We start from the raw sequence: 47720 nt of genomic DNA on the forward strand, positions 1-47720 counted from the left end.
GGGAATGACAATCTGCCACTCGCGCAGTAGCCCGTCGAAGAAGGTCTGGCGCAGCAGCGCATCCGACGACTGGTCCTTGAACACGCCTGTCCCGGAGATGCTGGCGCGCCTCAGTCCTCCGCCGTCCAGCAATTCGCGCCAGCGGCCGCTCGACTCGGCGTCGGTCACATCGACCGTGTCGGCATTCAGCGCGAGGCGTCGCGTGCGCAAGCCTGCGACCGTGACGAAGCTCGCGCCGTCATGAATTTTCAAGAGCAGATCCTTGCCTTTCTGGGCGGCCATCATTGAGCTCCGTTAAAGATATTCGGTCGTGGCGCGAAAGCGCAGATTGACCCGCGCGAAGCGGCCGTTCTGATCGCGACGCGTCTCCAAGGAGAGGAAGCGCAAGTCGACCAGCCGATGGCCCTCAAGACTGAGCGCCGCCTCATCGAGAAGATCGGCGATGCGCTGCGCCAGTTCCAGCGCCTCGCTTAGCCCCCGCATCGTCGACGTGACGCCGATGGTGAAAAATTGCTCGGTGCCTGGTGAAAGATCTGCCGACCAGTCGCGCAGCTGCGCTTCGCCAAAAAGCGCATAGGGCGGTTCGGCTCCTCGTGGCGCTTCGTCGTAAAGCTTTTGGCCGAGCGTGGCGGCGAAGCCGGCATCCGCGAGCAGATAGGCGCGGATCGCCTTGCGCAGCGCAATGACGGGTGAAACGCTCATGGCGAGTCCTTTATGTGATCTCTTCGCACGTGCAGATCAAAAATCGCCGGCGCTCATCGGGATCGAGAACCGATTGGATACGAAGCTTGCGACCGCGATAGACAAAGCGCATGTCCTTTGAGACATCGTCACGCCATCGGATCGTCGCGACGAGAGTCGTCGCCTGCTCGGCGCGTTGCTCGACGAAGGCCTCGCGAACGCCAGAAGGCGCGATGCGCGCCCAAAGAGTCGTGACGGGCGTAAAGCTGCGCGAAAAGCCGCCGGCGCCGTCGGGCGCGTCGATGGGCGCCTCGAGCGTCACGCGATGGCGCAGCGCGCCGATGGGGAGGCCGCTCACAGCAGCCGCTCCCGCCGAAACGGCGCCGCGAGCTGCGCGACCGTTTTCGGCAAAGCGTCGTCGCCGCTATCGCCGCGATGTTCGCGCCAATGCGCGACGAGCGTCAAAATCGCTTGGCGCAGCGGCTGCGGCGCGTCGCTCGCGAGCGAGCCATAGCCGACGTCAAAGTCGATCTCGATTCCGTCGATCGCGCGTCCGGGCGCAGGCGGCGTGGTCGTGAAGCTGATGCGGCCACCCTCTTTCGAGGATGGCGCGCGATAGGTCGCGGCATTGAGCGTCTGCGGCGCGTCGCTTGCGTCGAACACACGGATCGCCGTCACCGACTGAAATGGCGCGAAGGGAATGCGGAGCGTCGCGTTCGAGGCAACCGAAGTCGGCCAGCAGTCGAACACGAGACGCCAGCTTTGCGTGACGAAGAAGCGCCGCGTATAGGCCTCGAGCGTCATGCGCGCGGCGACGATCAGCGCTTGGATCAATTCATCCTCTTCGACGCCGTCTTCACGCAGCCATGATTTTGCGTCGGCGAGCGAGACGGGCTCGATCGCCGGCGCGCCGATGAGCATCGGTCGCATCGCGCGTCCTAGGTTGTGGTGAGCGGAAGGCCGCGACGTTTGTCGTCGCGGCCTCAACGGGGCGGGCTGATTAGGATGCGGCGAATTTCAACAGCTTGATCGCTTCGAAATTCTGCACGCCGCCGCCGACCCGCTTCGTCGTGTAGAAGAGGACATAGGGCTTGGCGGAGTAGGGATCACGCAGCACGCGAATGCCGACGCGGTCCACCACCACATAGCCGCGCTCGAAATCACCGAAGGCGATGGAGAGAGAATTCGCGGCCGGGTCCGGCATGTCTTCCCCTTCAACGACGGGGAAGTTCATCAGCGAGGCGCCAGCGTCGGCGGTAGCGGGCGGCGCCCAGATGTAATCGCCCGTCGTCGTCTTGAACTGGCGCACGAGCGACTGTGCGCGCCGTCCCATGACGAATTTGCCGTTCTGGCGGAAGCCGGCGCGCAGCGCGTAAACGAGATTGACCAAGGCGTCGGAAGGATCGCTCGCCGCGAAAGCGCCGGCGGCGCCTGTCGCCACATAGCCGACATTGCCCCAGGTCCAGCTCGCGTCCGCAACCGTCGCATAGGAGAGAAAGCCCTTCGGCTTATTGACGCCGTCGCCGCTGACGAAGGCCGCGCCTTCCTGTTCGGCGAAGGCGGCTTGCACCTCCTCGGCGATCCATTGCTCGATGTCGACGACGGCGTCGTCGAGCAGCGCCTGCGTCGCCGCCGGCATGGCGTAAAGCTCCATCGCCGGGAAGGTCATGTCGGCGAGCTGCTGATTGTTGGTCTGCGGGCGTGGATCGGCTTCGGCGACCCAGCCGGCGGCAGGACCTGTCGTCGAAAAGGCGCGGCGCAGCGACGCGCCGGAGATTTCGCGCACGCTGGAGATGGCGCGGATCGGCGAAAACTTCGCGAGTCTTCGCAGAACTTCCCGCTCGGTTGGAAGCGGCACGAGATAGCCGCCGTCAGGGCCCGAACCGCGCGACAGCGCCTTGGCTTCGAGCGCCTTGAGGCCGCTCGCTTCGCCGGAGCGCATATAGTGATTGAAGGCGCTCTTGTGCTCGCGCCCGCTGTGGTCGTCGACGAGCTTGCCGCCGATGCGCGGCCGCGACATTTCCAGCGCTAGGCGATCGAGGCGGCTCTTTGTGTCGTCGAGCGCGTGGTCGATGCGCGCGAGCTTCTCTTCGGTCACGACGTCGGCGCCGAGGCGGCCCTCGAGCTGCGTCAAACGCTCGTCGTTCGTCTCCTTGAAGGCGCTGAAGGCGCGATTGAGATCGGCGAGAATATCGTCGCCGGCGGATTTCGTTTCAACTGCTGACATATATAGAGCCTCATGTTTGGCGCCGGCGCGCGGAAAAACGCCCCGGCGGCGGGAGCCGCCGGGATGAAGTCCGCGTGCTTGGGAAAGCCGTCTCAAAGAGTTCATTTGCGCCCGACGGCAAGGCGGGAATCGATGCGATTATTTTCTTCTGCGTCGGTCAGCAGCGTGCGGCGGCGCGCCGCAGCGCCTGCGCGAAGTCAAGTGCGGCCCGCTGCGCTCTCAGGCGCGCGAGCTTCGCGCCGAGCGCCTCCATGCGTGACGCGCCACTGCGACTTTGCTTCACCTTTCCGATGCGCGCCTGCGGCAGCATCGGAAAGGTGACGATGGAGATCTCCCACAGATCGATTTCGTGCAGGCGGCGCACGCCGCTGGATTTGTCCGTCGTGGCGCGTCGCGCGCGAAAGCCGATTGAGAGACCGTCGATCGCGCCCTTGCGCATCAGCGACAACGCCTCGCGCGCCCGCGCCACCGACAAATCGAGGCGGCCTTCGACTTTGAGGCCGCGCGAATCTTCGACGATCGAGGACCACATCCCGATCGGCTCGGCCGCGTGATGCTGCCACAGCATTTTGACGCCCCCCGCGCCGCGCTTGATCAGCGAGCGCGCAAAGGCGCCGGTCATCACCATGTCGCCGCCTGAATCAACCACGCCGAAGAGGCTGGCGTAGCCCGAGAAGGCGCCAGCTTCATTGGCCTGCAGCAACGGCGACTCGGCGCGCTTGATTTCCGGCGCGCCGGCGCTCAACGCCGTCTTTTGCAACGCGACCATCAGCTCTTCTCCGCCTGGGCGTTGATTGGCGCATGGCTCGCCGCGCGGGCGTCGGCGCGCAATTGCGCGAGCAACTCGACAAAGGTCTTGAACACGGCGGAAGGATCGTCCCGCATGCGCGCATGGCGCGCGCGCGGACGTCTTACAAAATGCGGCAGCCAATTCTTCTGATTCATTGATCGCTCCTGCAACGTCGGTTGAAACGCGCGAGTTCGCGCACGAATGCGTCAAGGCGGCGCGTCGCCTCGCCGAGTTCGCGCAACGCGAGATAGGCTTGTGCGGTGGCGGCGCAGGCCCACAGAAACAGCGCGAGATGCGCGAGATCGCCGCGCTCCAAGACGGCGTTCAGAATGTCGGACATGGGCGGTTTCGTATTTCCGGCCGGCGGCGCGTTTGTCAGTCATTCCCGACGCGAAGCCCGGCCGCAGCCAGGCCTGAAAACTCTTCTGCACGCGCGCGACAAGTGGCAGAACGGTCTGGCGCCAGAAGGCGCGATTGGCCTCGGCGTAATTGCTGAAGGTGTTGTCGCCGGGGAGACCCAACAGCAGCGGCGGCACGCCGAAGGCGAGCGCGATCTCGCGCGCCGCGCCCGCTAATCAATTGTTTTGGGAGGCGGGACCACGTCGTAGTTGTTGTCGCGGATAAGGATATTGTCCTTTCCGAACGCCTCATAAAAGATCGCGGGGATGAGTTCGAGCAGTTCCGAGCGTTCTTTGTTCCATTCGATCAGGAAGGTACATTTTGGATCGAAACCGTATTCGGCGTCGTCTTCAATATTAGGAGGCCTCGCTTCTCCGACTTCCGAAAGCCAGAAGTAGCGGAGAATATCTCGATATTTTTCACGAGCTTGGGAGAGCAACTCCTTGGTCTGGTCGAGCGGCAAGGCGCTATCGAAAAAAAAGCAGGTGGACATTACCGGCCTCCAAAGAGGTAGTGGAGTTTACCCTTTTGGTCGATGATCCAAAGAGGTCACGGACTCCGCCTATGACGTCGCCGCGAGCTCCTCGCGCATCAGCGCGATCACCTCCTCGAATGCAGGGGTGAAAATCTCTTTGCGCTCGCGCATCCAGGTCAGCCCAGGATCGAGTTGGTCGCGCTGAAAATCAGCGTAATAGGCCTCCATCGCACGAAACAATTCTATCCGCTCCTCGCGCGGGTATTCGCTGAACTCGAAGAAATCGAGAGCTTTCCCATCGGGCAACTCATATTTGCTCGGCCAGCCGTCGTAGAGGAAGCCAAGGACTTGCGGCGCCAAGTCTTCGGCGATTCGCGGCGCCTTGTTGCGATCGAGATAAAGCTCATAAGCTCCTCCCAATATGGCTTCGAACTGCCCTCGGGAAATTGGCAGCCATTCCTTGTCGATAGCGTCGAATGTGACGAGAGAGGACATATGTCACCTCAGAACTTTGATACGCGCCTGTGTTTCAACGGGCAGGGTCCAAATGTAGGTCAATACTCTTGCAGCATTCTCGCTGCCCAAGCCTGAAAGATCAACGACGTATCGGTCAACGGCACGATTGCGAAGCTTCCCTTGCAGGCGACGCGTGAACCTTTCGTAATTGAAAAACTGATCCGACACATCACTCCCTATCGCATCCCATGTTTGGCCAAATTCGTCCTGGAAATCGGCGCCAGAGGCGCTTGACCTCTTAAAGGGCCTGCCAGTTTCTTTCTCCATCCGCAACACGGTTGCGACCTCCGGCCAACGGGGCTGACCGAGTGAAGCGGGGTCTCGCGCCAGATTATCGATCCGATCCTGTTCCGGGCCTGTAATGCCCCGAGGGTAAAATTCTTCGATCACCGATTCTCGCATCCGTAGCCGACGAAATGGATCGCGCGGCGGCATGTTGTCGCCGAACTTTGCGCGCAGAAGCTCGGCGTAGCGCGCGTCCGCCTCTCGGATGTCGCTCTCATTGCGTTCGATGCGATGCTCGATGTTTTCCGGATCGATGAGAGTTTGCGGCGGTCGCCAGTCGGGATCGAGTTCTTGCACGCGCGTCATCGCTCGTGCGGCGCGCTCCGCGGAGATTGTCTCTCTTGCGAGTTGCGCCGGCGTGGCAGCGAGTCCGCTTCTGCCGCGACCGCCGCCGCGCGCCTGGGCCAGCGTGATGGACCCTTCGACGTCGCTCGCCACTCTCGGATCTGTGTTCAGCGCCGTCTGGACTCGGCCCTCCACATCCCGCCGCCGCGCGCGATCATCTCGCGCGCCGCGAGACCCGCCTGCCGAACCTCCGCCGCCCCCCCGCTCGTCCATTGCCCAGCGCCGGAATTCCCGCCGGGACGCGCGGCTGATTCGGGCTATAGCGGCGCTCCAGACCGACATCGCGCTTGGCGAAGAGCGCTTCTTTCGGCGCCGGGCCGTAGCCTACAGCCTCGCGCTTTTCGTCGAGCGTGAGGAAGGCGGCCTTGCCGACGCGCTCCCATTCGGCGGCGCGTTCGCTAGCCCTCTTTCGCCGAGCAAGTCATTCGTGTTGCGAAGCCATCTCGTTTTCTATGATTTGCCGCGCTCTTTTGAAGATGAAGACGTAGCCGGTGTCTTCTTGCTGCGTTTTTGGTGACCCAAAAAACACTTTAGTTGGCTTTAGGCTTAACCAAAGCGTCTCGAACTCCACGCTTGGGTTCTTGCTCTCAATTACGTTTGACAAAAATTCCCTCAATCGCTCGAGGCCAGCCAGATCGAAACACGATAGAGATTCCGATATGGCGTCATCCAGTCGCTTCAGGGACGCCTCCTGCGTCGTGGCTTTAACGTGATCGCGCGAAAGCGCAATATCAAGCCCAAGGCAAAATCCTTCAAATTCGTCGGACATTTGTATCGGCATCGCCGTCTCCGGTTATTCGAAAGTTGGGAAAGCGGTTATAATCGAATAGCCCTTCTTCGAAGGTTTATCATGAATAATCACCACGGCGGCGCCATAGGTATCTCTGAAAAATATCGTGGCGTTTCGCTTCGAGGGGTCCAGCGAATAAGCCTCTCGGCCTGTAGCAGTCTCAAAAGACGCATCGATCCTTATGCGGCGCGTTATCCGCCCAGATATGACATCTTCGACAGTGCGAAAGTTTCTTGCGATGACTGAATTAACGAGCTTGTTTGCGGCTTCGATGGATGGAAAGGACCCCGCTCTTGTATCCCGCTCGACCCAGAGCCAGCCGTGCTCCTCATAAGAGTCACGAATTCTATCACGGAGCTGGTTATCAGTCTTTCCAACATGGTCGCGTATCGAATGACCCTCGTGTACGCCACCCTCCTCATCTCGCAAATCGACGAGTTGATTGTCAGCTATTTGTTGGACGGTGGGATTGGAACCAGGCTCGTCCGAGAAGCTCAACGAATCATCGAGAAGCCCAACGCTTCCTGAAAGCCCACCGCCGCCCCCGCCGTCCGTCCATTGCCCGCCGGCGGAACTTCCCGCCGGCGCGCGGGGCTGATCGGGCCGATAGCGGCGCTCCAGCGCGAGATCGCGTTTGGCGAAGAGCGCTTCTTTCGGCGCCGGGCCATAGCCCAGCGCCTCGCGCTGTTCGTCGAGCGTGAGGAAAGCCGCCTTGCCGACGCGTTCCCATTCGGCGGCGCGCTCGCTCGCCAATGCTTCCAGACGATCGGCGTTATAATCGAGGCGAAAGGAACCGAAGCCCGGCCGCAGCCAGGCCTGAAAGCTCTTCTGCACGCGCACGACGAGCGGCAGCACGGTCTGGCGCCAGAAGGCGCGATTGGCCTCGGCGTAATTGCTAAACGTATTGTCGCCGGGAAGACCCAACAGCAGCGGCGGCACGCCGAAGGCGAGCGCGATCTCGCGCGCCGCGCCCGCTTTCGACTCGGCAAAATCCATGTCTTTGGGCGAAAGCGACAGCGCCTTCCAGTCGAGCCCGCCTTCGAGCAGCAGCGGCCTTCCGGCGTTGGTCGCGCCGGAGAAATTCTCCTCCAGCTCTTCCTTCAGCCGAGAGAATTGCTCGTCGGTGAGATGCGCGCCTTCCGGCCCCGCATAGACGAGGGCGCCGGAGGGGCGCGCGGAATTGTCGAGCAGCGCCTTGTTCCAGAAACTCGCGGCGCGTGTCGAGCGCGACTTGTGCGGCGGCGAGCGGCGGAAAGCCGTAATAATCGTCGAGCGGGTTGAAGAATTTGATATGCAGGATCGGCTCTATCCCTTCGCCGCGCATCTCGTAGCGCGCTTCCTGTCCGAGCGCGCGATAGATGAAGGCCGCGGGCCAGCCGTTGCGCCCGGCTTCGATGCTCATGCGGTCGGGCCGCAGCGCATAAAGTTCGCGCAGCTCCTCGTCGATCAGAACGGATTCAATATAGGCGTTGCCGTAAAGCAGCAGATTGGCGCAGATCGTTTCGATGAAGGAGGCGCTGGTGTCGAGCGGATTGGGCCGCTCGATGAGAGAGATCAGCGGATGGTCGACCGCCTCCTCGCGGCCCTCATAGACGAGCCATGGCACCGAGGCGGCGGCTTCCGCCACCATGCGCACGCAGCGATGGCAGACGGCGTTGCGCTCATAGCCTTCGCGCGTCAGCACCGTCGAATTGCGCGCGCTCCAATGCGGCTGTCCGAGCGCATGCATGGCGAGGAGCTTCGCCGCGCGCGAATATTTGGTTTCGCGCGCCGGCGCGACAGCGCCGATGAGGCGCGAGAAGAGAGAGGGCATGAAAGGTCCTTTGAAAGGAATGCGACTGGCGCGGCGCAAACCCTCTCCCGCTTGCGGGAGAAGGAGAGCGTGCAATGCTTCGCTACACTCGCCGCATGCGCGGCTCGGGCGCCTTCGGCGTCAAAGCCAGCGCGGTGATCGCCCAGACCAGCGCGTCGAGCCGGTCGGGACTTCGCCCCGACGAAAGTCCGTCGGCGCCGAAATCGCACATCTCGTCTTCGAGCGCCGGAAAGGCGCCGACATGTTTGACACGGCCCTGTTCGTAAAGCTGCGCGACCGGCGCGGCGCGCAAATATTTGCCGCGCGTCGCCCGCGCCATCGTCACCGGCGCCGAAGGATCGGCTTCGTTCAGCACGGCGCGCACCATTTCGCCGCCCTGATTGACTTCGGCGACAAGCGCGTCGGCGGAAAGCTTGTGATACAGCGCGATCGCCGCGCGCGCCCATTGCGCCGGCCGCGCCGCCGACAAAGTCGCGTCGGCGAGAACATAGAGCATTCCGGCCTGTTCAATCCCCGCGGCGACGAGGCCGCAATTGTCGGCGCGCTTGCCGGAACTCGCCGGCGGATCGACCGCGACGACGATGCGCTTGAGCGGCGGCGCCTCATGGACCCGCGCGCGCTCCAGCATGTCGCGCGTCCACAGCGCATCCTTGCGCTCGTCAAGAATTTCGCCGTCGAGCTCCTGACGCCCCAGGCGCGTGCCGGCATATTGCGCGACGACGCTTTCCAGAAAGGACGGCGCAAGATTGGCGGCGTTCTCCCGCGTCAGCGCGCGCGTCACGACGCTCGCCGGATTGGCGATCAGCTCTTTCAAAAGCGGCAGCGGACGCGGGGTCGTCGTCACCAGCTGACGCGGCCAGTCGCCGAGACGCAGGCCAAATTGCAGCATGTCCCATGTCTCCCTGGCGTAGCGCCATTTGGCGAGCTCGTCGCACCAGGCGGCGTGAAACTGCGGCCCGCGCAGGCTTTCCGGATCTTCCGCCGAAAACGCCTGCGCCACGGCGCCCGAGTCCCAGACGACACGCTTTCGCGTCGTCTCCCAGCGCGGCCGCTCGCGCGGCGAATGCACGGCGAGCAGGCCGGAGACGCCCTCGACCATCACCTCGCGCACGTCGGCCGCCGTCTCGCCGACAAGCGCGATGCGCCCGAGCGGGCGCGGTGAAAATTGCGCGCGTCCGAGCGCCAGCGCTTTCACCCATTCGGCGCCGGCGCGGGTCTTGCCCGCGCCGCGTCCGCCGAGGATCAGCCATGTGCGCCAAGGCGCGCCGCTCGCGGCCAAGTGCGGGGGCCATTGATCGCGCCGTGCGACGAATTCCCACTCGTCGAGAAGCCGCGCCAGTTCTCTCGCGCTCAAACCTTCGAGCGCCTCATTCAGTCGGCCCTGCGCCGCGCAGGCGCTCAAGTCGTCGAGCAAGCTCCGCGCGGAGTTCGGCCAATTCACGGGGCGGCGCGTCGCCGCCTCGAGCGCTCGCGGAGGGGTCGCTGTCATCGTCTGCGTCGTTCTCGCTATCCTCGTGCTCGCGTCGCATGCGCTTCAATTCGGCGAGCGTTTTGACGAGGCTTGCGAGCGTGCGGGCGCTCGCCTCGATGGTCTTGGGCGCATGTTTGGCGAGCGCAGCTTCTGCGCGGGCGAATTCCTGTTCGACGGCGTCTTCGAGCCGCGCGATCAGCCGGCCGGCATCGCGCGGCTTCTTTGCGGCAAGCGCAGCCTCTTGCGGCTTTTTCGGCGCGCAGGCGGAGGCGCGCATTGGCCAGCCGTGAATTTCGCGAAAGCGGCGGAATTGCCCGACGCTCATGCCGAGCAGTTCGAGAATTTCGCCGATGGGCGTGACGCCCGAGTCATAGAGAAGCTTCGCCTGCGCGATCTTTTCATCGCACGGCGGCGCGGATTTGGCCGCCATCAGCCAGTCTCCGTAGGGTTGGCGACTTATGGGGTTGCACCGCTAAAGCAGTGGGGCTTTGTCATTCCCGACAGGCCGCAGGCCTGACCGGGAATCCAGAGTCGCAACAAGCGTGTTTGATTTTGCCCTGGATTCCCGATCGCGCTCCGCGCGTCGGGAATGACAGCCGGGGAACGAATTGAGCGAGATGTTCACTTTTTGAAAAGCTCTATATTGCTCTTCAATGGTAGCCGCCGCGCAGTGTCATTCCCGACAGGCCGAAGGCCTGATCGGGAATCCAGAGTCACACCAATCATGCTTGATCTTGCCCCTGGATTCCCGATCGCGCTTCGCGCGTCGGGAATGACAGCAGTGGAAGCATCGAAGATGGAGAAGACCTATTTTGTCTATATCCTCGCGAGTGCGCGAAACGGCACGCTCTATGTCGGCGTGACCAATGATTTGGCGCGGCGCATTCACGAGCATAAGGCCAAACAGACCCGAGGTTTCACATCGCGATATAATGTTCACATGCTCGTTTGGTATGAAACCTATGGCGACGTGAACGAAGCCATCGCGCGCGAAAAGCAGTTGAAGAAATGGGAGAGGCGTTGGAAGCTCGAATTAATCGAGACGCTTAATCCGGCTTGGAAAGACCTCTATTTCAACCTCAACAACTGATCATCGGGCATGTCATTCCCGACAGGCCGCAGGTCTGATCGGGAATCCAGAGTCGCAACAAGCGTGTTTGATTTTGCCCCTGGATTCCCGATCGCGCTTCGCGCGTCGGGAATGACAAGCCGGGAGCCTGACGAGTCAGTTTTCAACAACGCTCCAAAAAAATCCCCTCGGCCCAAGACGCAAGCGTCTCGAAGCGCGAGGGGATCGAGTTGGCGCGGGGAACGGGAGGAGAGGACGCCGCGCCGGTAAACTCGTTCGCGCCGCTCAAGCGCAATTTTGGAGCATGGCGCTTTTCTATAGGACCATCGTGGTGATTGTGTAGTTGACAAACCAAGCGGCGTGATATAGCTTCAGAGTCAAGGAGCTAGGACCAATGTCTGTTTTGTCGAAACCCTACTTTCACGACGAAGCCGCCGCTTTCGCCCATCTTGAGGGCGTCTTGTGGACGAATGGCCCGGTTTGCCCGCATTGCGGCTCCGTCTCTGGAAAGCATTACGATCTACGCAAGACGCGCATTGGCCTTCGTAAGTGCTCCGACTGCCGCAAGCAGTTCACGGTGAAGGTCGGCACGGTTTTCGAGTCCGCGCATCTGCCGCTCTCGAAAATGTTGCAGGCGGTCTATCTCATGACGGCGAGCAAGAAGGGCATTAGCGCCCATCAGCTTCACCGCGTCCTAGAGGTTCAATACAAGACGGCGTGGTTTCTGGCGCATCGCATTCGCGAGGCCATGCGGTCTGGCGAGCTTGCGCCGATGGGCGGCGCCGGCGGCGTTGTGGAGGCCGATGAAACCTATTTCGGCAAGACTGAGGTTCAGCCGACCGTCACCAAGGAAGGCAAGCCTTATAAGTCTCGCCGTCGCAAGTTCGGTCCGGCCGGCAAGCGCGCCGTCATCGCTCTTGTCGAGCGCGGCGGTTCGGTTCGCACGTTCCATGTGGAGAAGGCGAACAAGGTCACGGTCGCCTCTATCGTCTCCGAGAACATTGACCGCGAAACGTCGCTCTACACGGACGAAAGCGCCCTATACCCGGAAGTCGGCAAAAAGTTCGCCGATCACGCCACGGTGCGCCACAGCGCCGACGAATACGTTCGCGGCGACGTTCATACGAACACGGTTGAGGGCTATTTCTCGATCTTCAAACGCGGCATGAAAGGCGTCTACCAGCACTGCGGCGAGAAGCATCTGCATCGCTATCTCGCGGAATTCGATTTCCGCTACAATAATCGCTCGGCGCTTGGTTGTGAGGATGGAGAACGCAGCGCGCGCGCCCTGAAAGGGATTAAGGGGAAGCGCCTCACATACCGGATATCTGACACAACGCCTTGACAACAATAGGTGATCGGTACAGCGAACTTGATTCTTGAAATTTATGACCGAATCGCCTAAGTATGAGGAGTCCGAAATGTTAGTTCTAGACTAGCTGAGTAGGGCATTGTCCGCCCGATGAAGCGCACCGGCCTGAGTGGAGCGCTGAGGGCGGACAAATAGTTTAAAGTATAAATCTCATAAACCCGAAATCTCCGTTTGCCTTCATCTGGGATATCTCTCGGGTTGGGAATAATTTCAGCCCTGCTGGTTTCCCGTAACTTCTAAAAATCATTGGGAGCAAATTACGCTGGAACCTGTCGTCGGTGATGCCGTGCTGTTTAGGCTCAATCGCCATGTGCAAAGACGATGCGATGATATCAGCTAAGTGGATACCGGTCTCATTTTGATGTCTCTGCGAAGTGAACTCTTCATGCACGAAATCCCAGTTAACAGAGCAATTATAGCGAGCTTGACCCTTCTGTAGCTTAGTTAGATATGACGCTAGCTCATCGTACGGATACATGTCCTGGTTGGAGAAAACCAGTTTAACTTTGTTTGTATCGCTGCTGCCGCCGCGAGCCGCTGCCTTTGCTATCCAAGAAACACGTTCAAGGACGAATTTCACGAGGTATTGATATTCTTCTTTATGATTTGCTCTTAAGAATGTTCCAGCCATAGAAGGCTTGTGCAGTGCAACCTGTGTTATCAGTGCTTTCTTTGTCGAAAGAACCTTTGTTAAGACGAAATTGTCTTTCTCTTTCGTCTCTGAAAATTTTTTGAATTTCCTCTCGTGACCGCGCTCGCTGCGCGCTTCATCGAAAACGGCCAACACGTCGCGCTCCCCTTGGATTGGGAATACGATAGCGCCGATGGCTAGAAAGTGGCTTGAGCCACCACCATACTTATCGCCGGAGCACCCAGCTTCGTCGATATAAGCAACGAACTTCGGATCGGGCATGACCAAAAAACGAACGGTTGCGAAGGCCGACCAGTATGCCGAATTTATAGACGCCGCCAAGTCGCTCGGCTGCGACGAAGATCCAGCGCATTTCGACGCGGCGCTAAAGAAGGTCGCGCGACATAAGGCATCGCCTGACGCGCCCGCAAAAAATCCTGCCAAGGATAAGCGAAAATGATCGGCCTCTTCCGCAGAGAGAACTTAGTCGCATTTCTGCTTGGTGGCATCTTTATGGGATTGCCTAGCTTTCTCGCGCTGCTTTTCTATCTGTTTCAGGCGCCGGGCCTGTTCCCTCTTGAGCGGCTTCGCAACGCAGCCCTGATGTGGTTCGCCGAGTGCGGGCGCGTTGTTGATGGTGATGTTGTTGTTGATGACGGACGGGGGAGCTGGGTTAGCTGGAGAATTGCCTCCATGAATGTTGGCGAAGTTCGTAGTGATGGTGCTGATCCCAGTCAGAACCCACACGATCAAGAGCAGGGCGGCCAAAGGGTTGTGCGCGCCAAGCTTCTTTACGGCTGTAGCGGCTTCAGACGGGAGAAGCTGTAAAGCCTCGTTCAGAGCTTCTTGCGGATCGATTCCACCTCGCTGCGCTTTATCTGCAAGAGCAAGTATTTTGCTGATTACGAATTCAGTAACGATTCCGGCGCGTTCTATATGTAAGACACCGTCCACGGCGCTCATCATGCCATCTAACACAATGCCCATGTGCCCGTTTGGGCACGACGAACGGTTTCCTTCCATGTAAATGGAAGACGAGCGATCAAGCCCAAAACCAGACGGAAAAATGATTTTGCACGTCGGGCAATAAGCAGGAACTGAAATCATAGCGCAGCCTCATGAAGACGCGCGTAAGCTACCCGATTCTCATGGTTCGTCAAATGCACAATCGCCACCATCGTCCGGCTGTCAAGGAATAAATACGCATTTATATACTTGACAAAAGTTCGTGATGGGATAGGATCGCAGTCATAGGGAGTCGCCCATATGACCGCCGTTTTCCAAAACCCCATCTTTCAGGACGAAGACAAAGCCCGTGAGGCGCTTGAAGGCGTCCGCTGGCCCAATGGCGCAATCTGCCCTCATTGCGGTAACGCCGATCCTGACCGTATCGCGCTCATTGCTGGCAAGAAGCAGTCGCATCGGCCCGGCCTTCGCTATTGCCTAGGGTGCAAGAAGCAGTTCACCGTCACAGTCGGAACCGTGTTCGAACGCAGCAAAGTCCCCCTCACAAAGTGGTGGATGGCTGCTCATATGTTCAATTCTGGAAAGAACGGCGTTTCGGCTCACGAAATACATCGCTCGCTTGGCGTCACCTACAAAACCGCTTGGTTCATGATGCATCGCTTGCGCGAGGCTATGAAGGACTTTGCGCCTTCGCCTATGGGTGGGGAAGGCCAAAGCGTGCAAGCCGACGAAACCTACTACGGCAACTCATCTAAGCGCGCCAAGGGCTACAAGAAAGGCCATAGCCAAAAGGCTGGCGTCGTCGCTCTTGTCGAACCCAAGGGCCGCGCCCGCGTGTTTCACGTCAAGAGCGCCACAGCCGAAACTGTGCGCGAGATACTTGTCACCAACGCCCATCGCAAGTCCGAACTGCATACGGACGAAAGCCGCCTTTACATCAAGGTCGGCAGAGAGTTTGCCGCGCATAAAACCGTTGAGCACGGCATGAACCAGAGCGGCTATTACGTCGGAGACGACGGCCAGACGACGAACGCGGTCGAGAACTTTTTCGGCAACTTCAAGCGCTCAATGAAGGGCACGTACCGCTTTTGCAGCGAACAGCACCTACAGCGCTATTTGAATGAATTTCAGTTCCGCCATAACAACCGCACTGCGCTCGGCGTAAACGACGGGGAACGGACGGCCCTTGCCATGAAGGGCATCGAAGGCAAGCGCCTGACGTATCGTCCGGCTCACTAAAGTCACTTCAAAGAAGCAATTCGCTAAGCGCTTTTTGGCTTGGCGGCGCGTCCGTGCGGCTTTTTCCCCTGGCCAGGACTCTTAGGCTCCTTTGCGCTAGCTTTGCCGAGCTTCATTTCATCGTGAAGCTTGGGGGGCTGGCGCACCAGCGCGCCCATAAGACTTTTTGTTTTGTCGATGTTGGAAGGCGAATCCATGCCAACGCTCCAGCTTCTTGGGCGGGTTGTCCCGAGCACCATACAGGCAGATATAACCGATCTCCCATCACTCAATTGGAAGTCGGACAGGTCTGACCTTAGCGGAACGTTTTCATATAATTGCAAGAGTAGCAATATTCACTTGATTGCAAACCTTGACCGCCATCCGACATACGAGGAACAGGCGTTCGTAATATCTGTATTGTTGGACGGCATTCAAACATTGATCGACATGATTGCGTTTAGAGAGAATATATACGCCACAGTCATTATTGAAAAAATGATTGACATAGACGGTACAGAATCAACGTTAATATTCAGACTTAATGAATTTATGAGTTTAAAATCAATGCGACCAGAACGGTTCGGTGATATGGTTAATATACTATTTAACGATCTTCCCGCAGCAATCGCTTTGCATGACGTTATAACATCACTATATCGCAGACACCTTTCAGTAACACTCTGCGCAAGAGCAGTTGAGGCGATAAGAAATAATATAGCATCAGGCATAAAAAGAGAAAAACAATGGCCAATAATGCGCGCTGCGCTGAAATTGGATGAGACTTATGTTAATTACATCACTGATGCGTCAAAAGCCCCGAGGCATGGTGATCATGCCTTTATACCTGGGGATATCGCAAGAGAAGTTCAAAGCAGGACATTTATAATCATGGATCGGTTCTTGGAATACAAGCTCAGAGGTTCTACTCCTCTCCCTGAAGACGAGTTTCAGACTCTGAGATAGACACCCAAACTTTCACCATAGCCTCCCATACTCCGGCTGCGTCTTCATCTAAAGCGGCATATCTCGCCGCATCTAGCATCTCCTGTGTGGGATTAAGAGGGACGAGGACCATTCCGGGTTTAGTTTTTTCACACATAACGCATCTCTTTTTTTGAGACGCGCTTACACACTTGATTCGGGGAGCCAGCGCCTTGATTTTACAAGGCGAAATTGCTGCTATAGGACTTAGCTCCTACGTTTGTCAAGTATATAAATGCGAATAAATACCTACATACAGAAAAATCTCAGTCGCCCGTCACCACCGCGCCTTCTTCGGCCAGCGCTTCGGCCATAGCCTGATGAAGTCCGGCAGATCGTCGGTCTCGACGTCGTCCTCGCCGGCCTCGATTCGGCCGCGCGCCGACACGCCGGCGCGAGAGACGCTCTCCGGATCGCCAGAGATCAGCGGATGCCAGGGCGGCAGCGGCTTGCCCCGAAAGCGCAGCACATAGGCGCAGGTCGGCGGCAGCCAGGGAATATCCGCAAGCTTCTCCAGCGTGAGCCGCACGCAGTCCGGCACGTAGCGCCGTCGCCGCGGATAGTCGCCGCAGCGGCAGCTCTGCTGGTCGAGCAATTTGCAGGCGACGCTCGTGTGATAGATCGCGCCCGTGTCCTCGTCTTCGAGCTTCACCAGACAGCAGCGGCCGCAGCCGTCGCACAGCTGTTCCCACTCGGCGCGGGTGAGGTCCGAAAGCGGCTTTTCCCAGAATGGCGTCTCGGTCTGCTGGGGGACCGAGGGGGAGCGCTGCGAATAACTGGGACGAGGCTCTTCGGCGCGCTCGAAGCTTGTGGACCCGGTCCCATTCTCCGGATCCGGGCGGTTCCGGCCGCCTGCAGCGTGATCTGGGGCATTTTCGCCTTTTTTTAACGCCATCCTTCTCTTTCGGCTTGCGCTTTGCGCGACAGAAACCATAACGCAGTGTGGGTCGCGCGGACTGTCGTCAAGATGGTTTAAAAAGTGTTAAAGTCCAAGCAGCGCCGGTAAGTTTTGCCGGCCGCGGGAGGCATTTGAGCTGTGTTGGAGCGTTTCCAGGCTTCTGCTTTCGCCAAGCGCTTGCGGCGCATCCTGCTCGCGATCGATGCGCGCATCGATTCCGCCATGTACCAGAGTGGGCGGCGCGCCCGCGAGCTCTATGAAGATTTTTCGACCTTCATGGAGCGGTTCCATGTCTCCGGCCTTGCCCGGGTTGGCGTGGAGCTCTCCTGCGAGGCGCTAACTCTTGGTCTGGGCGCCGGCATCGTCGCCATGGCGCTCGCCTCCTCGGCGTTCCAGATGACCAGCGACGAGAATTGGCTCAAGCAGACCGATCTCGCCGTCACCTTCCTCGATCGCTACGGCGCGGAAGTCGGCCAGCGCGGCATCAAGCATGACGACGCCGTGCCGCTCGATCAATATCCGGATTATCTTATCAAGGCGGTGTTGGCGACGGAAGACCGCCGCTTCTACGAACATTTCGGCATCGACGTGATCGGGACGCTGCGGGCGCTCACCGTCAATGCCCGGTCATCGGGCGTGGTGCAGGGCGGCTCCTCCATCAGCCAGCAGCTCGCCAAGAATCTTTTCCTGTCGAATGAGCGCACCATCACCCGCAAGATCAATGAGGCGTTTCTGGCGCTGTGGCTCGAGCACCATCTGACCAAGCGCGAAATCCTCAAGCTCTATCTCGATCGCGTCTACATGGGCGGCGGCGCCTTCGGCATCCAGGCGGCGGCCGAGTTCTATTTCGGCAAGTCGGTCAAAGACGTCACGCTTTCCGAGGCGGCGATGCTCGCGGGCCTCTTCAAGGCGCCGACGAAATATGCGCCGCACGTCAATCTGCCGGCGGCGCGCGCGCGCGCCAATGACGTTTTGAACAATCTCGTCGATGCGGGCTTCATGACCGATAGCCAGATCATCGCCGCGCAGCGCAGTCCGGCGACGCCGATCGATCGCGCCCGCGAGACGAGCCCCGACTGGTATCTCGATTACGCCTATGGCGAAATCCGCAAGCTCGCGCAGGACGGCAAGCTTGGCGACAATCGCGTGCTCAGCGTGCGCACCACGCTGGATTCCAACGTCCAGAAGCGCGCCGAAGACGTCATCGAGACCAATTTGCGCGAGCAGGGCCGCAGCTATCACGCCAAGCAGGCCGCCGCGGTCGTCATGGAGCCGGACGGCGCCGTTCGCGCCATCGTCGGCGGCCGGGATTATGGCGCAAGCCAGTTCAACCGCGCGACCGACGCCGCGCGCCAGCCCGGCTCCTCCTTCAAGCCCTATGTCTATCTCACCGCGCTGATGACCGGCCGTTTCAAGCCGACGACTATCGTCACCGACCGGCCGACCTGCATCGGCAATTACTGCGTCCACAATTACAGCGGCGGCTATGCCGGCTCCATGCCGCTCGCCATGGCTCTGGCGAAATCCTTGAACACGGTCGCCATTCAACTGTCGCAGGCGATCGGCAAGGGCGATTCGCGCATCGGCCGCGCCAAGATCATTGAAACCTGCCGGCGACTCGGCATCACCACGCCGCTCGAGGACACGCCCTCGCTTCCGGTCGGACAGAGCGACGTGATCCTGCTCGAACATTCCGCCGCCTATGGCGCCTTCGTCAACGGCGGCAAAAAGGTCACGCCTTACGCCGCCGTCGAAATCCGCAACCGCCAGGGCGATCTTCTCTATCGCCACGACCGCGACGCGCCGCCGCAAGCGCAGGCGGCGCCGTTCGACAAGGTCGTCGAACTCGCCGGCATGATGAAGAAGGTCGTCGAGGAAGGCACCGGCAAACGCGCGCAGCTCGGCGAGGGCATCGACGTGATCGGCAAGACCGGCACCACAAATGGCTATAAGGACGCCTGGTTCTGCGGCTATTCCGGAACGATGGGCGGCTGCGTCTGGTATGGCAATGACGACAACGCGCCGATGAACAACATGACCGGCGGCACGCTGCCGGCAGGCACCTGGCACGACATCATGGCCTATGCGCATCAGGGCGCGATCCTGAAGCCGATCGTCGGCTTGAGGCCGGATCCCAAGGGCGCGACAGCCGCCGCCAACGCCAATGTCGTCAAGCCCCTCGAACTTGGCGCGCCGCAGCGTCCCGCCACCCTGTCCAAGGGCGCGATGCAGGCGCTGGAATCGCTTCAAACGAAGATCAAAGCGGTCGGCGGCGACAAGCAGAGCGGGCTCGAATCGCCTGACCCCGCCGCATCCGCCGTCGATCGGCGCGAGGCGCAGCGCGCCAGCGGCGCCGACGGCGTCATCCGTTAAGCGGCGGGAGCGCACCCTTGGACCTCAAGCCCTACGCAAATTATCTGCGCGCCGCCTCGGCGATGATCGCCGGCGTCGGCATCGGCCTGTTTGCGACCGTCCTGTCGCTCAACGCCGGCTATGGCTTCAATTCTTTGCGCGCCGGGCCGTGGACCGCCTGGCCGCATATCGGCGGCGCCGACATCGACCCTTATGCGCGGGCGGTCATCTCGCGTTCTGGAGAAGCGCCGCTCGGCCGCGATCAGGGACTGGCCTTCATCGCGCGCGCCGACTCCAATGGCGCGCCGCTCAGCGCCGAATGCGAATATCGGATTATCGATCCCTTGCCCGCCGCGCGCTTCTGGACGATCGCGCTGGCGAGCCCCGACGGCCAGCTGCTCGCCAATCCCACCGAGCGCTACGGCTATTCATCGGTCGACATTCTGCGCAACGAGGGCGGCGCCTTTGAGATCGACGTCGCGCGCGAGGCGCGGCCCGGCAATTGGTTGTCGCCGGGCGAGGCGAAGGGCTTTGTAGTCATGCTGCGGCTCTATGATACGCCGCTCGACATTGAGTCGGCTCCAGATCCAAATTCCTTTCCAAAAATCGTGAAACTCGGATGCGCCTGAACATTCCCGATCGCTATCTCGACCTCTTGCCGTGGCTGTTCGCGACACTACTCGTCGCGGGGATCGTGCATATCGTTTCGGTGCTGCTGATGCCGACCGTGGCGCCGAACGACGCGCTCGCGCGACTCGCGTCCTATGTGAAGAGCGCCGCGCCGGCGGAGGGCCTGGTGATGCTGCCGCAGATGGCGCCCGGCGCCGAGACGCTGCCCTTCGAGGATCCGGCCTTCGCCGAGGCGGTCTGCGTCTATGATCTCGCCAAGGGTCCGCTGCGGGTCAAGACGAGCGTCGACGGCGAGGATTTTCTCGGGCTTTCATTTCACGCCAACGCCGGCCGCATCTATCATTCGATGACCGATCGTTCGGCGATCAAGGGCAAGATCGACATCGTCGTCGGCGACGCGCGCCAGATCGACGCGCTGACGAGCGCCGATGAGGGAGACGCCCCGCCGCCGCAGGAAGTGCGGCTCACGGCGCCGGCGAAGCGCGGCTTCATTCTGATCCGCTCCTTGGCCAAGCGCGCCTCCGATCAGGAGCGCGCGCGTGGCCGCCTGAGCGCGATCAGCTGCCAGCGCTTCGACCTGCCGCAGGGGTAGCGCGGTTTCCCGCCAAAGCGGTTATTGGCGACCGGCTTTCGGTCGCCAACCCTAAAAACGCGCCGTCAGGCGGGCATCCGCTTGTCGTATTCCTTCTGCAGCTGGCTCCAGCCTTCCCAGAATGGCGCAGGCTTCCTGCCTGTCGCTCGGGCGACCAGGATGTCGAGGTGCATGTGCCAGCCGGCGCCGACCTTCAACAGGGTTGCGCGGTCGGGCAGCCGTCGATGGATCACGGTCAGCAGCACATGATCTCCCCTTGGCTCGAGCTCGAAAGAAACGTCGCCGCTGCCTTGCCATGCGAAGGCAAGCTTGCGGGGCGGATCGACCTCGGTGATGCGGCTCTGCATCCGGTGCTCGGCGCCAAAGTCGGTCGGCCGCTGGCCAGGCGGATCAGTCAGTTCGTCGTTGCGCCAGACGAACTCGAAGGGCGCGCCGACCTTCATCTCCATCGGCCCCGCCGCCAGCCATTTGCGGCGCAGTTCGCTCTCCGTGAGATAGGCCCATACGCGCTCTATGGGGCCGGGGAGAAGGCGCTCGATCGTCAAGGTGGCGGGTTCGGTAAGCACGCCATAAGCATTTGGCGTTGCAAGATCGGTCATGAGTCGTCTCCTTTGCAGGCGTCGGAACGGCGTGAGTCCTCTGTAAGGAGGAGCCCTTCGAGCGCATCCAGACGGTCTGTCCAAAAGCGCGTGTAGAAATTCAGCCACTCGTGGGCGCTGGCGAGCGGACCAGGAGCGAGGCGGCAGATATGGGCGCGGCCGCGCACTTCGCGCCGGATCAGCCCTGCATTCTCAAGCGCCTTGACGTGCTTCGAGGCGGCTGCGAGCGACATCGCAAAAGGTTCCGCAAGCTGGCCGACGGTTCGTTCGCTCTTGGCGAGATCGCGAAGCATCCGCCGGCGCGTGGCGTCGCCGAGCGCGTGAAAGACGGCATCAAGTTGAGGCGCTTCTAATTCAACCATGTGGTTGAATATATCGACTCATCCGGGAATGTCAACCAATTGGTTGAATGAATGGTTATGGGCGCTTTTTCAATTGCTTTGGTCGATTTTCGATGATGGCGGGCGCCATAAGTAGCGTTTATTCGAACAGGCGCGCCGCCGGCTCACTCCCCTGCCAGGGGTTTTGGAGACCAGGCGACCCAGCTCAGCAGATTGATGCTCGATCTCGCCGGCTATCGTGTCGAGGCGGGGCCTGTCATCAAGGATGGCGTTTGAGTCGTCATTCCGAGGAGCGCGGCGACGAAGCAATCCAGAGCAACGGCGCAACGATGGATTGCTTCCCCTGCGTGTTGCAATGACGACTCAGATTGCCGCGTCATTCCCGACAGGCCGAAGGCCTGATCGGGAATCCAGGGGCAACGCCATGCACGATTGGTTTTTTCTGGATTCCCGATCGCGCTTCGCGCGTCGGGAATGACAGCGCGCAGAGGCCCTGCGCGTCGGGAATGACATCGGGCGAGGCTTGCATTTGGGGGCGCGACAGGCGCGCGCTAGTTGCTGTCGCTGGGCAGACCCGGGATCGGCAGAATCTCGATTCCCTCTTCGAGCAGCGCCTTTGCTTCTTCGAATGTGGCGCGGCCACGGATGGCGCGTCGCTCGGTCTCGCCGTCTTCCATGGCGCGCGCCTCCTCGGGGAAGCGGTCGCCGACATCTTCGGTATGCGCGACCACCGTGTCGTGGAGTTCGCGCAGCTTCACGCGCAGATCATGCGCCGCGTCGTCGCGCGGCTTGGCGATATGGGGCGCCATGACGTCGCGCGTAATCTTCGTCGAGTCGCAGAAGGGGCAGGCGATCTGTCCTTCGGCCGCCTGCTTCTCAAATCCTGCGCTGTCGCGAAACCAGCTGTCGAAGCTGTGGCCGGCGTCGCAGATGAGGGAGTAGCGGATCATGGCGTCGTTCCGCTGGCGAGGAGCGCGTCGAGCTTTCCCTCGCCTTCGAGCGCATGAAGCTCGTCGCAGCCGCCGATGTGCTTGTCGTCGATGAAGATCTGCGGAACGGTCGAGCGGCCATTGGCGCGCTGGCTCATGCGGCGGCGTCCGAGCGGGTCCCACGCCACCGAGATTTCTTCGAATTCGGCGCCCTTTTGCGTCAGCAGCCGCTTCGCGGCGAGGCAATAGGGGCAGGTCGGCGTGGTGTAAATTTCAATGCGGGGGGCCATGGCGCGCTTATACGCCTGCGCCTAGGCGCTTGTCACGGCCCGCGCGAAGACGAGGAGATCGACGCGCGCCGCGCCCGCCTTGAGCAAAGCGCGAGTCGCGGCGTTGGCGGTCGCCCCGGTGGTCAGCACATCGTCCACCAGCACCACATTGCGCCCGTGGATGGCGTCCGCCCGCTCCGGTTCGACGCGAAAGGCGCCGGAGAGATTGGCGGCGCGCTGCGCCCGCGTCAGCCCGACCTGCGGCGCCGTCGGCTTGACGCGCTGCAGCGCCATGGTCTCCACCGGCACGGCGCTCTCTCGCGCGATCGCCTGCGCGAGGGCCGCCGACTGGTTGAACCGCCGGGCCAGAATCCGCAGCCGGTGCAAGGGGATGGGCACGATCACGTCGGCGTCGGAGAGGAGTTCGGTGCCGGCCCGCGCCATCCAGCGGCCCATCGGCTCGGCGAGCTCCAGTCGGTCGTAATATTTCAGCCGGTGCGCCAAAGCGCGGGCCTTGTCGCTGTCGTAGCGCGCCACGGCCCTGGCGCGGCCGAAGGCGGGCGGGTTGGCGGCCGCTTCCAGTGAGATCAGTCCCGGCTGCGCCAGATCGCGTTCGAACGGCGTGCCGAGCCGCTCGCAATAGGGGCGCTCGATGAAGGCGATGTCGCGCCAGCACTCGGCGCAGATCGCGCCATGGGCGGCGACCGCCCTTCGGCAGACGAGGCAGGATGGCGGATAGATGAGGTCGAGAAGCGCATTTCCCGCCCGCGCAAGGGCTCGAAGCAGGCCAGTCGCTAGGCTGCGCGTCATCCGAAACTTTACTCAATAAGCCTTGCAAGAAGCTTGGCAGGCCGCTCTTTGCGACCTGATGCGCGCAATGCGTGGCGCCAGGAACCCAGGAACCCTTGGTCACAAATCAGGACTTGAGCACAGGCGGGACCCTAACGCATCGTAGGGGTCAGCAAAAGAATCATTGTCCGGCCGCGCGGCAAGGGTGCCGTCTGCGCCAAGCGGAGCCCTTAGGAGATTGACGCCCCCATGAGCGAATTCCACACGATCTTCGTCATCTCCTGCATCGCCGTGCTCGCGCCGCTGCTCAACAGAGTTCCGGCGTTTGCGCGCGCGCCGATCGTCGCCATCGAACTATTGCTGGGCATGCTCGTCGGCCCAAGCGGGGCGGGGCTGGTGGCGGGGGATGGCGCCGTCAATTTTTTAATGGAGTTTGGCCTAGTCTATTTGTTTTTTCAGGCGGGCTTCGAGTTCAATCAGAAGGAAATAACCGGAAAGCCGCTTCGCCTGGGACTTTTCGCATGGCTCATTTCATTGAGCCTCTCGGTCATTATCTCCGGACTGCTTTATCTGGTTGGCCTCGTGGAGGCGCCGCTTCTCGTCGCGCTGATCTTGCCGACCACGGCGTTCGGCATATTGATCCCCGTTTTGCGGCAGGCGGGGGATCTCGATAATGAATTCGGACGCTACGTCCTTGGCGTCGCGGCTGTCAGCGAACTTGGACCGCTCATTCTCGCCTCGATCGTTCTGGCGCAGCACAATCATCATCTGCACCAGACGCTGTTAAGCGCGCTTTTCATCGTGCTCGGGCTTGCCGCGATCTTTTTCCTCAAGACCGTGCGTTCGGACCGACTCGCCGAAAGCATTGTGTATTGGCTTGGCGACAGCGAGCTTCTGCCTATTCGAATCGCGCTCGTCGTCTTGCTTGGCTTCGTCTCATTCGCCGACAGGCTGGGCATGGAGCTTGTGGTCGGCTCCTATATGGCGGGCATGGCCGTCGCGGTCCTGGTGCGGGGCACCAAGGCCGAAATCCTCAAGGATCGTTTGACCGCCATCGGCTCCGGTTTTTTGATTCCGCTCTTTTTTATCGAGAGCGGCGCGTCATTTGACGTTGTGGCGCTCGTCAGGAGCCCCGCGACCGTCGCGCTCTTCGCGTTCTTTTGCGTCGCCTTCCTGCTCATTCGTCTCGCGCCGCTGAATCTCTTTCGCGGGACGCTGCCCGAGCGGGACATTCCGGCGTTGGGGCTGTTGTCGTCGACCACCCTGCCGCTTGTCGTCGCGCTCACCTATCTCGGCGTCGGGAGGGGACAGATGGCGCCAGAGACGGCTTCCGCGCTTGTGGGCGCCGCGATGGTGACCGTCACGGCGTTCCCGACGCTGGCCTTCTGGCTGCGTGGAACGCGTCCGCCATCGCGCCTTGAGAGCAGCATATTGTCGGTTGCTCACGCCGTCGCCGATTGGTTCTCTTCGCAAGCGGCCGGCGCGTTCGCCAAACTGCCGCCTCGATGGATCGAGACGCTCCAGGACGCCGAGCGTCGCGTCTCCGATCTGTTCAACCGCCCTTAGAGCGCTTCCCGATCACTTTTTCGGAACCTGCTCTAGCCGAACAGGCCGCCTGGCCTCGGCGCAAGCGGATTGTCGGTGAGCGCCTGCGCGTCCGGACGGTCGGGCGCAGGGTGATTGACGAGCGCGCCGTAGAGTCCGTGGACGAAGCCTTCATCGAGATCCTTGACGATGAAGACAATGCGCGTGCGCCGGTCCGCGTCAGGCCAAGCATCGAGGCGGTGCGGCGGGTGAAAGACATGCTGCACGCCATGGATCGCCACGGGGCGCGATGGATCGTCGGAGAGCGCCACGATTCCCTTCACGCGCAACATGCGCGGCCCATGCGTGTGACGCAGAAGGTCGATGAAAATGTCGAAGGAGGCTGGCGTCAGCGGCGTGTCGGCGGAAAAGCAGAAGGCGCGGATATGCGCGTCATGCCGGTTCACGTCCTGACGATGGTCGTGGGCTTCGTGGTGATGCTCATGGTCATGCTCATGGTCATGGTCATGGTCATGGCTGTGGCCGTGACCCGAATGGTCGTGCGCCTGCGCTGTTTCCACCGCTTCGGCGTTGAGCCATTCCTTCACGCGCGGCGTCTTCGTCGCGGGATCGTAGAGGCCGCAGTTGAGGAGCGCCTCGGGCGTCGCTTTGCCTTTGGCGGCGTCAAGCTGTAGGGCGCCCGGATTCAGCCGCGCCAGCCGCGCCTTCAGCGCGTCGACACGCTCGGCGGCTTGCGGCAGATCCGTCTTGGCGATGACAAGCCGATCGGCGACGGCGGCCTGTTTGACGGCTTCCTCATGCGCGTCGAGCGTCGCTTCGCCATTCACCGCATCGATGAGCGTAACGACGCCGTCGAGCCGATAGCGCATCATCAGATAGGCGTGGGACATGATCGTGTGCAGGATTGGCGCGGGATCGGCGAGGCCAGTCGTTTCCAGCACGACGCGCTTGAACGGCTTGATCCGGCCGTTGTCGAGCCGCTTCAGCAGATCTTCGAGCGTGTTCACCAGATCGCCGCGGATCGAGCAGCACACGCAGCCCGAACTCATCATCACCATGTCGCCGTCGATCTTCTCGATGAAGAGATGATCGAGGCCGATCTCGCCGAACTCATTGATCAGGACGAGCGTATCGGCGAGCGCCGGCGAGGCGAGCAGTCGGTTGAGCAGCGTGGTCTTGCCGGCGCCCAGGAAGCCGGTGATGACGGTCAGCGGAATTGGCGGCGGCGACGAGCGCGTCGCGCGACTCGCGGCGGCCTTGGTCAGATCGTTCATTCAGCGGAACTCGCGCCGGAGCAGGAGAAATTTCCTACTCTCGGAAGGCTCGCATCTTCGCCGAAAACGCCGCGCGTTTCCAGAACGAACGATCTTTGGGTTCTCAGCTCTTGCCCGGTTCGGCGGCGGAGTGCGCCTTCGAGGCGGCCGGCTTTTGCGCTGCAGCCGCTTTCGGCTTGGTCGCGCTTCTCGCCGCCTTGGGCTTGGGGGCAGGTTCGTCGGCGATGACGGCGTCGACCTTTGCAGCGTCCGCCTTTGCCGCCTTGGCGGCGCGCGCCGCTTTCACGGCCTTGGCGTGTTTGGCGCGTCGCAGCGATACCGCGTCGGGCGCGGGCTTACTGATCGGCGAGGCGCTCGCGTCGCCCGCTTCAGGCTGCGCAGCATAGGCGGCAAGATCAGGCTGCTCGCCAACCGGCGCTCCCGGCGCGCGCGCCCGCGCCACTGGACCGGCATAGCCCGGCGCGCGTCCCACATAGACGGACACGGGCTCGAAACGCGGGCGCGGCAGGTGCGCGATCTCCTTGGCGTTCATCTGCTGCTGCGGAGCGCCGCCGAATGTGTCGAGCAGCGGAACGCCTGAGCTGACCGGGACCGAGGCGTCCTCGATCTCGGCCATGAATTCCGCCGCCGCCGGGCCGCGGTGGTGGCACACGGACTCGCGCAAGTCAGGCGCCGCAGTTGGGCCGGAGCTGGGCAGGGACGCCAAAGAGGCGACAGCCGCCCCGCTCTGAAAGCCGCGATCGAGCAGGGCCGCCGTCTTCGCCGTGCGCAGAATCGGATTGGGCGCGCCGAGAACGACGGCGATCAAACGGCGGCCGCCGCGCGTGGCGGAGGCCACAAGATTAAATCCGGCCGAACATGTGAAACCGGTCTTCATGCCGTCGGCGCCCGCATAACGGCCGAGAAGATGGTTATGCGTTGGGATGATCTGCTTGCCGAGCTGCATCGCGCCGATGTTGAACAGATTGGCGTGCTCGGGAAACTGCAGGTAGAGCGCCCGGCCGAGAATGGCGAGGTCGCGGGCCGAAGTGACCTGCCGCGCATCGGGCAAGCCGTTGGGATTGACCCATATCGACTGGGTCATGCCGAGGGCGGCGGAGTGGCGGTTCATTTCGTCGGCGAAGGCCTCGACCGAGCCGGACACGCCTTCGGCGATGGCGACGGCGATGTCATTGGCGGACTTCACCATCAGCATGACGAGCGCATTTTGCAGGGTGACTTCCGAGCCGGGTCTGAAGCCCATCTTGGAAGGCGCCATGCTGCATGCGCGCGGCGACATCATCACCGGCGTCTCCAGCGAGATGCGCCCCTGGCGCACCGCGTCGAGCGCGACATACGCCGTCATCAGCTTCGTCACAGAGGCGGGATACCAGGAGGCGGTCGCCTGATCATGCGAGAGCACGGCCCCCGACGCTACGTCGACGACGATCGACGGGGTCGCGCGGCTGGGCGCTGCGGCGCCAAACAGGATCAGCAATACGCTGGCCGCAGCAATCAATGTGGACTTCGAGAAGTTCATCGCCTAGCCCCGTTACCCGGCGCTGAAACGCGCGGGATCGCATGAAAACGCCATCTATATAATAGCGCCTGAGGCGCATAGCCGGAATAGGCTTGGAATTGGGCGATTCGGGGGCGGTTGTTGATAAGCTGTTAACCATGACCTCAGGGTAAGCGCGCGCCGCCGTCACGGCTGAAGTGGGTGATTTCGACGCGCGAGTTCCGGCTCGACAAGATGATATCTCATCAGGAACTTCAGCGCGCGGGTCCATGACTGGTCGGTTTCCCCCCGTAGATCCGTCTGCGAGATATGCGCCAGTTCTCCCGTGCGCGCGTCGCGAATGCGCATTTCGAGATATTGCTCCATCACGCTGACTTTTCGAAAGAAGCAGACGAAGGACAAGTCTGCGCCAAGCCTGCGCGCAATGTCGGCGTCGCAGCCGTTACACTTGCGCAGCCAATGGTCCTTGACCCTCTGATCCGTCGCCGCGCTTCCGTCGACGATTTCGAACAGCCCGGATTGAGTCAGGAGTTCCCGCGCCAGCGCGGTCATCCGCTGGAGGCGCGCGGTTTCTTCGGGGCTTTCCCCGGCGATCGGTCCCCCGGCGGTGAAGTCGTCGAGTTCGATGTCGAAGACCGCGAGTTTGAACGGCGGCGAGGATTGCGCGCGCGCGACGGCTCCGGTCGCGATTGTGATCAGCGCCGATAACAAGATGTGTGTGAGCTTCTTCTTAACCATCGCCAGGCTCCGCTGTTCCTGTTGAAGGCGTAGCTGCGCGAAGCGTTGGAAGCTTCGGCCTTTCGCCTGCTGCGGTCTGGGCAAATTTCCTTTGGGCGGCCGATCAGGTCGCCGACGCGTCGCCGACAAGTCCTGCGCCGATGGCGAGCCAGACGAGATGGGCGTCGGTGCGCGCGCCGATCTTGGATTTGATCTGATAATGGTAGTTCTGAATGGTTTTCGGACTGAGATTTAAGATGCCGGCGATGTCCTCGGTCGTTTTGCCCGATGCGACGAGCCGCAAGATCTCCGTCTCTCTGGGGCCAAGCTCATCGACGAGCGCGCGGCCCTCGCCCAATCGCTCCGCGGCGATCTCGCGCGCGACGTCGTCGCTGAGCGCTCGGCCGCCCCTGGCGACGATCGCGACGGCGCGGAGCAGCTCGGCGGCGTCGCTGCTTTTGGTGACATAGCCGGATGCGCCGGCCTCAAACGCTTTCAGTGCGAAGGCCGCGCCGCTGTGCATGGTGAAGATCAGAATGCGCGCGCTTTTATCCCACTGCCTGATGTGGCGGACCGCTTCGACGCCGCTCGCGCCCGGGAGAGAAAGATCCATGATGACGATGTCGGGCGAGACCTTCCGATAGGCTTGATAGGCCTCGGCGGCGTTGGCGGCTTCGGCGACGATTCTGTAATCCGGCTGGCGCTCTAAGAGCCGCCGATATCCCTCCCGAACGATCGGGTGGTCGTCGACGAGAAGAATTGTGGTCATGCGAGCGCGAGACCTTTCATCGGCGCGGGCGCGACGGCGATGAGCGGAATGCGCGCGACGACGCGCACGCCTTTCGTGGCGTCGCTGATCGACAGGCTTCCGCCAAAAGCCGCGATGCGCTCGCGAATCCCGAGAATGCCGTGGCCGGTGGCGGCGGCGAGGCGGGAGGCGTCGCCGCCGCCGTCATCCTCGACCGTCAGCGCCACGAGACCGTCGGCCGCCGCCGCGCGCTCGACGCGCAGATAGACATTTTTCGAGTCGCCGTGCCGCATGGCGTTGGTCAGACATTCCTGCGCGATGCGATAGAGACTCGTCGAAATCGTCTGAGGAAGGTCGGCGAGGTCGCCCATGAGCCTCAGGTGGATGACCGCCTTTCGTCCCGCTTTGGCGTTCCAGCTCGCCGCGAGCTGGACGAGACAGGCTTCGAGCCCAAGCTCATCGAGGTCTTGCGAGCGCAGCCGGGCAAGCGCGTCGCGCAGGGTCGTCATCATGCGCTTGGCGACGCGCCCGATTGAGCGGGCGTCCTCGGCGACGCCCGGATCGATCTTGGCCGCCGCCGACTCGATCGAGCCGGCGAAGGCGAGGGTCGCCGTCAGGCACTGACCGAATTCATCGTGAAGGTCGCGGGCGAGCGCGCGGCGCTCCTCCTCCTGGACTTCGAACAGCCGCTTCGTGAGCGCGGCCCGTTCCGCCGTCGTCTGCGCCAGCCGTTCGGCAAGGTCGTTGACCGCGCGCGCGATCAGGCCGAACTCCCCTTTGGTGACGGCGCATAGCCGGCTGGCGTAATTCCCTTGCTCCAACTGGCGCAGCCCGCGGACGATGGCCTGGGTCGGCGCCAGAGCATGGACGATGGCGACCGCGGCCAAGAGGCAAATGCAGACCGCCATCGAGGCCGCAACGCCGACGATGATCGAGATCTGCCGCCAGGCTTGTCGGATCGCCGCGCCGGCGTCCGCCCTCACGAGGATTGCGCCGGTTTCCGGTTGCCGCACGGTCAAGGGCCGAACGATCGGCGCATGTGCGCCGAATATCCGCTCATAGGCCGCCGCAAACCATGCCGGCGCGGCGGAGCCGACGCCCTCGAGCTGGCTGCAAAGGGTTTGCGGCTCGTCGTCCCCCGGCGCATAGCTGACGCAGACGCCCGGCGAAACGAGCTTCAAGGTCGAAAGCGACTCCCAGTCGGGGACGGGCAAAATGTTGTCACGCCGCATGCTGCCCCGCCAGAGGATGGCCTGCCAGTAGAGATTTTCGAGCTGGTGTGCGACGCGCTCGGCAGACGTCGCCGCTTCCGTTTCGATTGCGCGATGCGCGTCGACCATCACCCAGCCCGCGGTTAGCGTAAGGCAGAGGAGGGTGATGCCGACAAGCTGCAAGACGAGCCCAACGATCAACCGCATTGGCGCATTCCCCGACAAAAAACCCGTCGCTCAGTAGAGCAGGAATCGACAGGAGGTCCAACGCGCATCATGCGCTTAGGCCCTGATCGGGCAAATTGCCTAGTTGCGCGTGAGGGAGTTGGATTCGTTTCAAAATTTCGGCGCGGCCGGGGCGGATATGCTAATGTGACGCCCGTGCGGGCTGACGGAAGCGCCAGTGACGCCCTGGACGCTGCGTCTTGGCGACCCGTTTGTGGACTTGGTCGTGATCGACAAGCTTGAATTCCTAATCGCCGTCGCCAAAGAGAAGAGCTTTTCGCGCGCGGCGGAGATTTGCGGCGTCACCCAGCCCACGCTCTCGGCCGGCGTCAAACAGCTCGAGGATTCCCTCGGCGTGTTGCTCGTCAACCGCTCCTCCCGCTTCCACGGCCTGACCGCCGAGGGCGAGCGGGTGCTCGAATGGGCGAAGCGCATCGTCGGCGATGCGCGCGCGATGCGCCAGGAAGTTCGCACGCTCAAGGAAGGCCTTACCGGCCAGCTGAAGATCGCCGTCATCCCGACCGCGCTTGGCATCGTCTCGGCGCTGACGACGCCCTATCGCGAGAAGCATCCGGCGGTGCGCTTTTCCGTGATCTCCGCGTCGTCGAGCGAGGTGCTGACCATGCTCGATAACCTTGAGATCGACGCCGGCATTACTTATCTCGACAATGAGCCACTTGGCCGCGTGCGCACGGTGCCGCTCTGCTCCGAACGCTACCGGCTACTGACCTTCGCCGACAATCCGCTCGGGAACCGCGACCGGGTGACATGGGGCGAGGTCGGTCGCATCGATCTCTGCCTGCTTACGCCGGACATGCAGAACCGTCGCATCGTCGAGCAGCTCATTCGCAAGGGCGGGTCCGAGCCCGTGCCGATCCTCGAGTCGAACGATGTCATCTTGCTCTTCGATCATGTGAGGTCCGGCCGCTGGGCGACGGTGCTGCCGGAGAAGCTCGCGAAGACCCTAAACGTGGCGGCGCCGTTGCGCTCCATCCCCATCGTTGAGCCGGAGGCTGTGCATGAAATCGGCCTTGTGGCGCCGCAGCGAGAACCGGTGATCCCGCTGGTCGCCGCCTTGGTCTCGGAGGCCAAAAAGCTCGCGGAAAGCCACACGCTGGACGGTTGATAGGATCGCCCTATCGCACAACGGATGGTCGCTATTGATCGGGCCTTGGATTTCCGGCAGTGTTCTCGGAATTAGTCTAAATAGGACGACCGCATATGCGCAACGTCCAGGCTGAAAGGGAAGAAATGTCTGGCGCTGCTCAGTATAGCGACGAGCGCGCGCGGGAGATCATCGCCGCCCATATGGGTCTTGAGGGACCCGCGATGCCCATTCTGCACGCGCTCCAAAAAGAATTCGGCTATGTGCCCGACGCCGCCGTCAAGGAAATGGCCGAGGCGCTCAATATTTCGCGCGCCGAAATGCATGGCGTCGTGACCTTTTACCACGACTTTCACCGCGCTCCGCATGGCCGCCACACGCTGAAGATTTGCCGGGCCGAATCCTGCCAGTCGATGGGAGCGGAGCGACAGGCGCGGGCGTTTCTCGACAAGTTGAAGCTTGACTGGGGCGGAACGACGCCGGACGGCGCCCTGTCGGTCGAGCCGGTCTATTGTCTGGGGCTGTGCGCCCACAGCCCTTCGGCGCTTTATGACGGAGAGCCGATCGGCCGCGTCGACGCTGAAATGCTTGACGAAATCGCCGCGGAGGCGCGCGACTGATGGTGAAGCTTTACCTCCCGCTGGACATGGCCGCCGTTGCGATGGGCGCCGACAAACTGGCCGCCGCCGTCGCGCAAGAGGCCGCGGCCCGCGGCGAAACAATCGAGATCGTCAGAAACGGCTCGCGTGGAATGCTCTGGCTCGAGCCCCTGATCGAGGTGGAGACCCCCGCGGGCCGTGTCGGTTACGGGCCGGCCAAGGTCAAGGACGTCGCGTCGCTGTTTGACGCCGGGTTCCTGACCGGCGGCGCGCATCTGCTGAACATCGGGATCGTCGAAGAACATCCTTGGATGAAGAAGCAGAACCGCGTCACCTTCGTTCGTTGCGGCGTCATCGATCCGCTGTCGGTCGCTGAATATGAGGCGCATGAGGGATTCAAGGGCCTCAAGCGCGCCTTCGAGATCGGGCCCGTGGCCGTCGTCGAAGAGGTCACGAAGTCGGGCCTGCGCGGCCGCGGCGGCGCGGGCTTTCCGACGGGCATCAAATGGAAGACGGTGGCGGACTGTCCGCCGGGCCAGAAATATGTGGTCGTCAACGCCGACGAGGGCGATTCCGGCACTTTCGCCGACCGCATGATCATGGAGGGCGATCCGCTCTCGCTGATCGAAGGCATGCTGATTTGCGGATACGCCGTCGGCGCCTCCAAGGGCTATATCTATCTGCGTTCCGAATATCCCATCGTCGCCAAGGTCTTTCAGGCGGCGATCGAGAAGGCGCTTGAGGCGGGCTGGCTCGGCAAGAACATCAAGGGCTCGGGTTTCGACTTCGACGTCGAACTGCGCATCGGCGCCGGCGCTTATGTTTGCGGCGAGGAGACCTCGCTGCTCGAATCTCTCGAGGGCAAGCGCGGCATCGTGCGCGCCAAGCCGCCGCTGCCGGCCCATGTCGGTCTCTTCGGCAAGCCGACGGTCATCAACAATGTGCTGTCCATGGCCACCATACCGATGATCATGGAGAAGGGCGCGAAGCATTACGCCGATCTGGGCGTCGGCCGCTCGCGCGGCACCATGCCGCTGCAGATCGCCGGCAACGTCAAATATGGCGGTCTCTTCGAGACGGACTTCGGGATTCCGCTCGGCGTGGTCGTCAACGAGATCGGCGGCGGCACCCGCTCGGGTCGTCCCGTCCGGGCGGTTCAGGTCGGCGGCCCGCTCGGCGCCTATGTGCCCGTGTCGCTTTTCGACCTTCCGATCGACTACGAAGCCTTCGCCGCCAAGGACAGTCTCATCGGCCATGGCGGCCTCGTCGTTTTCGACGACACCGTCGACATGTCCTGGATGGCGCGCTTCGGCATGGAGTTCTGCGCCATCGAGAGCTGCGGCAAGTGCACGCCGTGCCGACTCGGATCGACGCGCGGCGTCGAGACGATCGACAAGATTCGCAGCGGCATGGACGTCGATGCGAATATCGAGCTCCTCAAGGATCTCTGCCACACGATGAAGTTTGGCTCGCTCTGTGCATTGGGCGGCTTCGCGCCGTATCCGGTCGAGAGCGCGCTTCGACATTTCCCCGAGGACTTCCGCAAGCCGGCCCTTGAAGCCGCCGAGTGAGGTAGCCGCCATGACGCTTATCAAAGAAATCGATTACGGCACGCCCGAATCGCCATCCGTAAAATCGGTCACGCTGACCATTGACGGTAATAGCGTCACCGTGCCCGAGGGCACGTCGATCATGCGCGCGGCGATGGAGGTTGGCACCGAAATCCCGAAGCTCTGCGCCACCGACAGCATCAAGGCGTTCGGCTCCTGCCGGCTCTGCGTCATCGAGGTCGAGGGCCGCAACGGCACGCCGGCCTCCTGCACGACGCCGGTTGCGCCCGGCATCTCCGTCAAGACGCAGACCCCGCGCCTCGCCGCGATCCGCCGCGGCGTGATGGAGCTTTATATTTCCGACCATCCGCTGGATTGTCTGACCTGCGCGGCCAATGGCGACTGCGAGCTTCAGGACATGGCGGGCGCGGTGGGCCTGCGCGACGTGCGCTATGGCTATGACGGCGCCAATCACGTCTTCGCGCGCAACAATGGCGAAGTGAATTTCGACTGGAAGCCGAAGGACGAGTCGAATCCCTATTTCAGCTATGATCCGTCCAAGTGCATCGTCTGTAACCGCTGCGTGCGCGCCTGCGAGGAGGTGCAAGGCACCTTCGCGCTGACGATATCGGGCCGCGGTTTCGAATCCCGGGTTTCGGCCGGCATGGACGAAGCCTTCATGGAATCGGAATGCGTGTCCTGCGGCGCCTGCGTTCAGGCCTGTCCGACCGCGACGCTGATCGAGAAGTCGGTCGTGGCCGTCGGCCAGCCCGAGCATTCCGAGGTCACGACCTGCGCCTATTGCGGCGTCGGCTGCACCTTCAAGGCGGAGATGCGCGGCGAAGAAGTCGTCCGCATGGTGCCCTGGAAGGGCGGCAAGGCCAACCACGGTCATAGCTGCATCAAGGGCCGCTTCGCCTATGGCTACGCCCATCACGGCGACCGCATTCTTAATCCGATGATCCGCGAATCGATCGACCAGCCCTGGCGCGTGGTCTCGTGGGACGAAGCGGTCGGCTTCGCCGCGGACCGGCTAAAGGCGGCGCAGGAAAAATACGGAAAGAACGCCGTCGGCGTGATCACCTCGTCGCGCTGCACGAATGAGGAGAGCTACCTCGTTCAGAAGCTCGCGCGTCAAGGCTTCCGCAACAACAATACCGACACCTGCGCGCGCGTCTGTCATTCGCCGACGGGCTACGGCTTGGCGCAGGCCTTCGGCACCTCCGCCGGCACGCAGGATTTCGACTCGGTCGACGACGCCGACGTCATTCTCGTCATGGGCGCCAATCCGACCGACGCGCATCCGGTGTTCGGCTCGCGCATGAAGAAGCGCCTGCGCGAGGGCGCAAAGCTGATCGTCATCGATCCGCGCCGCATCGACCTCGTGAAGTCGCCCCACATCAAGGCGGATTACCATCTGCCGCTCAAGCCCGGCACCAATGTCGCGATGGTCACGGCGCTGGCGCATGTGATCGTGACAGAAAATCTCGTCAATCTGGATTTCGTGAAGTCGCGCTGCGACTGGGACGAATTTCAGGACTGGGCCGCCTTCGTCGCCAACGACCGCTACAGCCCCGAGGCGCTTGAAAGCGTGCTGGGCGTGCCGGCCGCCGACATTCGCGGCGCCGCGCGTCTTTACGCCACCGGCGGCAATGGCGCGATCTACTACGGCCTTGGCGTGACGGAGCATTCGCAGGGCTCCACCTCTGTCATGGGCATCGCCAATCTCGCGATGGCGACCGGCAATCTCGGCCGTCGCGGCGTCGGCGTGAATCCGTTGCGCGGTCAGAACAATGTGCAGGGCTCCTGCGACATGGGCTCGTTCCCGCACGAGCTGCCAGGCTATCGCCACGTCTCCAACGATGCGGCGCGCCAGGCGTTCGAGAAGGATTGGGGCGTTTCCCTCGATCCGGAGCCGGGCCTGCGCATTCCCAACATGTTCGACGCGGCGATCGAGGGCACGTTCAAAGGACTTTATGTCCAGGGCGAAGACATTCTGCAGTCCGACCCAGATACGCGCCATGTGTCGCGCGCGCTGGCGAATATGGACATCGTCATCGTGCAGGATCTCTTCCTGGTCGAGACCGCGAACTACGCGCATGTCTTCCTGCCGGGCGCGACCTTCCTCGAGAAGGACGGCACCTTCACCAACGCCGAGCGCCGCATTCAGCGCGTCACCAAGGTGATGTCGCCGAAGAATGGCTACGCCGACTGGGAAGTCACCCAGCTGCTCGCCAACAAGCTGGGACTCAATTGGAATTACGCCAACGCCAGCGAGATCATGGACGAGATCGCGCGGCTGACGCCGTCCTTCGCGGGCGTTTCGTTCAAGCGACTCGCGGAAGCCGGTTCGCTGCAATGGCCGGTCAATGACGCCTCGCCCGACGGCATGCCGATCATGCACATCGAAAGCTTCGCGCGCGGCAAGGGCAAATTCGTCATCACCGAATATGTTCCGACCGAGGAGAAGGTGGGACCGCGGTTCCCGTTGCTGCTCACGACCGGCCGCATCCTGTCGCAGTACAATGTCGGCGCGCAGACGCGACGCACCGAGAACAGCCAGTGGCATCCCGAGGACGTCCTCGAGATCCATCCGCATGACGCCGAGGATCGCGGCGTGCGCGAGGGTGACTGGGTGAAGGTGGCGAGCCGCGCCGGCGAGACGACCCTGCGCGCCAAGATCACGGATCGCGTCGCGCCGGGCGTCGTCTATACGACGTTCCATCATCCGACCACTCAGGCCAATGTGGTCACGACCGACAATTCGGACTGGGCCACCAATTGTCCCGAATACAAGGTCACGGCGGTTCAGGTCTCGACCACCAACGGGCCGACCGACTGGCAGCATCAGTATCGCGAGCTGACGGAGCAGAGCCGTCGCATCGCGAGCACGATCGACGCGGCGGAATGACGGAGACGCCGTCGCCGACATTACGGGTGGAATGCCTGGCGCGCCGTCACGATGTGATGGCGCGTTCTTCTCGCGTGATCCCCGAAGAGACGCCGGTCGCCTTCACCTTTGGCGGCTCCACCCATGCGGTGATGATGGCGACGCCGGCGGATCTCGAGGATTTCGCGATCGGCTTCGCGCTGACGGAGGGGCTGATCGATTCGCCGGAGCAGGCGGGCGACGTCGAGATCGTCGTCTCCGACGCCGGCATTGAACTGCGCGCCTGGCTCAAGGGCGGACGGCAGGAAGCCTATGTCGAGCGGCGCCGTTCGATGGCGGGGCCGACGGGCTGCGGTCTTTGCGGCATCGAGAGTCTCGAGGCGGCGACGCGCATTCTGCCGACGCTCGACAATGCGCTGTCGGTGCGCGCCGACGCCTTGATCGAGGCGATGGAGCGTCTGCCCGCCGCTCAGAAATATAATCAGGAGACCCGAGCCATTCACGCCGCGGCCTTCTGGAATCCCGTCTCCGGCGCGCTGATCGCGCGCGAGGATGTCGGCCGCCACAACGCCCTCGACAAGCTCGCCGGCGCGCTGACGCGCCAGGCCATCGCCGCCAAGCAAGGCGTCGTGCTGATGACGAGCCGCGTATCGGTCGAACTTGTGCAAAAGGCTGCGCGCATGGGCGCGCCGATCATCGCCGCCGTCTCGGCGCCAACCGCGCTCGCGGTGCGCAACGCGCAACACTGCGGCATGACTCTCGTTGCGGTCATGCGCGGTCGCGACTTCGAAATCTTCACCCATCCAGGACGCATCCTCGAACAGGTTTCCGCACATGTCGCATGATTCGGTCGATAAGCTCGTCAGAATGGCTAACCAGATCGGCACGTTCTTCATGGCTCAGAAGCATCCCGAAGGCGTCGCGAGCATGACGGATCACTTGAGGAAATTCTGGGACCCGCATATGCGGAACGCCATCCTCGCGCATGTCGATCACGGCGGCGCCGGGCTCGATCCGATCGCGATGGAGGCGGTAAAGCGTCTCAAACCCCCAGCCGGCGCCGACGGCTAAGGAATCCTCGCAAGCCGCCGATTCGCGATAATATTGGACGTCGGCGCGTTCGTCGCCTAGGTCTGAGACCCAGGCGCAGCCGCGCGATCATTCTTACGCCGACAGAGCGATGACCGACCAGACATGTCCCTGCCGCGCGATGGACGCGCAAAAGCATTCCTATTCGGCCTGCTGCGCTCGTTACATCGAAGAGAAACTGCCGGCGCCAAGCGCTGAAGCGCTCATGCGCTCGCGTTACACCGCCTTCGCACTGGGCGACATCGACTACCTTGTCGACTCCTTGGCGCCGGAGTCGCGTCACGATTTTGATCGCAAGGCGATCACGCATTGGTCGCGCAACTCGCAGTGGCTTGGGCTCGAGATCCTGTCGACGGAACAGGGGCTGCAGGGCGATGAAACCGGCTACGTCGAATTCGTCGCGCACTTCTCCAGCGAAGGCGAACGTTATGCGCATCGGGAGCGATCGCTGTTTCGACATGACGCGCAGGATGGCCGCTGGTATTTCCTCGAAGAGGCCAATCGCAAGAGCGCGCCCGTCGTGAAGGGCAAGCAGGCGGGCCGTAACGATCCTTGTCCGTGCGGCTCCGGCAAGAAGTTCAAGAAGTGTTGCGGCGTCGCCGCGTGAACGGCGATGAGCGCTACGATTCGATTCACCTGCCGCCAGTATCCTGGAACAAAGCGGTTGCGCCCGCGTTCCGTCGGCGTGGAACACTCCTTAACCTTGGGAGAACGGCGATGGATTGGAATCGTGTCGAAGGAAACTGGAAACAGTTCAAGGGCAAGGTGAGAGAGAAGTGGGCGGAACTCACCGACGACGATCTCGCGCGCATGGACGGCAAGCGCGAGCAGTTTGAGGGCGTTCTCCAAGAACGCTACGGCGAAGGGCGGGACCGCATTCGCGAAGAGGTGGACACCTGGCTGAAGACTCTGAAGTCGTGAATCCTTAGCGCGCCGCAAGCTTGGCGCGACGTCCTCTCCTGGCGCTTCTCGATCTGCCCGAACTTAGGTTCGGGCTTTTTTAATCGGCGCGCCCGCGCCATTCCTTCGGCCGAGAGGGGAGCACAGAGCTTTGCCGGCATCTTGGAACATTTTTAAAAAGGGAGAGTTGTTTTCTTATCCTTCTCCGATGAAAGGAGAGCCGAAATGAGTTCGAAGCCGAAACTTGGATTAGACTGGCGGCGCATTGTGGAAGCCGTGGCCAAGACGCTGCTTTTGTCGCAACTCGAAGCGCCGCGGGAGCGTCTCATTCATGTTCGCGAACCGCGACAAGCGGAGATCGAGCATTGGCTGCGCAACCGAAAATGACTCCCTCGACGATTGATCCGCGATGATTGCCTGTTGAAGGACAGGCAATCATTTTTTTGACCATTGTTTCTAGTCACTTCAGCGCGACTCAACTCAAGGCGCCAGTCGCGCGTTTTCATGAGCGCGCGGGAGCAAGAACCCCTCACAGCCTATTTGGCGACCGACGTCGAAAGTCGCACGAGTAAGTCGAGAAACTTGTCCGGCATCGGTTCTAAGAGACTCGTCGCGTATATGTCGCGCAGCCCGGAGGTCAATTCCCCATCGATCCCAAGGAAGGCGAGCTGGTGGGCGACGTCACGCTGCGCCCCAGGCGCGCCCCGGCGACCCTTCGAGGTTTGCTTTTCAGCCTTCTTATTCATGTCGATGAGCCCTTGGGCGGCGCTCTGGATATCGGAGCCGTCGACTCCAATGAAAACGGGCAGGTGAAGGGTCATGATTGAATTCAACAATATTCGAGGGGCAAAGTTCCCTTAGGAGCGCTAACTGTCTTTTTCGTGGTGATTAGGGCGGAAGCGGAACGATGCATTCGACGGAGCGTTATTGGAGAAACTCCCGGCCCTCGGAGGGTTTAAATTGGCGCCGCGGTCATTCTGGAAAGGCTATTTGAAGCTTTCGCTTGTGACCTGTCCGGTCGCGATGACGCCGGCCACGACTGAAGGCGAGAAAGTTCGCTTCCACATCCTTAATCGAAACACCGGCAACCGCGTCGTCAGCCAATATGTCGACGCGGTCTCCGGCGCGCCGATCGGCGAAGACGATGCGGCGAAGGGTTATCCGCGCGGCGAAGACGATTACGTGCTGCTTGAAGATGAAGAGCTTGACGCCCTAAGCCTCGAAAGCACGCGAACGATCGATATCGAGACCTTTGCACCGGCGGCGAGCGTCGACTGGATTTGGTTCGATAAGCCCCACTATCTTGTGCCGGACGATCCGATCGGCGTTGAGGCCTTTTCCGTCATTCGCGACGCGATGAAGGCGACGGGCACAGTCGGCCTGTCGCGGCTCGTGATGTATCGGCGCGAGCGCGCCGTGATGGTCGAGCCGCGCGACAAGGGGCTCGTCTTATGGACATTGCGCTTCGCCGACGAGGTGCGCGATCCGAAGGACTACCTCGACAAGATCGGCGCTGAAGCGCCGAACGCGAAAGCGCTCAACCTGATTTCCAAATTGATCGAGGAGCGCAAGAGTCGCTGGGACCCGGCGATGATCCATGATCCCGTGCAAGCGCAGTTGCTGGATATTATTTCCGGAAAGAAGAAGGAGCACACACCCGCTCGCGGCAATAAGCAGGCGCCGGCGGCTCCGAGCAATGTCGTCAATATCATGGATGCGCTCCGCAAGAGCATCGATGCGGAAAAGCGCGGCGCCAAACGTCGCTAGGCTTTTCTCTTTCTCCGCGCGTTCGGGGTTTCGATCGGCGCCGCCGCCTGACGAAAGTCTCCCCAGGGATCGCTCTGCAGCGACTCGAGGCGCGCAAGGGTTTTCGCGATCGTGAAATAGCCAGGTCCGATCGCCGGACTAAGTTCGTCCCAGGCGAGCGGCATCGACACGGCGGCGCCGGGACGGGCGCGCGTGGAGTAGGGCGCGACAGCCGTCGCGCCGCGCTGATTGCGCAGATAGTCGACGAGTATCTTGCCGCGTCGCTTCGACTTTGTGATCGTTGCAACATATTTGTCGGGGCTGTCATTCGCCATCGCATCGGCGATGCTTTTGGTGAAAGCCTTCACCTCTGGCCATTCCGCTTTAGGCTTCACGGGCGCAACTACATGAAGCCCCTTTCCGCCTGAGGTTTTCACGAAGGCGGCGAGCCCAAGGGCTTGGAGACGGTCCCGCGTTTCTTCCGCGGCCGCAATGACGGACTCCCACGCGACCTGTTCGCCGGGATCAAGATCCATGATGATGACGTCGGGGCGCTCCCAGTCAGACGCCGTCGAGCCCCAGGGATGAATTTCCAAGGCGCCGGATTGAACGAGCGCGATCAGGCCGTTGAGGTCCTTGATGCTGAGCAAGGGCTCTTCTTCTCCTTTCGGATCGTCGATGAGCACGATGTTCGGATCGATGCCTTTCCAAGCATGCTTCTGGAAGAACTTCTCTCCCTCGACGCCGTTTGGGCACCGCAGCAGCGCCAGCGGGCGATTGACGATGAAGGGCGCGATATAGCGCCAGATGTCGGCGTAGTAATCCGCCAGGCCCTGTTTGGTTACGCCTTGATCCGGCCAATAGAGCCGATCGGGATGGGTGAGCCTCACGGCGCTTTGCTCCGCTCTCGCCGCTGTCGCCCGTTCAGCGGACGGCGCCTTTTCGCGGACGACGTCGCGCGCGTCCTTATCTTCGCGCAGACCGCGAAAGGAGGCGTGCCGAAGATTTTGATCGCCCGTCCAGCCGCGAAATTCCACCTCGGCCACCAGTTCGGGCCGCACGTAGCGCACATGGCGCGCCGCGTCCGTGCTGAGCCGCGCGCCAAAGGGATTCGAGGAGGCGCGCATGGGATCGAGCTTCGTGAAAAGCTCATGCGCCATATCCGCCGTAAATCCCGTCCCGACGCGGCCGACATGGCAAAGGACGCCATTCTGGTAGACGCCGAGCACGAGGGTGCCGATCGCCCGGCGCGAAACCGTCGATGGCGTATAGCCCGCGACGACGAATTCCTGCCGGGCGAAGCATTTGGCCTTTATCCAGCTCTTCACGCGGCCGGAGCGATAGGACGAATCCCGCAGCTTCGACACCACGCCTTCGAGACCAAGCCGACAGGCGTGCGCCAGCACGACCGCGCCGCTGTCTTCAAAGTGAAGACTTAAGCGAACCTTGTCGCCGGTCTCAGCGCCCAAGAGCGCTTCCAGCAACCGTTTGCGTTCCAGCAAGATCGCGCCGCGCAGATCGTAGCCCTCGAGGTGCAGAAGATCGAAGACCCAATAGACGAAGCGATCGGTCCGCCCTGCGCTCAGATCGGCCTGAAGCGCGGAGAAATCCGACGCGCCTGAACTGGTCTCGACGACGATCTCGCCGTCGATGAGCGCGGCGCCGAGCGGCATGGCCCGCAGCGCCGACGCTATCTCATCGCCAAATTTCTTCGTCCAGTCGAGACCACTGCGTGAGAGCAGCCGTACGCGTCCCGCCTCGATGCGCGCCTGCACGCGATAGCCATCGAATTTGATTTCGTGAATCCATTCCTTGCGCGATGGCGCGGCGCCGGAACTGGCCTGCATCGGCGCAACGAAACTCGGCAGCGGCGCCTTCTTCGCGCCCTTGAGACGTGATGGGTTGATGTCGACCGCAGGCGCTTGCGGCGTCGCAAGGGAACTCGTTTTATCGAAGCGCGACCCGGCGCTCTGCTTCGGCATGGCGCTTTTCTTGGAGCGCCGCGAGGGCTTGCCTTCTGCGACATCGCCGATCGTGCGCCCGGTGTCTACCGAGCGCGGCATCTCGTCGAGTATGTCTTCATCCTTAGGCGTTCGCGCAAATTCGTCTTCGCTTTTGATGAGAAGCCAGTTGTCGTGCTTCTCGCGCGGCTTTCGCGCCATGCGCACCAGATGCCAACGGCCGCCGAGCTTTTCGCCGCGCAACTCGAAATCGAGATGGCCCTTGGCATAGCCCTTGTGCGGATCGCCTTCGGGAATCCACGCGCCCTTGTCCCACACGATCACTTCGCCGGCGCCATATTGGCCTTCCGGAATGACGCCTTCGAAATTGCGATAGTCGAGAGGGTGGTCCTCGACGTGAACGGCAAGCCGCTTTTCGCCGGGCACGAGACTTGGGCCTCTGGTGATGGCCCAGCTTTTCAGAACGCCGTCCATCTCCAGGCGAAGATCGTAGTGCAGCCGCCTTGCTGCATGTTTCTGTATGACGAAGCTGCTGCCGGTGTTTCGAGCGCCTCGCCCCTTCGGCTCGCGCGTCGCCCCAAAGTCGCGCTTCTTACGGTAGTCGGCAAGCGACATGCGAGGTCAGCTCGCTTTCCGCCGTGTCGCGGCTGTCCTGGTCTTGCGAGGCTGCGCCGCGCGCTTCTTGGCTGCAGCTTTGTCGCTCGGCTCGGAAAGAGCCGCGCTCTCGCGCAGCGCCTCGAGCAGATTGACGACCTTGGCTTCGCGAGCCTTACGCGGCGGCGCGATCGGCGCGCCTTCCAGCTTCGCTTTTACAAACTCGGCGAGGACGGCCTCATAGCGGTCTTCGAACGTAGATGGGTCGAAGGCGCCCCGCTTCGTGTCGATAATGTGCTTGGCGAGCTGAAGCATTTCGCCCTGAACTTTAACCTCAGGCACTTCGTCGAACGCCTGCTGCGCCGAGCGCACCTCATAATCGAAGTTCAGCGTGGTCGCGAGAAGCCCCTCGCCATAAGGGCTGATCAGAACGGTGCGCGCGCGCCTGAACAGCACCGTCTTCGCGAGCGCCGCGACTTTGTTCTTGCGCATGCCCTCGCGGATCAGAACGAAAAGTTCGTTCGCGTCGCTTTGCGAGGGGGATAGATAGTAGGGCTTGTCGAAATAGACGGCGTCGATTTCGCCGCAATCCACGAATGTCTCGATGGCCAGAGTTTTGTCGCTCTTTGGCGTCGCCTGAGCGACTTCCTCCGGTTCGAGAACGACATATTCGTTCTTGCCGACCTCATAGCCTTTGACTTGATCGCCGGAGTGGACAGGTTCGCCCGTGTCGCTATCGACAAAGGTTCGCCGCACCCGGTGACCCGTGGATCGGTTGATCGTGTGGAACGCGATCCTGTCAGACGTCGACGTCGCGGAGTAGAGCGCCACCGGACAGGTGAGCTCCGCAATCTTCAGAGAGCCCTTCCAGTTCGCTCTCGGCGACACGCAAACCTCGTACGCTCGCGGGCGGCTGAACGCTCGCCCGCTGATTACGCTTCCGGCGACTTCGTACTGTCAAGCTTTTCTGAGATTTTTGACGCAATCATCAGTCCGACGGCGGCGCCGATGATCAGATGGAGGTTCGGCGCCACGCGTTCGGCCACTGCTTTCGCAGCGACCGGCGCCATCGAGCCGATCGAGGAGCCGATCGAGCGCATCAGGTTTCCGTCCGGCTTGAACAGCTGATCAACGAAGGGGAGTTGCGAAAAGCTGCTCTGTTCGAGTTCGGCTGCTGGAGCTTGAGCTTCCGGCGCGGCGGAGTCCTTTGTCGCGAGATAAACGATGAGAGCCGCGAAGAGAAAAGCTCCGGCGAGGACGAGGTTGCCGGCGATCTCTCCCCACGTTCTCGTGGCGTAGGCGTGGGCGGCGGCTGTTGCGAAACCGAGCGCGAGCAGCGCGAGGGTCGCGACGATGGCGAGACGCGACGCGCCTCGCGTCGCGTTCGCGATACTCTCGTCAACCCGTTGGAATAGCGGATCCAGCATCATGATCGTGCCCGCCCGAGATTAGCTGCGGCCCTTCCACATGGCCCCGACGAGAAATCCTCCCGCGATCGCAAGCAACAGCGCCGTCACCGGCTGTTCGCGCACCGCGCCCTCGACCGTTGTCTTCAGCCCTTCGCCTGCCGACCTGGCCTTCTCCGCGACTTGCCGAGATTGCTCGCTCACTGTCGTTAACGCGGCGTCGGCCCTCTCCATGGTTTCATCGACCTTTGCGCTGACGTCGTCGGCGATGGAGGCGGCCTTCGCGGCGGCGTTCGCCGACGCCTTGGTCACGGCGTCTTGCGCCTCCTGGACCTTGTTCGTGACTTGAGATGTTATGCTCATGCCCTCTTCTCCGCTGTTACTGCCCCGCTGGGCGAATACTGAACTTCCAGATCGGTTGATTGTTCCTCGCCGCGTCCCAAGTGGCGCACGCTACTCTGGAAGATTAATTTCGTGCTGAGGGAACACGTGGCTGAAGGTCACTGTGCCGACGATGACGATGAGCAGCGGCGTCGCGAGGATCGCGCCGACCGGCCCCCCGAGCCATGTCCAGAGCACGAGACCCAGGAAAACTAGTCCGGGATTCAGAGTCAGTCGCCTGCCGATAACGCTCGGCGTCACGAACCGTCTTCACAGTTCCGGAAAGATGTCCTTCCCGTCTTCAGCAAGTTTCGCTTCGCCGATCGTTTTTTGAAATTCACCAACGACGATCTGCGCGAGACCGGTGAGCGTGAGATGGGTCGACTGCGTGGCGAGCCCGAGGGTCAACTTGGTCTTGCCCATGGCTTCATTGGCATAGCCGCGCATTTGATCGGTCGTCCCGGACTGTACGATGGTGTCGATCGCCTCCCTCATCGAATCCTTCACTTGGGCGACCGTGGAGCGAGCCCGTGTTGGCGGCTCTAGATCGACGGAATTTCCATCTGGCAGCGCCGGTGGATTCGATGCATCGCCGAAACTGCATTCTTCGTCGGCGCAGATAATGGGGTCCCCGCCATGTTCGGTTAACGCATCCATGGATTCCATGCTCCAAAATCTCAATTCCTGGGTTCGGCCAAGGCCGCCCGCCAGGATGAAAACTGATTTGAAGGGCTCTATGTTCCGAGAGGGTTCTTTGCGGTCGCGTATCGCGCTCGATGCTGTGCGCGGCTGCTAAACGCCGCGCGTAACGAAATGGGCGATGCGCAATGGCCTGTGCTTGGGCGACGGGACTTACTTCACGACGCCGAGCTGCTTGAACAGCCCATAGATGTCGAGGACGTCCCAGTGCTCGGCGAGCTTGCCGTCCTGCACGCGGAAGATATCGACGGCGTCAAAGGCGTAGGTCCTGCCTGTCGCGGGAATGCCGAGCCAGTCGCCGGCCTGCGTGCCGGAATATGCGCCATAGGCCCACACGAGATCCCCTTCGGCGACAATTTTCTTGACCTCATATTTGAAGTCCGGCACGGCCTTGAACCACGCCTCGAAGAACTCGCGAAATCCTTTGCTGCCTTGCGGCACGAGCGGATTGTGTTGGACATAGTCTTCTCGCATCAACTGATCGAGTTGCGAAAAATCCTTCTTCGCGAACACGCTTCCTCCCAGCGCCGCAAGGACTGACTTGGGATCTGTCATTCTCGTCTCCTGTGTTGATGACTCTGTAGAAGCATCGGTCGTGAGGGACGATGCAGGCGCAGGCAATCCAAGGGCCGCAACCGCGCTGGCTGCTAAACGGAACATCGAGCGATCCCCCCATGTGCGCACCGGCGTTCATGCCAGCCAGGATTACCTAAGCGGTTAGGTTACGTCTGGAAAGAAGGCACTATAAAGTGGTATAGGTACCTAATGGTAACCAAGGAATCGCGGGAAATGCGCTGGAACCCCTACGCTGCTGAATGCCCGACGCGCCAACTGCTGGATCGGATCGCTGACAAATGGGCGGTGCTGGTGCTGGGCTTGCTCGAACCCGGCCCGCAGCGGTTCAACGCGCTCAGGCGACGAATCGAGGGCATCTCGCAAAAGATGCTCACGCAAACGCTGCGGAGCTTGGAAGCGGACGGTTTCATCACGCGACGCGCCTTCGCGACCGTGCCGGTCACCGTCGAGTATCAACTCACGCCGCTCGGTCGAAGCTTGAATTCAGTGCTCGATCCGCTCCGCCAATGGGCGGAGTCGAACATGTCGCGCGTGCATAAGGCTCGCGAAAAACGGGGCGCCGCCGATGGAAAGTGAGTGCGCGACTTGCGGCGTCGGGCGGCGCGCGGAAGCGCCGAGAGTCAGATTTCATCCAGGGAAGAACGGACTAAAGTAGAGGAGTGCTTGCATGCCGAACGATGTTGCGCCTTCGAAGCGCGCCGAGGAATTGGCGACGGCCTTTCTGTCGCGGGTTTGAATGGAGCCGCCAATGAGGGACCGATCGCGGTTCGAAAAATATGAAAACGCTGCATGACCGACTCGCGGCTCGATGACGGGCTACGCGCGGCGGCGCGAGCCTCGGAACTCGGCGCGACAGGATAACGGAAATCATCCGTAGCAAATTTCCAAACTGACACAACGCCGATCGTCGTCAGGACGATCGGCAATGTGTTCGCCGCCGCGCAGCCGCATGGAGCGGTTAGCGGATCGCGGCCAGAATCACGCCGGCGCCCAGGCTTGTTTCGACGCCAGCTTCTCGGCCTTTGCGCCGGCGCGCAGCCGCGCGGGGCGATTTTCCAAGCCGCTCCAATAGGCTTCGAATTCCGGGCGCTTGTCGATCACGCCGAATTGCAGCCCAAAGCCGATCATCGACCCCACATAAACGTCCGCGGCGGTGAACATGTCGCCCGCAATATATCGACGTCCCGCCACAGCCCTGGCCAGCGCGTCCATCACGGCGGCGTAGGAGCCGTAACCAAAGCGGGTCTGCATCTCGGGCGTCGCGGGGTCCCAACCGGCGGCGTGGTTGCTCATCGCCGGCTCGACGCAGCCTGCGGCGAAAAACAGCCAGCGATAATAGTCGCCGCGCGCCCCGGCCTCCGGCGCGAGCCCGGCCTCCGGAAAGGCGTCGGCGAGATAGGCGCAGATGGCGGCCGCCTCGGTCACCACCGTCTCCCCATGCTTGATGGCCGGCACCTTGCCCATGGAATTGATCGCAAGATATTCGGGCGCCTTCATCGTCGTTCCGTAATCCTTGACCTCGATCGAATAGGGCGCGCCGACCTCTTCCAGCATCCAGTGCGCGATCAGGCCGCG

Annotated in this window: 57 protein-coding genes and 2 pseudogenes (1 of these 59 only partly in view); 20 read left to right on the forward strand and 39 right to left on the reverse strand. The window is 61.9% G+C overall.

Going from position 1 to position 47720, the window contains the following annotated elements:
• From IYW40_RS04875 to IYW40_RS04950, 17 genes and pseudogenes are all read right to left on the reverse strand, one after another.
• On the reverse strand, positions 1 to 282 hold the 5' portion of the coding sequence (locus IYW40_RS04875) for a phage major tail protein, TP901-1 family (RefSeq protein ID WP_196399684.1). It extends 126 nt beyond the left edge of the window; the window shows 282 of its 408 coding nt (coding positions 1–282); its start codon is at positions 280 to 282; the stop codon falls past the left edge of the window.
• Positions 283 to 294: 12 nt separating this feature from the next.
• Positions 295 to 702 carry a DUF3168 domain-containing protein gene (locus tag IYW40_RS04880; protein ID WP_196399631.1) on the reverse strand — a complete coding sequence of 136 codons (408 nt, stop codon included), beginning with the start codon at positions 700 to 702 and terminating at the stop codon, positions 295 to 297.
• Between the two features lie 10 nt (positions 703 to 712).
• On the reverse strand, positions 713 to 1039 hold the full coding sequence (locus IYW40_RS04885) for a phage head closure protein (protein ID WP_196399632.1): 327 nt from the start codon (positions 1037 to 1039) through the stop codon (positions 713 to 715).
• Positions 1036 to 1611, reverse strand: a complete 576-nt coding sequence (locus IYW40_RS04890) for a phage head-tail connector protein (RefSeq protein WP_196399633.1) — start codon at positions 1609 to 1611, stop codon at positions 1036 to 1038. Before IYW40_RS04890 ends, IYW40_RS04885 begins: the two co-directional genes overlap by 4 nt.
• A 70-nt stretch (positions 1612 to 1681) precedes the next feature.
• Positions 1682 to 2908 (reverse strand): phage major capsid protein, encoded by a 1227-nt coding sequence (locus IYW40_RS04895; RefSeq protein ID WP_196399634.1) that lies wholly within the window; start codon positions 2906 to 2908, stop codon positions 1682 to 1684.
• A 157-nt stretch (positions 2909 to 3065) separates the two neighbouring features.
• Complete coding sequence (locus IYW40_RS04900; protein ID WP_196399635.1) at positions 3066 to 3677, reverse strand: HK97 family phage prohead protease; 612 nt, start codon at positions 3675 to 3677, stop codon at positions 3066 to 3068.
• Entirely contained in the window at positions 3677 to 3853 is a 177-nt protein-coding gene (locus IYW40_RS04905; RefSeq protein WP_196399636.1) for a histidine kinase, read from the reverse strand. The genes IYW40_RS04900 and IYW40_RS04905 overlap by 1 nt, the downstream gene beginning before the upstream one ends.
• Positions 3850 to 4038 (reverse strand): hypothetical protein, encoded by a 189-nt coding sequence (locus IYW40_RS04910; RefSeq protein ID WP_196399637.1) that lies wholly within the window; start codon positions 4036 to 4038, stop codon positions 3850 to 3852. The genes IYW40_RS04905 and IYW40_RS04910 overlap by 4 nt, the downstream gene beginning before the upstream one ends.
• A 76-nt stretch (positions 4039 to 4114) precedes the next feature.
• Positions 4115 to 4267 (reverse strand): annotated as a pseudogene (locus IYW40_RS04915) (phage portal protein); the annotation flags it as partial.
• Positions 4268 to 4269: 2 nt separating this feature from the next.
• On the reverse strand, positions 4270 to 4590 hold the full coding sequence (locus IYW40_RS04920) for a hypothetical protein (RefSeq protein WP_196399638.1): 321 nt from the start codon (positions 4588 to 4590) through the stop codon (positions 4270 to 4272).
• A 69-nt stretch (positions 4591 to 4659) separates the two neighbouring features.
• Positions 4660 to 5067 (reverse strand): hypothetical protein, encoded by a 408-nt coding sequence (locus IYW40_RS04925; protein ID WP_196399639.1) that lies wholly within the window; start codon positions 5065 to 5067, stop codon positions 4660 to 4662.
• 3 nt (positions 5068 to 5070) lie between these two features.
• Positions 5071 to 5670: a hypothetical protein gene (locus IYW40_RS04930; protein ID WP_196399640.1), complete on the reverse strand. Its 600-nt coding sequence runs from the start codon at positions 5668 to 5670 to the stop codon at positions 5071 to 5073.
• A gap of 469 nt (positions 5671 to 6139) precedes the next feature.
• Positions 6140 to 6487 carry a hypothetical protein gene (locus tag IYW40_RS04935; protein ID WP_196399641.1) on the reverse strand — a complete coding sequence of 116 codons (348 nt, stop codon included), beginning with the start codon at positions 6485 to 6487 and terminating at the stop codon, positions 6140 to 6142.
• Between the two features lie 24 nt (positions 6488 to 6511).
• Positions 6512 to 7006 (reverse strand): RNase A-like domain-containing protein, encoded by a 495-nt coding sequence (locus IYW40_RS21690; protein WP_246720654.1) that lies wholly within the window; start codon positions 7004 to 7006, stop codon positions 6512 to 6514.
• A gap of 162 nt (positions 7007 to 7168) precedes the next feature.
• Positions 7169 to 8321: pseudogene (locus tag IYW40_RS04940) on the reverse strand (phage portal protein); the annotation flags it as partial.
• Positions 8322 to 8403: 82 nt separating this feature from the next.
• Positions 8404 to 9735, reverse strand: coding sequence for a terminase family protein (locus IYW40_RS04945; protein WP_196399642.1), 1332 nt, complete (start codon positions 9733 to 9735; stop codon positions 8404 to 8406).
• The gene (locus IYW40_RS04950; protein WP_196399643.1) at positions 9689 to 10222 is read right to left on the reverse strand and encodes a hypothetical protein; all 534 of its coding nucleotides are present in this window, start codon (positions 10220 to 10222) and stop codon (positions 9689 to 9691) included. The genes IYW40_RS04945 and IYW40_RS04950 overlap by 47 nt, the downstream gene beginning before the upstream one ends.
• A gap of 366 nt (positions 10223 to 10588) precedes the next feature.
• Here IYW40_RS04950 and IYW40_RS04955 point away from each other — a divergent pair, with 366 nt between their 5' ends.
• Complete coding sequence (locus IYW40_RS04955) at positions 10589 to 10882, forward strand: GIY-YIG nuclease family protein (protein WP_196399685.1); 294 nt, start codon at positions 10589 to 10591, stop codon at positions 10880 to 10882.
• 373 nt (positions 10883 to 11255) lie between these two features.
• Positions 11256 to 12206, forward strand: a complete 951-nt coding sequence (locus IYW40_RS04960; RefSeq protein WP_196399644.1) for an IS1595 family transposase — start codon at positions 11256 to 11258, stop codon at positions 12204 to 12206.
• Positions 12207 to 12369: 163 nt separating this feature from the next.
• Here IYW40_RS04960 and IYW40_RS04965 read toward each other — a convergent pair whose 3' ends face one another.
• A complete protein-coding gene (locus tag IYW40_RS04965) occupies positions 12370 to 13146 on the reverse strand; it encodes a DUF3800 domain-containing protein (protein ID WP_210327192.1) in 777 nt (258 codons plus the stop codon).
• Here IYW40_RS04965 and IYW40_RS21390 point away from each other — a divergent pair.
• Positions 13145 to 13324 carry a hypothetical protein gene (locus tag IYW40_RS21390; RefSeq protein WP_210327193.1) on the forward strand — a complete coding sequence of 60 codons (180 nt, stop codon included), beginning with the start codon at positions 13145 to 13147 and terminating at the stop codon, positions 13322 to 13324. The two genes, IYW40_RS04965 and IYW40_RS21390, sit on opposite strands and share 2 nt — an antisense overlap.
• 23 nt (positions 13325 to 13347) lie before the next feature.
• Here the strand turns inward: IYW40_RS21390 and IYW40_RS04970 are convergent, their stop codons facing one another.
• Positions 13348 to 13971: a hypothetical protein gene (locus IYW40_RS04970; protein ID WP_196399646.1), complete on the reverse strand. Its 624-nt coding sequence runs from the start codon at positions 13969 to 13971 to the stop codon at positions 13348 to 13350.
• A gap of 159 nt (positions 13972 to 14130) precedes the next feature.
• Here IYW40_RS04970 and IYW40_RS04975 point away from each other — a divergent pair, with 159 nt between their 5' ends.
• Positions 14131 to 15069: an IS1595 family transposase gene (locus tag IYW40_RS04975; RefSeq protein ID WP_196399647.1), complete on the forward strand. Its 939-nt coding sequence runs from the start codon at positions 14131 to 14133 to the stop codon at positions 15067 to 15069.
• A 195-nt stretch (positions 15070 to 15264) separates the two neighbouring features.
• Positions 15265 to 16014: a hypothetical protein gene (locus IYW40_RS04980; protein ID WP_196399648.1), complete on the forward strand. Its 750-nt coding sequence runs from the start codon at positions 15265 to 15267 to the stop codon at positions 16012 to 16014.
• Positions 16015 to 16309: 295 nt separating this feature from the next.
• Here IYW40_RS04980 and IYW40_RS04985 read toward each other — a convergent pair whose 3' ends face one another.
• On the reverse strand, positions 16310 to 16927 hold the full coding sequence (locus IYW40_RS04985; RefSeq protein WP_196399649.1) for a YcgN family cysteine cluster protein: 618 nt from the start codon (positions 16925 to 16927) through the stop codon (positions 16310 to 16312).
• 141 nt (positions 16928 to 17068) lie between these two features.
• Here IYW40_RS04985 and IYW40_RS04990 point away from each other — a divergent pair, with 141 nt between their 5' ends.
• Genes IYW40_RS04990 through IYW40_RS05000 form a run of 3 tightly spaced genes read left to right on the forward strand, consistent with a single transcriptional unit; the run spans position 17069 to position 20504 of the window.
• Positions 17069 to 19303 (forward strand): PBP1A family penicillin-binding protein, encoded by a 2235-nt coding sequence (locus IYW40_RS04990; RefSeq protein ID WP_196399650.1) that lies wholly within the window; start codon positions 17069 to 17071, stop codon positions 19301 to 19303.
• Positions 19304 to 19320: 17 nt separating this feature from the next.
• On the forward strand, positions 19321 to 19911 hold the full coding sequence (locus IYW40_RS04995) for a DUF1214 domain-containing protein (RefSeq protein WP_196399651.1): 591 nt from the start codon (positions 19321 to 19323) through the stop codon (positions 19909 to 19911).
• The gene (locus IYW40_RS05000; RefSeq protein ID WP_196399652.1) at positions 19902 to 20504 is read left to right on the forward strand and encodes a hypothetical protein; all 603 of its coding nucleotides are present in this window, start codon (positions 19902 to 19904) and stop codon (positions 20502 to 20504) included. The genes IYW40_RS04995 and IYW40_RS05000 overlap by 10 nt, the downstream gene beginning before the upstream one ends.
• A gap of 65 nt (positions 20505 to 20569) precedes the next feature.
• Here the strand turns inward: IYW40_RS05000 and IYW40_RS05005 are convergent, their stop codons facing one another.
• The 5 genes from IYW40_RS05005 to IYW40_RS05025 all read right to left on the reverse strand — a co-directional run bounded on the left by IYW40_RS05005 (position 20570) and on the right by IYW40_RS05025 (position 23452).
• Positions 20570 to 21103, reverse strand: a complete 534-nt coding sequence (locus IYW40_RS05005; RefSeq protein WP_196399653.1) for an SRPBCC family protein — start codon at positions 21101 to 21103, stop codon at positions 20570 to 20572.
• Complete coding sequence (locus IYW40_RS05010) at positions 21100 to 21465, reverse strand: metalloregulator ArsR/SmtB family transcription factor (RefSeq protein ID WP_196399654.1); 366 nt, start codon at positions 21463 to 21465, stop codon at positions 21100 to 21102. Before IYW40_RS05010 ends, IYW40_RS05005 begins: the two co-directional genes overlap by 4 nt.
• 530 nt (positions 21466 to 21995) lie before the next feature.
• On the reverse strand, positions 21996 to 22394 hold the full coding sequence (locus IYW40_RS05015) for a DUF1178 family protein (protein ID WP_029648334.1): 399 nt from the start codon (positions 22392 to 22394) through the stop codon (positions 21996 to 21998).
• Complete coding sequence (gene grxC / locus IYW40_RS05020; protein WP_196399655.1) at positions 22391 to 22663, reverse strand: glutaredoxin 3; 273 nt, start codon at positions 22661 to 22663, stop codon at positions 22391 to 22393. Before grxC ends, IYW40_RS05015 begins: the two co-directional genes overlap by 4 nt.
• 21 nt (positions 22664 to 22684) lie before the next feature.
• On the reverse strand, positions 22685 to 23452 hold the full coding sequence (locus IYW40_RS05025; protein WP_196399656.1) for a ComF family protein: 768 nt from the start codon (positions 23450 to 23452) through the stop codon (positions 22685 to 22687).
• A 228-nt stretch (positions 23453 to 23680) separates the two neighbouring features.
• Between IYW40_RS05025 and IYW40_RS05030 the strand changes: the two genes are divergently transcribed.
• The gene (locus tag IYW40_RS05030; RefSeq protein ID WP_196399657.1) at positions 23681 to 24997 is read left to right on the forward strand and encodes a cation:proton antiporter; all 1317 of its coding nucleotides are present in this window, start codon (positions 23681 to 23683) and stop codon (positions 24995 to 24997) included.
• Positions 24998 to 25029: 32 nt separating this feature from the next.
• Here the strand turns inward: IYW40_RS05030 and IYW40_RS05035 are convergent, their stop codons facing one another.
• The 5 genes from IYW40_RS05035 to IYW40_RS05055 all read right to left on the reverse strand — a co-directional run bounded on the left by IYW40_RS05035 (position 25030) and on the right by IYW40_RS05055 (position 30631).
• Positions 25030 to 26250, reverse strand: a complete 1221-nt coding sequence (locus IYW40_RS05035) for a GTP-binding protein (RefSeq protein ID WP_196399658.1) — start codon at positions 26248 to 26250, stop codon at positions 25030 to 25032.
• Positions 26251 to 26353: 103 nt separating this feature from the next.
• Entirely contained in the window at positions 26354 to 27769 is a 1416-nt protein-coding gene (locus tag IYW40_RS05040) for a D-alanyl-D-alanine carboxypeptidase family protein (RefSeq protein ID WP_196399659.1), read from the reverse strand.
• Positions 27770 to 27934: 165 nt separating this feature from the next.
• Positions 27935 to 28486, reverse strand: coding sequence for a DUF3280 domain-containing protein (locus IYW40_RS05045; protein ID WP_196399660.1), 552 nt, complete (start codon positions 28484 to 28486; stop codon positions 27935 to 27937).
• A gap of 103 nt (positions 28487 to 28589) precedes the next feature.
• Positions 28590 to 29234, reverse strand: a complete 645-nt coding sequence (locus tag IYW40_RS05050; RefSeq protein ID WP_196399661.1) for a response regulator transcription factor — start codon at positions 29232 to 29234, stop codon at positions 28590 to 28592.
• Positions 29231 to 30631: a histidine kinase gene (locus tag IYW40_RS05055; RefSeq protein ID WP_196399662.1), complete on the reverse strand. Its 1401-nt coding sequence runs from the start codon at positions 30629 to 30631 to the stop codon at positions 29231 to 29233. Before IYW40_RS05055 ends, IYW40_RS05050 begins: the two co-directional genes overlap by 4 nt.
• Before the next feature lie 244 nt (positions 30632 to 30875).
• Here IYW40_RS05055 and IYW40_RS05060 point away from each other — a divergent pair, with 244 nt between their 5' ends.
• The 9 genes from IYW40_RS05060 (at position 30876) to IYW40_RS05100 (ending at position 39169) form a co-directional block, all read left to right on the forward strand.
• The gene (locus IYW40_RS05060; RefSeq protein WP_196399686.1) at positions 30876 to 31775 is read left to right on the forward strand and encodes a LysR family transcriptional regulator; all 900 of its coding nucleotides are present in this window, start codon (positions 30876 to 30878) and stop codon (positions 31773 to 31775) included.
• Between the two features lie 95 nt (positions 31776 to 31870).
• Positions 31871 to 32374, forward strand: a complete 504-nt coding sequence (locus IYW40_RS05065; protein ID WP_246720644.1) for a formate dehydrogenase subunit gamma — start codon at positions 31871 to 31873, stop codon at positions 32372 to 32374.
• Positions 32374 to 33924, forward strand: coding sequence for an NADH-quinone oxidoreductase subunit NuoF (locus tag IYW40_RS05070; protein ID WP_196399663.1), 1551 nt, complete (start codon positions 32374 to 32376; stop codon positions 33922 to 33924). Before IYW40_RS05065 ends, IYW40_RS05070 begins: the two co-directional genes overlap by 1 nt.
• Positions 33925 to 33934: 10 nt before the next feature.
• Positions 33935 to 36814 (forward strand): formate dehydrogenase subunit alpha, encoded by a 2880-nt coding sequence (gene fdhF / locus IYW40_RS05075; RefSeq protein ID WP_196399664.1) that lies wholly within the window; start codon positions 33935 to 33937, stop codon positions 36812 to 36814.
• A complete protein-coding gene (gene fdhD / locus IYW40_RS05080; RefSeq protein ID WP_196399665.1) occupies positions 36811 to 37638 on the forward strand; it encodes a formate dehydrogenase accessory sulfurtransferase FdhD in 828 nt (275 codons plus the stop codon). Before fdhF ends, fdhD begins: the two co-directional genes overlap by 4 nt.
• On the forward strand, positions 37628 to 37864 hold the full coding sequence (locus tag IYW40_RS05085) for a formate dehydrogenase subunit delta (RefSeq protein ID WP_175093417.1): 237 nt from the start codon (positions 37628 to 37630) through the stop codon (positions 37862 to 37864). The genes fdhD and IYW40_RS05085 overlap by 11 nt, the downstream gene beginning before the upstream one ends.
• A gap of 109 nt (positions 37865 to 37973) precedes the next feature.
• Positions 37974 to 38489: a YchJ family protein gene (locus IYW40_RS05090; RefSeq protein ID WP_196399666.1), complete on the forward strand. Its 516-nt coding sequence runs from the start codon at positions 37974 to 37976 to the stop codon at positions 38487 to 38489.
• 110 nt (positions 38490 to 38599) lie between these two features.
• Positions 38600 to 38803, forward strand: coding sequence for a CsbD family protein (locus IYW40_RS05095; protein ID WP_175093419.1), 204 nt, complete (start codon positions 38600 to 38602; stop codon positions 38801 to 38803).
• Between the two features lie 204 nt (positions 38804 to 39007).
• Positions 39008 to 39169, forward strand: a complete 162-nt coding sequence (locus IYW40_RS05100; RefSeq protein WP_175093420.1) for a hypothetical protein — start codon at positions 39008 to 39010, stop codon at positions 39167 to 39169.
• Between the two features lie 149 nt (positions 39170 to 39318).
• Here the strand turns inward: IYW40_RS05100 and IYW40_RS05105 are convergent, their stop codons facing one another.
• Positions 39319 to 39603: a NepR family anti-sigma factor gene (locus IYW40_RS05105; RefSeq protein WP_175093421.1), complete on the reverse strand. Its 285-nt coding sequence runs from the start codon at positions 39601 to 39603 to the stop codon at positions 39319 to 39321.
• A 139-nt stretch (positions 39604 to 39742) separates the two neighbouring features.
• Here IYW40_RS05105 and IYW40_RS05110 point away from each other — a divergent pair, with 139 nt between their 5' ends.
• Complete coding sequence (locus IYW40_RS05110; RefSeq protein ID WP_196399667.1) at positions 39743 to 40549, forward strand: Ku protein; 807 nt, start codon at positions 39743 to 39745, stop codon at positions 40547 to 40549.
• On the opposite strand, the gene ligD is transcribed toward IYW40_RS05110, so the two are convergent.
• The 7 genes from ligD to IYW40_RS05145 form a co-directional block, all read right to left on the reverse strand.
• Positions 40546 to 43104 carry a DNA ligase D gene (ligD, locus tag IYW40_RS05115; protein ID WP_196399668.1) on the reverse strand — a complete coding sequence of 853 codons (2559 nt, stop codon included), beginning with the start codon at positions 43102 to 43104 and terminating at the stop codon, positions 40546 to 40548. The genes IYW40_RS05110 and ligD overlap by 4 nt on opposite strands.
• 6 nt (positions 43105 to 43110) lie before the next feature.
• Entirely contained in the window at positions 43111 to 43971 is an 861-nt protein-coding gene (locus IYW40_RS05120) for a Ku protein (RefSeq protein ID WP_196399669.1), read from the reverse strand.
• A 44-nt stretch (positions 43972 to 44015) separates the two neighbouring features.
• The gene (locus IYW40_RS05125) at positions 44016 to 44513 is read right to left on the reverse strand and encodes a hypothetical protein (RefSeq protein WP_196399670.1); all 498 of its coding nucleotides are present in this window, start codon (positions 44511 to 44513) and stop codon (positions 44016 to 44018) included.
• Between the two features lie 18 nt (positions 44514 to 44531).
• Positions 44532 to 44852 carry a hypothetical protein gene (locus IYW40_RS05130; RefSeq protein ID WP_196399671.1) on the reverse strand — a complete coding sequence of 107 codons (321 nt, stop codon included), beginning with the start codon at positions 44850 to 44852 and terminating at the stop codon, positions 44532 to 44534.
• A gap of 90 nt (positions 44853 to 44942) precedes the next feature.
• The gene (locus IYW40_RS05135; protein ID WP_196399672.1) at positions 44943 to 45131 is read right to left on the reverse strand and encodes an AI-2E family transporter; all 189 of its coding nucleotides are present in this window, start codon (positions 45129 to 45131) and stop codon (positions 44943 to 44945) included.
• 9 nt (positions 45132 to 45140) lie between these two features.
• Entirely contained in the window at positions 45141 to 45527 is a 387-nt protein-coding gene (locus tag IYW40_RS21695) for a hypothetical protein (RefSeq protein WP_246720645.1), read from the reverse strand.
• 195 nt (positions 45528 to 45722) lie between these two features.
• Complete coding sequence (locus IYW40_RS05145) at positions 45723 to 46124, reverse strand: ester cyclase (RefSeq protein WP_196399673.1); 402 nt, start codon at positions 46122 to 46124, stop codon at positions 45723 to 45725.
• A 234-nt stretch (positions 46125 to 46358) separates the two neighbouring features.
• Here IYW40_RS05145 and IYW40_RS05150 point away from each other — a divergent pair, with 234 nt between their 5' ends.
• The gene (locus IYW40_RS05150) at positions 46359 to 46721 is read left to right on the forward strand and encodes a helix-turn-helix domain-containing protein (RefSeq protein WP_175093429.1); all 363 of its coding nucleotides are present in this window, start codon (positions 46359 to 46361) and stop codon (positions 46719 to 46721) included.
• A gap of 402 nt (positions 46722 to 47123) precedes the next feature.
• On the opposite strand, the gene IYW40_RS05155 is transcribed toward IYW40_RS05150, so the two are convergent.
• The coding region (locus IYW40_RS05155; protein WP_196399674.1) for a glutathione S-transferase family protein at positions 47124 to 47720 on the reverse strand (597 nt) is incomplete at its 5' end.

It is taken from the genome of Methylocystis sp. H4A, from assembly GCF_015709545.1.
Classification (GTDB): Bacteria; Pseudomonadota; Alphaproteobacteria; order Rhizobiales; family Beijerinckiaceae; genus Methylocystis; species Methylocystis silviterrae.

What these genes read in the sequence shown, in the direction of transcription:
- IYW40_RS04880 (WP_196399631.1), bottom strand. Translation starts at nt 702, where the DNA reads ATGAGCGTTTCACCCGTCATTGCGCTGCGCAAGGCGATCCGCGCCTAT.
- IYW40_RS04890 (WP_196399633.1), bottom strand. Translation starts at nt 1,611, where the DNA reads ATGCGACCGATGCTCATCGGCGCGCCGGCGATCGAGCCCGTCTCGCTC.
- IYW40_RS04895 (WP_196399634.1), bottom strand. Translation starts at nt 2,908, where the DNA reads ATGTCAGCAGTTGAAACGAAATCCGCCGGCGACGATATTCTCGCCGAT.
- IYW40_RS04900 (WP_196399635.1), bottom strand. Translation starts at nt 3,677, where the DNA reads ATGGTCGCGTTGCAAAAGACGGCGTTGAGCGCCGGCGCGCCGGAAATC.
- IYW40_RS04905 (WP_196399636.1), bottom strand. Translation starts at nt 3,853, where the DNA reads ATGAATCAGAAGAATTGGCTGCCGCATTTTGTAAGACGTCCGCGCGCG.
- IYW40_RS04910 (WP_196399637.1), bottom strand. Translation starts at nt 4,038, where the DNA reads ATGTCCGACATTCTGAACGCCGTCTTGGAGCGCGGCGATCTCGCGCAT.
- IYW40_RS04920 (WP_196399638.1), bottom strand. Translation starts at nt 4,590, where the DNA reads ATGTCCACCTGCTTTTTTTTCGATAGCGCCTTGCCGCTCGACCAGACC.
- IYW40_RS04925 (WP_196399639.1), bottom strand. Translation starts at nt 5,067, where the DNA reads ATGTCCTCTCTCGTCACATTCGACGCTATCGACAAGGAATGGCTGCCA.
- IYW40_RS04935 (WP_196399641.1), bottom strand. Translation starts at nt 6,487, where the DNA reads ATGTCCGACGAATTTGAAGGATTTTGCCTTGGGCTTGATATTGCGCTT.
- IYW40_RS04950 (WP_196399643.1), bottom strand. Translation starts at nt 10,222, where the DNA reads ATGGCGGCCAAATCCGCGCCGCCGTGCGATGAAAAGATCGCGCAGGCG.
- IYW40_RS04955 (WP_196399685.1), top strand. Translation starts at nt 10,589, where the DNA reads ATGGAGAAGACCTATTTTGTCTATATCCTCGCGAGTGCGCGAAACGGC.
- IYW40_RS04960 (WP_196399644.1), top strand. Translation starts at nt 11,256, where the DNA reads ATGTCTGTTTTGTCGAAACCCTACTTTCACGACGAAGCCGCCGCTTTC.
- IYW40_RS21390 (WP_210327193.1), top strand. Translation starts at nt 13,145, where the DNA reads ATGACCAAAAAACGAACGGTTGCGAAGGCCGACCAGTATGCCGAATTT.
- IYW40_RS04965 (WP_210327192.1), bottom strand. Translation starts at nt 13,146, where the DNA reads ATGCCCGATCCGAAGTTCGTTGCTTATATCGACGAAGCTGGGTGCTCC.
- IYW40_RS04970 (WP_196399646.1), bottom strand. Translation starts at nt 13,971, where the DNA reads ATGATTTCAGTTCCTGCTTATTGCCCGACGTGCAAAATCATTTTTCCG.
- IYW40_RS04975 (WP_196399647.1), top strand. Translation starts at nt 14,131, where the DNA reads ATGACCGCCGTTTTCCAAAACCCCATCTTTCAGGACGAAGACAAAGCC.
- IYW40_RS04980 (WP_196399648.1), top strand. Translation starts at nt 15,265, where the DNA reads ATGCCAACGCTCCAGCTTCTTGGGCGGGTTGTCCCGAGCACCATACAG.
- IYW40_RS04985 (WP_196399649.1), bottom strand. Translation starts at nt 16,927, where the DNA reads ATGGCGTTAAAAAAAGGCGAAAATGCCCCAGATCACGCTGCAGGCGGC.
- IYW40_RS05000 (WP_196399652.1), top strand. Translation starts at nt 19,902, where the DNA reads ATGCGCCTGAACATTCCCGATCGCTATCTCGACCTCTTGCCGTGGCTG.
- IYW40_RS05005 (WP_196399653.1), bottom strand. Translation starts at nt 21,103, where the DNA reads ATGACCGATCTTGCAACGCCAAATGCTTATGGCGTGCTTACCGAACCC.
- IYW40_RS05010 (WP_196399654.1), bottom strand. Translation starts at nt 21,465, where the DNA reads ATGGTTGAATTAGAAGCGCCTCAACTTGATGCCGTCTTTCACGCGCTC.
- IYW40_RS05015 (WP_029648334.1), bottom strand. Translation starts at nt 22,394, where the DNA reads ATGATCCGCTACTCCCTCATCTGCGACGCCGGCCACAGCTTCGACAGC.
- grxC (WP_196399655.1), bottom strand. Translation starts at nt 22,663, where the DNA reads ATGGCCCCCCGCATTGAAATTTACACCACGCCGACCTGCCCCTATTGC.
- IYW40_RS05025 (WP_196399656.1), bottom strand. Translation starts at nt 23,452, where the DNA reads ATGACGCGCAGCCTAGCGACTGGCCTGCTTCGAGCCCTTGCGCGGGCG.
- IYW40_RS05030 (WP_196399657.1), top strand. Translation starts at nt 23,681, where the DNA reads ATGAGCGAATTCCACACGATCTTCGTCATCTCCTGCATCGCCGTGCTC.
- IYW40_RS05035 (WP_196399658.1), bottom strand. Translation starts at nt 26,250, where the DNA reads ATGAACGATCTGACCAAGGCCGCCGCGAGTCGCGCGACGCGCTCGTCG.
- IYW40_RS05040 (WP_196399659.1), bottom strand. Translation starts at nt 27,769, where the DNA reads ATGAACTTCTCGAAGTCCACATTGATTGCTGCGGCCAGCGTATTGCTG.
- IYW40_RS05045 (WP_196399660.1), bottom strand. Translation starts at nt 28,486, where the DNA reads ATGGTTAAGAAGAAGCTCACACACATCTTGTTATCGGCGCTGATCACA.
- IYW40_RS05050 (WP_196399661.1), bottom strand. Translation starts at nt 29,234, where the DNA reads ATGACCACAATTCTTCTCGTCGACGACCACCCGATCGTTCGGGAGGGA.
- IYW40_RS05055 (WP_196399662.1), bottom strand. Translation starts at nt 30,631, where the DNA reads ATGCGGTTGATCGTTGGGCTCGTCTTGCAGCTTGTCGGCATCACCCTC.
- IYW40_RS05065 (WP_246720644.1), top strand. Translation starts at nt 31,871, where the DNA reads ATGCGCAACGTCCAGGCTGAAAGGGAAGAAATGTCTGGCGCTGCTCAG.
- IYW40_RS05070 (WP_196399663.1), top strand. Translation starts at nt 32,374, where the DNA reads ATGGTGAAGCTTTACCTCCCGCTGGACATGGCCGCCGTTGCGATGGGC.
- fdhF (WP_196399664.1), top strand. Translation starts at nt 33,935, where the DNA reads ATGACGCTTATCAAAGAAATCGATTACGGCACGCCCGAATCGCCATCC.
- fdhD (WP_196399665.1), top strand. Translation starts at nt 36,811, where the DNA reads ATGACGGAGACGCCGTCGCCGACATTACGGGTGGAATGCCTGGCGCGC.
- IYW40_RS05085 (WP_175093417.1), top strand. Translation starts at nt 37,628, where the DNA reads ATGTCGCATGATTCGGTCGATAAGCTCGTCAGAATGGCTAACCAGATC.
- IYW40_RS05090 (WP_196399666.1), top strand. Translation starts at nt 37,974, where the DNA reads ATGACCGACCAGACATGTCCCTGCCGCGCGATGGACGCGCAAAAGCAT.
- IYW40_RS05095 (WP_175093419.1), top strand. Translation starts at nt 38,600, where the DNA reads ATGGATTGGAATCGTGTCGAAGGAAACTGGAAACAGTTCAAGGGCAAG.
- IYW40_RS05100 (WP_175093420.1), top strand. Translation starts at nt 39,008, where the DNA reads ATGAGTTCGAAGCCGAAACTTGGATTAGACTGGCGGCGCATTGTGGAA.
- IYW40_RS05105 (WP_175093421.1), bottom strand. Translation starts at nt 39,603, where the DNA reads ATGACCCTTCACCTGCCCGTTTTCATTGGAGTCGACGGCTCCGATATC.
- ligD (WP_196399668.1), bottom strand. Translation starts at nt 43,104, where the DNA reads ATGTCGCTTGCCGACTACCGTAAGAAGCGCGACTTTGGGGCGACGCGC.
- IYW40_RS05125 (WP_196399670.1), bottom strand. Translation starts at nt 44,513, where the DNA reads ATGATGCTGGATCCGCTATTCCAACGGGTTGACGAGAGTATCGCGAAC.
- IYW40_RS05130 (WP_196399671.1), bottom strand. Translation starts at nt 44,852, where the DNA reads ATGAGCATAACATCTCAAGTCACGAACAAGGTCCAGGAGGCGCAAGAC.
- IYW40_RS21695 (WP_246720645.1), bottom strand. Translation starts at nt 45,527, where the DNA reads ATGGATGCGTTAACCGAACATGGCGGGGACCCCATTATCTGCGCCGAC.
- IYW40_RS05145 (WP_196399673.1), bottom strand. Translation starts at nt 46,124, where the DNA reads ATGACAGATCCCAAGTCAGTCCTTGCGGCGCTGGGAGGAAGCGTGTTC.
- IYW40_RS05150 (WP_175093429.1), top strand. Translation starts at nt 46,359, where the DNA reads ATGCGCTGGAACCCCTACGCTGCTGAATGCCCGACGCGCCAACTGCTG.